The 52,821-nt window shown below is 53.1% G+C and carries 65 protein-coding genes and 1 pseudogene; 58 read left to right on the forward strand and 8 right to left on the reverse strand.

All coding sequences use genetic code 11. The features are described from left to right. The 52 genes and pseudogenes from A6M21_RS11830 to A6M21_RS12090 form a co-directional block, all read left to right on the forward strand. Positions 1–246: pseudogene (locus tag A6M21_RS11830) on the forward strand (DUF7666 domain-containing protein); the annotation flags it as partial. Next, positions 243–443 (forward strand): hypothetical protein, encoded by a 201-nt coding sequence (locus tag A6M21_RS11835; protein ID WP_066669068.1) that lies wholly within the window; start codon positions 243–245, stop codon positions 441–443. The pseudogene A6M21_RS11830 and the gene A6M21_RS11835, both read left to right, overlap by 4 nt. Beyond that, positions 444–1,466, forward strand: a complete 1,023-nt coding sequence (locus tag A6M21_RS11840; protein WP_242868835.1) for a hypothetical protein — start codon at positions 444–446, stop codon at positions 1,464–1,466. Continuing rightward, positions 1,463–2,683, forward strand: coding sequence for a metallophosphoesterase family protein (locus A6M21_RS11845; RefSeq protein WP_066669070.1), 1,221 nt, complete (start codon positions 1,463–1,465; stop codon positions 2,681–2,683). Before A6M21_RS11840 ends, A6M21_RS11845 begins: the two co-directional genes overlap by 4 nt. Beyond that, a complete protein-coding gene (locus A6M21_RS11850) occupies positions 2,683–5,229 on the forward strand; it encodes an SbcC/MukB-like Walker B domain-containing protein (protein WP_066669072.1) in 2,547 nt (848 codons plus the stop codon). The genes A6M21_RS11845 and A6M21_RS11850 overlap by 1 nt, the downstream gene beginning before the upstream one ends. Continuing rightward, complete coding sequence (locus A6M21_RS11855) at positions 5,226–5,477, forward strand: hypothetical protein (RefSeq protein WP_066669074.1); 252 nt, start codon at positions 5,226–5,228, stop codon at positions 5,475–5,477. The genes A6M21_RS11850 and A6M21_RS11855 overlap by 4 nt, the downstream gene beginning before the upstream one ends. 188 nt (positions 5,478–5,665) lie before the next feature. Further along, positions 5,666–6,004 carry a hypothetical protein gene (locus A6M21_RS11860; protein ID WP_066669076.1) on the forward strand — a complete coding sequence of 113 codons (339 nt, stop codon included), beginning with the start codon at positions 5,666–5,668 and terminating at the stop codon, positions 6,002–6,004. A gap of 318 nt (positions 6,005–6,322) precedes the next feature. Next, positions 6,323–6,547, forward strand: a complete 225-nt coding sequence (locus A6M21_RS11865; RefSeq protein WP_151191920.1) for a hypothetical protein — start codon at positions 6,323–6,325, stop codon at positions 6,545–6,547. A 49-nt stretch (positions 6,548–6,596) separates the two neighbouring features. Continuing rightward, positions 6,597–6,920 carry an HNH endonuclease gene (locus tag A6M21_RS19480; RefSeq protein ID WP_078060607.1) on the forward strand — a complete coding sequence of 108 codons (324 nt, stop codon included), beginning with the start codon at positions 6,597–6,599 and terminating at the stop codon, positions 6,918–6,920. Beyond that, a complete protein-coding gene (locus A6M21_RS18800) occupies positions 6,886–7,914 on the forward strand; it encodes a hypothetical protein (protein WP_066669079.1) in 1,029 nt (342 codons plus the stop codon). Before A6M21_RS19480 ends, A6M21_RS18800 begins: the two co-directional genes overlap by 35 nt. A gap of 31 nt (positions 7,915–7,945) precedes the next feature. Further along, on the forward strand, positions 7,946–8,638 hold the full coding sequence (locus A6M21_RS11875; RefSeq protein WP_066669085.1) for an ATP-binding protein: 693 nt from the start codon (positions 7,946–7,948) through the stop codon (positions 8,636–8,638). Then, positions 8,635–8,955, forward strand: a complete 321-nt coding sequence (locus A6M21_RS11880) for a hypothetical protein (protein WP_066669087.1) — start codon at positions 8,635–8,637, stop codon at positions 8,953–8,955. Before A6M21_RS11875 ends, A6M21_RS11880 begins: the two co-directional genes overlap by 4 nt. Positions 8,956–9,132: 177 nt before the next feature. Then, positions 9,133–9,555: a nucleoside 2-deoxyribosyltransferase gene (locus tag A6M21_RS11890; RefSeq protein ID WP_066669091.1), complete on the forward strand. Its 423-nt coding sequence runs from the start codon at positions 9,133–9,135 to the stop codon at positions 9,553–9,555. Further along, the gene (locus A6M21_RS11895) at positions 9,518–9,934 is read left to right on the forward strand and encodes a hypothetical protein (RefSeq protein WP_066669097.1); all 417 of its coding nucleotides are present in this window, start codon (positions 9,518–9,520) and stop codon (positions 9,932–9,934) included. The genes A6M21_RS11890 and A6M21_RS11895 overlap by 38 nt, the downstream gene beginning before the upstream one ends. Positions 9,935–9,936: 2 nt before the next feature. Beyond that, positions 9,937–10,209 (forward strand): hypothetical protein, encoded by a 273-nt coding sequence (locus A6M21_RS11900; RefSeq protein ID WP_066669099.1) that lies wholly within the window; start codon positions 9,937–9,939, stop codon positions 10,207–10,209. 125 nt (positions 10,210–10,334) lie between these two features. Then, a complete protein-coding gene (locus A6M21_RS11905) occupies positions 10,335–10,823 on the forward strand; it encodes a putative metallopeptidase (RefSeq protein ID WP_066669101.1) in 489 nt (162 codons plus the stop codon). 666 nt (positions 10,824–11,489) lie between these two features. Continuing rightward, a complete protein-coding gene (locus A6M21_RS11920) occupies positions 11,490–12,053 on the forward strand; it encodes a sigma factor-like helix-turn-helix DNA-binding protein (protein ID WP_066669105.1) in 564 nt (187 codons plus the stop codon). Next, positions 12,019–12,612: a ParB N-terminal domain-containing protein gene (locus A6M21_RS18450; protein ID WP_151191923.1), complete on the forward strand. Its 594-nt coding sequence runs from the start codon at positions 12,019–12,021 to the stop codon at positions 12,610–12,612. Before A6M21_RS11920 ends, A6M21_RS18450 begins: the two co-directional genes overlap by 35 nt. Next, complete coding sequence (locus tag A6M21_RS18455) at positions 12,599–13,369, forward strand: DNA-methyltransferase (RefSeq protein ID WP_151191924.1); 771 nt, start codon at positions 12,599–12,601, stop codon at positions 13,367–13,369. Before A6M21_RS18450 ends, A6M21_RS18455 begins: the two co-directional genes overlap by 14 nt. After that, positions 13,353–13,910 carry a hypothetical protein gene (locus tag A6M21_RS11930; RefSeq protein ID WP_066669107.1) on the forward strand — a complete coding sequence of 186 codons (558 nt, stop codon included), beginning with the start codon at positions 13,353–13,355 and terminating at the stop codon, positions 13,908–13,910. The genes A6M21_RS18455 and A6M21_RS11930 overlap by 17 nt, the downstream gene beginning before the upstream one ends. Further along, positions 13,810–15,285: a phage terminase large subunit gene (terL, locus tag A6M21_RS11935; protein ID WP_078060611.1), complete on the forward strand. Its 1,476-nt coding sequence runs from the start codon at positions 13,810–13,812 to the stop codon at positions 15,283–15,285. Before A6M21_RS11930 ends, terL begins: the two co-directional genes overlap by 101 nt. Then, positions 15,272–17,335 (forward strand): phage portal protein, encoded by a 2,064-nt coding sequence (locus A6M21_RS11940; protein ID WP_066669109.1) that lies wholly within the window; start codon positions 15,272–15,274, stop codon positions 17,333–17,335. Before terL ends, A6M21_RS11940 begins: the two co-directional genes overlap by 14 nt. Positions 17,336–17,347: 12 nt before the next feature. Then, positions 17,348–18,637: an HK97 family phage prohead protease gene (locus tag A6M21_RS11945; RefSeq protein WP_066669111.1), complete on the forward strand. Its 1,290-nt coding sequence runs from the start codon at positions 17,348–17,350 to the stop codon at positions 18,635–18,637. A 15-nt stretch (positions 18,638–18,652) separates the two neighbouring features. Next, the gene (locus A6M21_RS11950) at positions 18,653–19,792 is read left to right on the forward strand and encodes a phage major capsid protein (protein ID WP_066669117.1); all 1,140 of its coding nucleotides are present in this window, start codon (positions 18,653–18,655) and stop codon (positions 19,790–19,792) included. A 17-nt stretch (positions 19,793–19,809) separates the two neighbouring features. Continuing rightward, positions 19,810–20,208, forward strand: a complete 399-nt coding sequence (locus A6M21_RS11955; protein ID WP_066669119.1) for a hypothetical protein — start codon at positions 19,810–19,812, stop codon at positions 20,206–20,208. After that, a complete protein-coding gene (locus A6M21_RS11960; RefSeq protein WP_066669121.1) occupies positions 20,208–20,432 on the forward strand; it encodes a hypothetical protein in 225 nt (74 codons plus the stop codon). The genes A6M21_RS11955 and A6M21_RS11960 overlap by 1 nt, the downstream gene beginning before the upstream one ends. A gap of 5 nt (positions 20,433–20,437) precedes the next feature. Further along, positions 20,438–21,070 carry a head-tail connector protein gene (locus A6M21_RS11965; RefSeq protein ID WP_066669123.1) on the forward strand — a complete coding sequence of 211 codons (633 nt, stop codon included), beginning with the start codon at positions 20,438–20,440 and terminating at the stop codon, positions 21,068–21,070. Then, positions 21,070–21,543, forward strand: coding sequence for an HK97 gp10 family phage protein (locus tag A6M21_RS11970; RefSeq protein ID WP_066669124.1), 474 nt, complete (start codon positions 21,070–21,072; stop codon positions 21,541–21,543). Before A6M21_RS11965 ends, A6M21_RS11970 begins: the two co-directional genes overlap by 1 nt. Next, entirely contained in the window at positions 21,540–22,049 is a 510-nt protein-coding gene (locus A6M21_RS11975) for a hypothetical protein (protein WP_066669126.1), read from the forward strand. The genes A6M21_RS11970 and A6M21_RS11975 overlap by 4 nt, the downstream gene beginning before the upstream one ends. 15 nt (positions 22,050–22,064) lie before the next feature. Beyond that, complete coding sequence (locus A6M21_RS11980) at positions 22,065–22,274, forward strand: YqzN/YkzM domain-containing protein (protein ID WP_242868836.1); 210 nt, start codon at positions 22,065–22,067, stop codon at positions 22,272–22,274. Further along, entirely contained in the window at positions 22,275–23,723 is a 1,449-nt protein-coding gene (locus tag A6M21_RS11985; RefSeq protein ID WP_066669128.1) for a phage tail sheath family protein, read from the forward strand. A gap of 13 nt (positions 23,724–23,736) precedes the next feature. After that, positions 23,737–24,177, forward strand: a complete 441-nt coding sequence (locus tag A6M21_RS11990) for a phage tail tube protein (RefSeq protein ID WP_066669130.1) — start codon at positions 23,737–23,739, stop codon at positions 24,175–24,177. 14 nt (positions 24,178–24,191) lie between these two features. Then, positions 24,192–24,599 carry a phage tail assembly chaperone gene (locus A6M21_RS11995; RefSeq protein ID WP_201721888.1) on the forward strand — a complete coding sequence of 136 codons (408 nt, stop codon included), beginning with the start codon at positions 24,192–24,194 and terminating at the stop codon, positions 24,597–24,599. 187 nt (positions 24,600–24,786) lie between these two features. Next, a complete protein-coding gene (locus A6M21_RS12005; RefSeq protein ID WP_066669134.1) occupies positions 24,787–27,561 on the forward strand; it encodes a tape measure protein in 2,775 nt (924 codons plus the stop codon). Between the two features lie 60 nt (positions 27,562–27,621). Next, a complete protein-coding gene (locus tag A6M21_RS12010; protein ID WP_066669135.1) occupies positions 27,622–28,446 on the forward strand; it encodes a hypothetical protein in 825 nt (274 codons plus the stop codon). Between the two features lie 32 nt (positions 28,447–28,478). Beyond that, positions 28,479–29,123, forward strand: a complete 645-nt coding sequence (locus A6M21_RS12015) for a LysM peptidoglycan-binding domain-containing protein (RefSeq protein WP_066669194.1) — start codon at positions 28,479–28,481, stop codon at positions 29,121–29,123. Between the two features lie 203 nt (positions 29,124–29,326). Continuing rightward, positions 29,327–30,118, forward strand: coding sequence for an XkdQ/YqbQ family protein (locus A6M21_RS12020; RefSeq protein WP_242868837.1), 792 nt, complete (start codon positions 29,327–29,329; stop codon positions 30,116–30,118). Continuing rightward, a complete protein-coding gene (locus tag A6M21_RS12025) occupies positions 30,099–30,536 on the forward strand; it encodes a DUF2577 family protein (protein WP_066669136.1) in 438 nt (145 codons plus the stop codon). The genes A6M21_RS12020 and A6M21_RS12025 overlap by 20 nt, the downstream gene beginning before the upstream one ends. Then, positions 30,537–30,989, forward strand: a complete 453-nt coding sequence (locus A6M21_RS12030; protein ID WP_066669137.1) for a DUF2634 domain-containing protein — start codon at positions 30,537–30,539, stop codon at positions 30,987–30,989. Further along, positions 30,990–32,102 carry a baseplate J/gp47 family protein gene (locus A6M21_RS12035; RefSeq protein WP_066669138.1) on the forward strand — a complete coding sequence of 371 codons (1,113 nt, stop codon included), beginning with the start codon at positions 30,990–30,992 and terminating at the stop codon, positions 32,100–32,102. After that, complete coding sequence (locus A6M21_RS12040; protein ID WP_066669139.1) at positions 32,099–32,767, forward strand: putative phage tail protein; 669 nt, start codon at positions 32,099–32,101, stop codon at positions 32,765–32,767. The genes A6M21_RS12035 and A6M21_RS12040 overlap by 4 nt, the downstream gene beginning before the upstream one ends. After that, complete coding sequence (locus A6M21_RS12045) at positions 32,764–33,063, forward strand: hypothetical protein (protein WP_066669141.1); 300 nt, start codon at positions 32,764–32,766, stop codon at positions 33,061–33,063. The genes A6M21_RS12040 and A6M21_RS12045 overlap by 4 nt, the downstream gene beginning before the upstream one ends. Beyond that, positions 33,063–33,395, forward strand: coding sequence for a hypothetical protein (locus A6M21_RS12050; RefSeq protein ID WP_066669144.1), 333 nt, complete (start codon positions 33,063–33,065; stop codon positions 33,393–33,395). The genes A6M21_RS12045 and A6M21_RS12050 overlap by 1 nt, the downstream gene beginning before the upstream one ends. Positions 33,396–33,414: 19 nt before the next feature. Beyond that, positions 33,415–33,786 (forward strand): diversity-generating retroelement protein Avd, encoded by a 372-nt coding sequence (gene avd, locus A6M21_RS12055; protein WP_066669146.1) that lies wholly within the window; start codon positions 33,415–33,417, stop codon positions 33,784–33,786. Next, entirely contained in the window at positions 33,770–34,789 is a 1,020-nt protein-coding gene (locus tag A6M21_RS12060; RefSeq protein ID WP_066669147.1) for an RNA-directed DNA polymerase, read from the forward strand. The genes avd and A6M21_RS12060 overlap by 17 nt, the downstream gene beginning before the upstream one ends. Before the next feature lie 337 nt (positions 34,790–35,126). Continuing rightward, positions 35,127–38,027, forward strand: a complete 2,901-nt coding sequence (locus tag A6M21_RS12065) for a fibronectin type III domain-containing protein (protein WP_066669150.1) — start codon at positions 35,127–35,129, stop codon at positions 38,025–38,027. A 16-nt stretch (positions 38,028–38,043) separates the two neighbouring features. Beyond that, positions 38,044–38,235 (forward strand): hypothetical protein, encoded by a 192-nt coding sequence (locus A6M21_RS12070; protein WP_066669152.1) that lies wholly within the window; start codon positions 38,044–38,046, stop codon positions 38,233–38,235. Beyond that, positions 38,235–38,399 (forward strand): hypothetical protein, encoded by a 165-nt coding sequence (locus A6M21_RS18805; protein ID WP_161486055.1) that lies wholly within the window; start codon positions 38,235–38,237, stop codon positions 38,397–38,399. The genes A6M21_RS12070 and A6M21_RS18805 overlap by 1 nt, the downstream gene beginning before the upstream one ends. Before the next feature lie 13 nt (positions 38,400–38,412). Then, positions 38,413–38,634: a hypothetical protein gene (locus A6M21_RS12075; RefSeq protein ID WP_066669154.1), complete on the forward strand. Its 222-nt coding sequence runs from the start codon at positions 38,413–38,415 to the stop codon at positions 38,632–38,634. Positions 38,635–38,639: 5 nt separating this feature from the next. Then, on the forward strand, positions 38,640–38,981 hold the full coding sequence (locus A6M21_RS12080) for a hypothetical protein (RefSeq protein ID WP_066669156.1): 342 nt from the start codon (positions 38,640–38,642) through the stop codon (positions 38,979–38,981). Between the two features lie 12 nt (positions 38,982–38,993). Continuing rightward, complete coding sequence (locus tag A6M21_RS12085; RefSeq protein ID WP_066669157.1) at positions 38,994–39,707, forward strand: N-acetylmuramoyl-L-alanine amidase; 714 nt, start codon at positions 38,994–38,996, stop codon at positions 39,705–39,707. Beyond that, complete coding sequence (locus A6M21_RS12090) at positions 39,707–40,063, forward strand: phage holin (RefSeq protein ID WP_066669158.1); 357 nt, start codon at positions 39,707–39,709, stop codon at positions 40,061–40,063. Before A6M21_RS12085 ends, A6M21_RS12090 begins: the two co-directional genes overlap by 1 nt. Before the next feature lie 33 nt (positions 40,064–40,096). Here A6M21_RS12090 and A6M21_RS12095 read toward each other — a convergent pair whose 3' ends face one another. Continuing rightward, positions 40,097–40,609 (reverse strand): helix-turn-helix domain-containing protein, encoded by a 513-nt coding sequence (locus A6M21_RS12095; protein WP_345788101.1) that lies wholly within the window; start codon positions 40,607–40,609, stop codon positions 40,097–40,099. On the opposite strand from A6M21_RS12095, the gene A6M21_RS12100 reads away from it, so the two are divergent. The 4 genes from A6M21_RS12100 (at position 40,522) to A6M21_RS12120 (ending at position 44,930) form a co-directional block, all read left to right on the forward strand. Further along, on the forward strand, positions 40,522–41,043 hold the full coding sequence (locus tag A6M21_RS12100) for a magnesium chelatase subunit ChlI family protein (protein WP_066669159.1): 522 nt from the start codon (positions 40,522–40,524) through the stop codon (positions 41,041–41,043). The two genes, A6M21_RS12095 and A6M21_RS12100, sit on opposite strands and share 88 nt — an antisense overlap. A 233-nt stretch (positions 41,044–41,276) precedes the next feature. After that, the gene (locus tag A6M21_RS12105) at positions 41,277–41,612 is read left to right on the forward strand and encodes an AbrB/MazE/SpoVT family DNA-binding domain-containing protein (RefSeq protein ID WP_161486056.1); all 336 of its coding nucleotides are present in this window, start codon (positions 41,277–41,279) and stop codon (positions 41,610–41,612) included. Beyond that, the gene (locus A6M21_RS12110; protein ID WP_066669163.1) at positions 41,596–41,886 is read left to right on the forward strand and encodes a type II toxin-antitoxin system RelE family toxin; all 291 of its coding nucleotides are present in this window, start codon (positions 41,596–41,598) and stop codon (positions 41,884–41,886) included. Before A6M21_RS12105 ends, A6M21_RS12110 begins: the two co-directional genes overlap by 17 nt. A gap of 974 nt (positions 41,887–42,860) precedes the next feature. After that, complete coding sequence (locus A6M21_RS12120) at positions 42,861–44,930, forward strand: sigma-54-dependent Fis family transcriptional regulator (protein WP_242868838.1); 2,070 nt, start codon at positions 42,861–42,863, stop codon at positions 44,928–44,930. 6 nt (positions 44,931–44,936) lie between these two features. Here the strand turns inward: A6M21_RS12120 and A6M21_RS12125 are convergent, their stop codons facing one another. From A6M21_RS12125 to A6M21_RS12155, 7 genes are read right to left on the reverse strand one after another with little or no spacing between them, the layout of a single operon-like run. Next, a complete protein-coding gene (locus A6M21_RS12125; RefSeq protein WP_066669166.1) occupies positions 44,937–46,079 on the reverse strand; it encodes an acyl-CoA dehydrogenase family protein in 1,143 nt (380 codons plus the stop codon). A 1-nt stretch (position 46,080) separates the two neighbouring features. Beyond that, positions 46,081–46,908, reverse strand: coding sequence for an SDR family NAD(P)-dependent oxidoreductase (locus A6M21_RS12130; RefSeq protein WP_066669168.1), 828 nt, complete (start codon positions 46,906–46,908; stop codon positions 46,081–46,083). Positions 46,909–46,951: 43 nt separating this feature from the next. Next, positions 46,952–47,383, reverse strand: a complete 432-nt coding sequence (locus A6M21_RS12135; protein ID WP_201721890.1) for a MaoC/PaaZ C-terminal domain-containing protein — start codon at positions 47,381–47,383, stop codon at positions 46,952–46,954. Between the two features lie 15 nt (positions 47,384–47,398). Continuing rightward, a complete protein-coding gene (locus A6M21_RS12140) occupies positions 47,399–47,836 on the reverse strand; it encodes a MaoC family dehydratase N-terminal domain-containing protein (RefSeq protein WP_066669170.1) in 438 nt (145 codons plus the stop codon). A gap of 6 nt (positions 47,837–47,842) precedes the next feature. Continuing rightward, positions 47,843–48,046 carry a hypothetical protein gene (locus tag A6M21_RS12145; RefSeq protein ID WP_066669172.1) on the reverse strand — a complete coding sequence of 68 codons (204 nt, stop codon included), beginning with the start codon at positions 48,044–48,046 and terminating at the stop codon, positions 47,843–47,845. A 22-nt stretch (positions 48,047–48,068) separates the two neighbouring features. Continuing rightward, entirely contained in the window at positions 48,069–49,244 is a 1,176-nt protein-coding gene (locus A6M21_RS12150; protein ID WP_066669174.1) for an acetyl-CoA acetyltransferase, read from the reverse strand. A 12-nt stretch (positions 49,245–49,256) separates the two neighbouring features. Then, on the reverse strand, positions 49,257–50,669 hold the full coding sequence (locus A6M21_RS12155; RefSeq protein ID WP_066669176.1) for an OB-fold domain-containing protein: 1,413 nt from the start codon (positions 50,667–50,669) through the stop codon (positions 49,257–49,259). A 301-nt stretch (positions 50,670–50,970) separates the two neighbouring features. Here A6M21_RS12155 and A6M21_RS12160 point away from each other — a divergent pair, with 301 nt between their 5' ends. Then, on the forward strand, positions 50,971–51,747 hold the full coding sequence (locus A6M21_RS12160) for an enoyl-CoA hydratase-related protein (protein ID WP_066669183.1): 777 nt from the start codon (positions 50,971–50,973) through the stop codon (positions 51,745–51,747). Between the two features lie 60 nt (positions 51,748–51,807). Beyond that, a partial coding sequence (locus tag A6M21_RS12165) for an AMP-binding protein (RefSeq protein ID WP_151191926.1) occupies positions 51,808–52,821 on the forward strand: 1,014 nt, incomplete at its 3' end.

Here is a 52,821-nt window from a genome sequence, read left to right on the forward strand (position 1 = left end):
GGGGATTGCTCGGCGGCCACTGTAAAAGGCAAAGAGTCTGTTGCCATGGCTCTCGGCTACCAAAGCAAGGCCAGAGGTGCCCTTGGGTGCTGGATTGTTTTGGCCGAGTGGGCTTGGGACGATAAAGGCGATTGGCACATTATAGATGTTCAGTGCGCCAAGGTGGACGGAGAGAAAATAAAGGCCGATACCTTCTACCGCTTAGAAAACGGCAAATTTGTTGAGTGCGAGGATGAGGAAGAATGAAACGCGATGTCGCAGCCTTTGCAGGCAGCAAAATAGATTTTAGTCGGTATCTCGCTGACATGCGGGCGTGGCTTAAAGAGCACCCGGAGATGGATAAGTTCATCTGGGTCAATAGTTCATGTTCCGACGTTATTGCGGTAGGTTATGCAATTAACCACATGGCCGCAAAGAACACCAATATCAAGGAGGCGGTATAAATGTCCATGAATGCGGCTCCAAACCAGACCGCCATAGCGGTTTTGAATGAGTATCCTCCCAGTAAGTTTAACTTACTGATACCAGTCAAGACCATGCAGGAAATCAGCCCACTGCATAAGGTCGTAATTAACCAGGTCCAGATTAACCCGGACCCGAAAAGCGGCAAAGACGTATATGCCGAGAAAAACGGCGAGCTTGCCCTCACCAAGAAGGGGCTGGCAAAACTGATGGCAGCGGCCAATATCCAAGTGGTGGACAGCAGGCCAGTAACGCCTCAAAAGTGTCAGCGTTGCGCCGAGGTGGCCAGACAGACCAGAATGGCACCCCGGTGCGGAGATTGCCCCAGTTCAGATGATGTGGCCTACCAGGTGACCATTGCCGTTCCGGAGCCCTCTGGGACCTGGCGCATGGTCAGAGCCACCAAAGAGATCCGCGTCGAGGAAGAGCGCAAGCGCATGACCGAAAAACAGTTTGAGCAGTTTTTCCCGTTCAGGACGGAACATTGCGAGACCAAGGCTTTAAACAGAGCACTGCGTGAAGCCCTAATGCTCAGTCCAACCTACACAGCGGCAGAACTCCAGAAGCCTTTTGCTGTGGCCTATGTTGTTCCAAATATGGCTGACCCTGATATGAAAAAGGCTGTGGCCGCCAGATACGCTGGTTCAGTAATTGACTTGTTCGGCGTACAAACGCGCCGCGGCCACGGGGACCAGCTTCAGCAACGGTATCTTACCGGTGAGGTAGAACAGCCACCTATGGTAGAAATCGGTCCAGACGAGCCCGATGAGGCGGATTATCAACTTATGGACGAAGAGCTTCCGCCATGGGAACAAGATGAACCAGCGGCTGAAATGACGCAGGATATTATCGCATGTGAGGGATGCGGCCAGGAAATATCGGCCACGGGGAGTTGGTCGCCGGAAGCCATTCGAGATTACAGCCAGCGGACATGGGGTAAGGTTTTATGCCCTGAATGCCAGAAGGCTGCCCGCAAGAACGGAAAGGCGGGTGGCAGACGATGAGCATCCGCGTTCTCCATTTTGCGGATCTGCACATGGGAGAATACCCCGGCCCAACAGTGGCCGGGGAAAACTCCCGCCTCAAAGACATTGAGAAAATGCTGTACCATATCGCCAATGAGGCCCAGGTTGGCATGTATGACCTGGTGGTGTTTGCTGGAGATGCATTCAAAACCCGCAGGCCATCATACCGTGAGATTCTCACCGTAGCCAACGGCTTGGCTCACGTTGCGCCCAGGGTGCCGGTGGTAGCCATATCGGGCAACCACGACACCCCAAATGACGGCAGCGAGGGCGCATGGGATGTAATTGCAGCAATGAATATTCCGGGGCTGACGGTGCGAACCAGGCCAGCAGCGGATGTCATCCACACCAAATCTGGCCCGGTGCAGGTGTTCTCACTCCCTTACTTCACCAAATCAACCCTTTTGCAAAAAGAAGAATATCGCGACCTCACGCTGGAGCAGATTAACAAGCTCCTGGGCGAAAAGGCTATGGACATCGTGCGCCACTTCGCGGGCCAGCGTGACCCAAGAATGCCATCCATTTTGATGGCTCACCTATCAGTTACAGGTGCCGAGCTATCAAACGGTCAGAACATCTTCATGGGCGCGGAGCCTGTTCTGTCAGCGGTTGAACTGGAAGCGTTGGGGTTCGATTATGTGGCCCTGGGACACATCCACAAGTTTCAACAGCTGTCACCGCGGGTGGCTTACAGCGGCAATCCGGAGCGCATAGACTTCGGTGAAGCCGACGAGGACAAAGGATACCTATCGGTCGAGCTGGAGCCTGGCCAGGTGCCGGTGCTCGAGTTTCACAAGACGCCAGCGCGGAAGTTCGTAACTGTGGAGGTTGATCTCGAGACACCAGAGGACCTGGAGCGGTTCTATGACGACCTTTCAGCCACTTATTCGGACGGGTCCTTCCTTCTGCTTCCGGATACCACTGGCGCAATGGTGCGGGTTAAATATCGGGCGCCAGATGACGTGGCGAAGATGGTCAATCATCAGGAAATTATCCGGCGCTTGCATACAGCCGGAGCCCATTACGTGGCTGGCATCCAGGCCGAAGTCGAGCGTTCGAACCGGGCCAGAGATGAGGAAGTAACCGAGGCTATGAGTGTCCGTGACGCCCTGCTCAAATACCTGGATAAAAACAATATTCCTGATGATGGTCTCTCCAGCCTCGCTCAGGAACTTTTGCAGGAGGTGGCGATGTAATGGAACCTATTAAGATAAGTTTAACCAATTTCGGGACTTATAGTCACGAGGATGTAGACCTGTCAGGCATCCACCTGGCGGTGGTCAGCGGTCCTAACGGTGCCGGGAAATCCACTCTTTTCACAGATTCTCTGCTCTATGCCCTCTTTGGGGCTAGCAGGACAGGCAATCTGGACGACCTGGTCCGCAAAGGCGAGCAGGATATGGCGGTTGAGGTCCAGTTTATCTTGAACGGACAGGAATATCGTGTCATGAGGTCCAGGAGTACCAAAGGCCGGGGTAAATCTGGTCTTGAGCTACAGGTCCGCAACGGGGATGAGTGGCTCGCGCTATCCGGCTCCAATATCAGGGATACGGAGAAGCGTATTCAGGACCTACTCAAGGTTACCCAGGAGACGTTCACCAGCTCATGCCTGATCCTCCAGGGGCGAAGCAATGAGTTCACAGTCAAGGGACCGGCGGAGCGGAAGAAGGTCCTGGGGGAAATTCTAGGGCTGGAGGTTTATGACCGCCTCCAGGCGGCGGCCAAGGAAAAGGCCAAGGCCCTGGACGGCGAGATTAAAGCCCTTAAAGACCGCCAGGCGGCCATTGAGATCCAGCTTGCCGAAGTATCCGATTTGGAAGCCAGGAAATCCGATATTGAGGCAAGCATTGCGCAAAAAAATGCAACCATCGCATCCTTGCAGGAGCAGCTCGACCATGTGAAGCGGCAACAGGCAGAACTAGAGGCTAAAGCCGCTCAGTTTGATGGCCTGTCATCCGAGGATGATAGGTTGGAGCGGGAAATCGCAACGCTTCAACAGGAACGGGCAGGACTTGAACACCGGGTAGACAGGGCCAGGAAAATGTTGGCCAGCGAGCAGCAGATCCTCGCTAAGGTCAAGGAATGCGAGCAGGTCAAAGCACGGATAGCAGCCCTTGAGGCAAAGCTCCCACGCCTTCAGGCGGTAGCCGATGAGGCCAGGAAGTTGGAAAGCCAAAAGGCCCAGGCTTCCCGGACTATTGCGCAGGTAGTTGGGCAAATCAGGGAAATTGAGGCCGTCCTGTCTAACCGTGCAGAGCTGGAAGCGGCGGCGGAGCAATATCAGAAAGCAACAGCGGACCTTGAGACCATCGATGCTATTGGAGAGCAGTGGCTGGCGCTGGACCAACAGGTAAAAGACGCGCGGCGAATATGGGAACGGGCCAGCTTCGAGCTTGAGGCCAGGACCAGGGAGCTTGAGAAAGAGCTGCAAGCACTGAAAACCAAGGCAGCAATGCTCGAGGATAGCGGGTGTATTGACCCTGAACGAGCATCCTGCCGGTTCCTGGCCGACGCACAGCAGGCAAAAGCAAAGATGGCGGAAGTGCAGACGGAGCTTAATGCCCTGGATAAATCGGAGGTGGAACGCCTGGAGCAGACCTGGTGCGAGCTACAGGCCAAGAAGGACGCCATCGGTTACGACCCATCTGAACGACAACGATTGAGAAACCTGGTCACTTCCTTGCGGCATAAAGCCGAACAGGCGGCGCAATTGGGTGCTAAGGCTGAACTACTACAGAACCTTAAGCACCAGGAACGGCAGCTACGGGAAAGTCTGGCCGATATCGAGGCCAGACATGCGGCACTGAACGACGAGGGGCACCAGCTCCAGGCCGAATTGAAGGACCTACAGGCGCTTAAGGCCTCCCTTCCAAACCTTGAACGGTGGGCGGCAGCCAAGGATGAACTGCCAGCAGCTCGGCAAACAGTGGCCGAGGCGGAACAACGATTTACATGGTATCGGGAACAGATTGTCGAACGGACAGCAAGGCGGGCAGAGATAGCGCGTCAGCTCGAGGAACGGGTTATCTTATGGGCCGAGCAATCAAAACTCGGGAATGAGGCGACATCCCTTAAGGCTAACATCGATGAGTGCAACCGGGCGCTGTCGGCCCTCCAGCGAGAATTGGGCATGGTCGAGCAACGACTGAAGGCTATTGATGCCCTACGAGCAGAGGCTGAGGACCTGACGGGCAAGCTGGCACAAATCGCTGCGCTACAAGTGAAGTATCAGACCTTGGTGAGGGCCTTTGGCCGAGATGGCATTCCAGCCTTGATCATCGAGAACGCCATTCCAGAGCTGGAGAGCATCACCAATGAAATACTGGGGCGTATGACTTCCAATGGCATGAACCTGCGGTTTGAGACCCAGCGGGAGTTGAAATCGGTTAAAGGCGCCGTCTCGGAAACACTGGACATCATTATCAGTGACTGGCGTGGAGAACGCCCTTACGAGACATTTAGCGGCGGCGAAAAGTTCAGGATTGACTTCGCCATCAGGATTGCACTGAGCAAGCTTTTGGCACGGAGAGCTGGGGCGAGCTTGCGGCTGTTGGTCCTGGACGAGGGCATCGGCAGCCAGGATGCTGAAGGGCGCGAGCGGCTTATGGAGGCTATAGCGGCCATTGAGAAGGACTTCGCGAAAGTTATAGTCATCAGCCACGTCGAGGAAATTAAAGAGGCCTTCCCCACTCGAATTGAAGTGGAGCCTGGGCCGGATGGAAGCAAGGTGAGGGTGGCATGATCAGGATTATTCACGGCAAACACATAGGGGCGTTCGGTTTAATGCCGGCCGCCCCGGGCACCTGCCCGGAGTGCGCGGTGGATCACCCGCCTGAGTTGCCCCATAACCAGCAGAGCCTGTTCTACCAATACAAATTTTACAATGACCACGGTCGGTGGCCGACCTGGGAAGATGCCATGTCCCACTGCAGTGAGGACATGAAGACCATCTGGCGGGAGGAACTGCGAAAGCGGGGTGTAGAGATATGAAAACTGCAATCGAGTGGTGCCCATATTGCGAAAACGAAGTCGAGGTTCATGCAGAGAGTCCTTCTCCTTGCCCGGTTTGCGGGAAGACATTGGTGCCATGTTCGATTTGCCAAGATAGCCTAAGCCGGCCTCATTTTGGCTGTAATTGGACTAATGAGAGGGGATGCTGGAGATTTAGAAGACCAGATTTGAATATTGAGTTATACAAATTCACGATCAACGCCATCGAAGCGAAAAGGAAGGCAAGCAAAGGTGAAGTTACGACACTTGAATTTGCTAGGATGGCACAATTGCGCCCCGATATATGGTGCGATATTAGGGCGTTCCGCAAAGTAGCTACAACCAAAGAACTAAAAAATATAAAAAAACGCTGCGGAGAAGTTGGTATGATTATGATTTTGCAGTTATTATCCGCTTTACTTGTCTTTTTATCATCTGTAGAAATGTTTTTTGGTAAATACGAACCAGCTATATTCGGTATTCTCTTGGCGATATGGATAAAACTTGTGCTAAACGATCGAACATGAGATGAGATCCCGGAGGTGGACAATGCTTGAGTGGTCTTGCCCCTACTGCAAACAGAGTATGTTTAGCGCCTACCCGGCGCGAGATCAGGAGAAAGTGAGGTGCATTCATTGTGGACGGTGGTTTAACAACCCATATCACGAGATTGCTGGTAGATCCCGAGCTGAACGAAGCACTAACGGCACTCCAGGTGGCAAAGAACCACCTGGACCTGGCTGTTGACCAGGACATGGTAGAAGCGGCTTGTTACGAGATTACAGCCGCGGAACTGCGGCTAAGGGCGATAATCAGGAGGGCCAAAGCGGAAAGGGGTGATATGGTTGGTCAAGTGGATGCCAGCAGAAAAAGGCTATTTGAAGATCAAGGTGCAGTGCCCAGAGTGTGGCCTCATGGTGGCCGGCAAAATAGACATACGGGAAGCGAAGGCCAATATCCCCTGTCAGTGTGGCCGGGCAACGCTCCAGATACTGCTGACGAACGGGTTTGAATGGGAAATTGAAAGGCCGGCGGCAGGAAGTAATTTTTTTAACCTACAGGATTGGTAAATCTGACCTGCATTGCCAATTGCCTTTCCGAAAGTTGAGGGTGAAATGTATGACCTACTTACCGGTTATAGATTTTCGGCGCAAGAAGTATCAAGCCTTACGCAAAGCAGTATATGAACGCGACAATTATACTTGTTGTGTTTGTGGAGCAAGACCTGACTATATCCCGTGCGATTACGACGGGCGATACACCTTATGGGTGCGAGATAGGGTTTTGGAGATCGACCATATTAGGCCGCGCATTTTTGGTGGAGATCATTCCATGAAAAATCTTCGCACTATCTGTAGTTCTTGCAACTCACGAAAGGCCCAAACAGAACGAAAAGGGAGGTGGGGATGTGGCCTGGATAGAGAGCCATCAGGAATTAGCTAGGCATCCAAAAACGAGAAAACTTGCCCGGATTTTGGGGGTTTCTATCCCAACGGTAATTGGCCACCTCCACCTCCTTTGGTGGTGGGCCATGGACTATGCTCAGGAAGGAACACTGGAACGGTATGACGATAGCGACATCGCCGATGCGGCCATGTGGGAAGGTGACCCTGCACAGTTTTTGGATGCTCTTTATACAGCGGGTTTTATTGATCAGGATGAACACGGAGTGTTTTCTATTCATGATTGGCACGATTACGCAGGACGATTACTGGAAAAACGGCGTGCCGATGCGGAAAGAAAAAGGTCAACGCGGCACCGTCCAATGGATGTCCAACGGACGTCCATTGGATGTCCAACGGACGGCGCAGGTAACCTAACCGTACCTAACCAAACCGAACATAACCAGACCGTAAAAATAGATACACATGCGCCTGGCGGCGCGTCCGCGCAACCTCAAAATCCATCTGACCAACCTGCTGACCAATCTGGCGAGCAGCGAAAGCGGGCCAAGACCCAGAAGCAGGAAGAGTTGTTTGCGAGGTTTTGGGCGGCCTACCCTAAGAAGCGTTCAAAGGGTCAGGCCGAGAAAGCGTGGGCTAAACTCCAACCGGACGAGCAGCTCGTGGAGACAATGTTAGCAGCCATCGAGCGGGCCAAGAAATCCGAGGAGTGGCGCAAAGAGAACGGGCGCTATATCCCATACCCTGCTACCTGGCTAAATGCCAAGGGGTGGGAGGATGAATACACCATCGCAGCGGAGGTGAATTCAAATGCACAGCATCGGGGATGTACTCCAAAACCTTCGGCCTTTGGAAACGCAGTCCAGGCCAAGAACCGCTTTGCGGGCCTTGCAAGGGACGGAGGAACAGGGCGTGTCATTGGACGCCAGGATAGCCCAAATACAGGCGGAAATAGCCAGGCGTCAGGAAATCCTAGAGAAAGCGCCGGTGATAACGAAAGTCATAAAGTCGCCGCAGGAGTGTCCATGGCGTGAAAATAGTTGGCGTAGGTGCGAGGAATGCCAGATGGGCAAGCGCGAGGAAAGCCAGCTGGAGCCTGAGCCACTCCGGACGATATATGACGTCAGCTCCTGCTATTCGGAGGTGCGATATCGGGAGCTTATCGAGAAAAGCGGTCTTATGGGTATTGAGTTAAACCACCTTTTCGAGAACGCAATCATCGACGAACATAACCGTGAACTTTACACCTACCTGATGGTATGGGAACCATCCGTCGGGGGCGGGATTTATATAGCGGCAAAGAAGGACCCAGACAATCCACAGGGCAACGGAACTGGAAAGTCTTATGCCCTCCATGCGCTGACTCACCGGTTATGCCGGATGGGTATACCTTGCCTGTATGGGCGCACGGTGGATTTCTTGATGCAGCTCCGGGCGGCCTACGACGAAGGCAGCCAGGAAAGCGAGAGTAGAGTTTTGATGCGGTACACCCAGGTGCCTGTCCTGTTGTGGGACGACCTGGGCAAGGAAAGTTTCAGGACAGACTGGGGACCGGAAAAGTTTTACTACGTGATTGATTACCGGGTAAGGGCCAATAAGCCTATTATCATTTCGACCAACTTTGACCTAGCAGAAATCGAGGTTAGGTTTGGGCGCGATAACTTCGGTCCAGCAATAGCCAGCCGTCTGGCAGGGTTTTGCGAAACATGGACACTGGGCGGGCCTGATAGGCGGCTCGGGAGGAGGTGTGTCAGGTGATAGCATTGCAGAACGGGTTTGAGGGGCAGCTGTGGCAGATTATCATTGATGCCTATGGGTATGACGAGGACACTCATTTGTTTCTACGGGAAATACGGCAAGATGGAGTAATCGCCTGGCTTGCCAAGCGCATTGAGCACATAGAGAGCGACCTGGTTTTCTTGCGGCATTGCAAAGGATTACCCATCTGGGACGAGACCATCAGAGAAGCCACCATAGTGCGCCGTATGCTGGAGGTCATCACTACCGGCCAAGACAGAGGTCTTTACTTGGGCCCTGGCGACGACCGCCTACGGGCGGGTGCAGCAGATGCTTAGGTTTCCTTGTGGGTTTAAGATAACCGGACGGCTTGGCATAAGCGAAAAACCGCCAGGCATTGCCCAGAGAGGTAACCCAAAGGGCGATGAGTGCAACCGGTGCCCAATGGGTATGCACTTGAGGGATGATTGGACGATTTGCAATGCAGAGATTTTGCCGGAGGGAGGGGATGAAGAATGACCACGGTTTATTTGGCTGGCGCTATTGATGGTCAGCCAGCTGATCAAGTGACTTGCTGGCGACGGAAAGCAGCCCTGGTCCTTAAAGAGAACGGATTTTCGGTGATTGACCCAACAGAAGGCAAAGACCTGACTGCCTTCTACGACCCGCGTGACATCGTTGAGACTGATCTGGCAAATGTGGACCGGGCTGACATCATCCTATTGGAGATGAATACCAAAGGCCACGCTTACATAGGGACAGCCATTGAAATGAGGCGGGCCTGGGAGCAAGGAAAGCCTGTTATATGCTGGGGGACGGCCAACCGGGAGAGCTATTTTCTGCGGTATCATGCCACGGCAATGCTGGAAACCCTTGATGAAGCCATTGGGGTGATCGTGAATGGCAACTATCCGCGAGATACTGGAAGCCAGGAATGAAATAGCCATTGAGGGGCCGTCATCCCTTGAGCAGTTAGAAAAGATTTTAACCCGAAAACGGAGCGAAAAGAAAGACGGGCCGCCGAAGCAAAAGTGGGCCAGACAGGATGTTCGTAAGGATTATATGAACCGGGCCGAGCGGGAGGAATTCATGATATTGGCGGCTATGGCCGGCAAACTTGAGGAGGTCATTGATAACTGGGAGAAACACAACCGGCCACGTGAGAGGATTAAATGGGCCAGGACCTCTTTGACTTTCCTTTACAAGGCCATGGATGACTGTGTGATAGGAATTCCGCTTGAGACCATCGCCCAGATTGTGCGCGAGGTGGGCCTGTGCACTATTGGGGTTATCGAGTATGAACCCAGGAGGCGGTGATAATGGCAGCACAACACAAGCGACCTGGAAGCAAGGCCAAAGAGGAACGTAAACGGCGAGCAGCAGAACGGGAAGCCAGAAAGAACTTAAAAATCATAGTGGGCTATCCCAAGAGAGGCCAGGCAAGAGACGATTTCAACATTGGCCGCCTGGTGGTATGGGCGGAGGTGGTGAATGTTGACCAGGAGAAGAAAGAAAAGAGAGCCATCCCCGCTGCCGCCAATGCCTACGTCGGCAGAAAAGGACGCGCGAGAGCAGCGCAAGGCTTTAAGTGATATGGAGTGGCAATTCAAGCCGCCAATTTTAAGCGTGGATATCAAAACAGGAAAGGTCACCTGGTACCGCCCACTGTTCAAGGAGACAAGGCAGTGCCTTGATGTACAGAAAGGAGGAGCCGTAGATGGCAACTGAATACTTCGACGCCCCGGAGGTTGAGGAAATAGCCAGAAAGCTGATTAACACAATCCACAGCCATCTGGCAGAGGCTAAGATTAAATACCTGTTCAGGACCGGCGAATGGTCAACCCAGAAACGGGAAACATGGGGCAAGGCCCAAAGGATAACCGGCCAACAGGCATTTTTAACCAGGCTGGATTTCGTGATAACGATTCACCGGGATGTTTGGAACCAACTGACTAACGAGGAGCGCATTGCTCTATTGGACCATGAACTCTCCCACTGCTGCCGCGGTGATGATGATTCTAACGGGAACCCAACCTGGTATATCCAGGGCCACGATGTTGAGGACTTTATCGGGGTAATTCGGCGGCATGGTTTATGGAGGCCTGCGCTCAAGAAACTGCATAAGGCCGTGCAGGAGCATGAGCAACTGACGTTATTCGAGCGGGCAGATTTCTTGCCAACGGGCACGGAAGGATTTATGCAGTGATGAGTATGAAATGGGACGCACGGGTGGAGTCCACTTCTCCGCCTTCCATCTGGATCTGCATACCGACATTGCCGCCGAGTTTGAATGAGTGGTCGCGGAAGCACTGGAGGGTCCGACACCGGGCAGTTGAAGAGATGACAAATAATCTGCGGTTGTTGGCTTTAGCGGTCAACATGCCAAAAATTGAGCGGGCCGAGGTCCGCTTGGTCTATTACTTTAGGGACCGTAGGCGTCGGGACCCAGATAATTATGCAGGAAAGTTTATTTTAGATGGCCTACGGAAGGCTGGAATTATTTCGGACGATAATGCCGGGGTCCTTCGCCTACCACAACCAGAATTCATGGTGGATAGGCAGGCACCAAGGACAGAGGTTTGGATTACTGAGTGGAAGGAGTGAAGCCATGCGGGTAAGTGAACAAATTGTCGCAGAGGCCAAGTCCAGGCCAGAGAGAATGGACGGCGTCACCCATGGTAAGGTCACATTCGTGATACAGGACGGGAAACTGGTCCGGGTTGAGGTCCAGGATGGATGGGTGACAACCAGAAAGGAAAAAAGCAACAACAGCCAAATAACGCATGGCTGACCCGTATATCGGGAGGCCGATGCTGCTGGTAGTGTGCCAGTGGTGTCGGCCTTTTTTAGTTGATTTCGAGGGGGTGAAAACGTGCACGAGGGCTTACGTGACCTGCTGGATGAATATTGCGAGTCACTGGCCAGGGTGCGAAAGCTTATTCGACGGGCTAAAGCAAATGGCTGGGAAGCAGACTTAAAAACACTTTATGGGATGGAGAAAGACCTGGAGTGGACTATCGAATACATGGTGACCGGGTATCCACCGCTGCAAAGCACCGGACCTTATCGGCGTGCTGTCCCTGTTGACCCCCAGAAAGTGTTGGTCTGGTTTTCATCACCACCCCCATCCCCGTTGCTACCTGTTGAGCAGGTGCGACGGAAAATCCTCGCTGCACTAGACATATTAAGCCCCCAGGAAAAGGAGGCATATCTGATGGTAGTTGGCGAGGGCCTTTCATATAAAGAGGCTGCGGAAATCATGGGCGTGAAGCGTGCGACGGTTCAAAGCTATGTAGAACGGGCAAAAGTCAAAATATCTAAACGCTGTGCCATACAGCAGAAACATAAAGGTGAGAGGGAAATTGCTGCTGCCTCTACAACCCGAGAGGAGGTGTTCAGGGATGGAAATCAAGAGGATACCGGTAGAGCAAATTAACCCAGCTCCCTATAACCCTAGAAAAGACCTGAAACCGGGAGAGCCGGAATATGAGAAACTGCGCCGGTCCATCCAGGAGTTCGGTTTTGTAGAACCACTTGTCTGGAATAAGCGCACAGGGAACCTTGTTGGAGGCCACCAACGCCTTAAAGTTTTAATAGAACAAGGCGTGCGAGAAGTTGAAGTGTCCGTCGTAGATTTGGACGACCAACGTGAACGCGCCCTCAATATTGCCCTGAACAAAATCTCGGGCGATTGGGATAACGAGAAATTGAAGGACCTTCTGGAGGAATTAGATACTGGGGATTTTGATATCGAGCTTACCGGTTTTACCGAGGCTGAAATTGAGGACCTGATGATCCAGTTTCACGTTGAGAAGAAAGCCGACCCAGATGAATTTGACGCTGACGCAGCGGCCGAGGCAATAGCGGAACCGGTAACTAAAAAAGGTGTGATATATGCCCTGGGCCGGCATCGGTTAATGTGCGGTGACGCCACCTCCTTCGAGGACGTTAAAAAACTCATGGGGGGGGGGCGTTGCGGATATGGTATTCACTGACCCTCCCTATAACGTGGCTTATAAAGACAGCAAAGGCAAAAGCATCAAGAATGACAGCTTATCTCCGGAGCAATTCAGGGAGCTGCTGGAGCGAGCCTTTGCCAATTATGCACTCGTTACCAGCGACCGGGCCGCCTTCTACGTCTGCTATGCATCCAGGGAGCATATTGCCTTTGAGCAGGCCATGAACAAGGCGGGTTTGGAGGTCAGAGCGCAGATTATTTGGGTTAAAACAGTAGCATCATTTGGGTTCGCAAATTACAAGTGGCGCCATGAGCCAATTTTATACGCGGGCAAGGCTGGGAAGCCTATCAACTTTTACGGCAACCGCCGCCAGACCACGGTTTGGAATGAGAACGACCCGTCATTCCAGGTTGAAAAGATCAAAGACGGCATAGTACTCAAGTTCTTTGATGGGGAGAAAACCTATTTTGCCGAGGTGCCGGCGGTCACTAACATTGAGATAGACGACCCAGCTCTAACCACGATTTGGGATTTCAGTCGGGAAGTCAAATATGTTCACCCGACGCAGAAACCAGTTGCACTGGTTGAAAGGGCAATAAAGAACTCCTCTAAATACGGCCAGGTGGTCGTTGACTTCTTTGGTGGTTCGGGCACCACCCTGATTGCAGCAGAAAAAACAGGCCGGACCTGCTACATGATGGAGCTGGACGAGAAATATTGTGACGTCATCGTCCAGCGCTGGGAGGAGTTGACTGGCGAGAAGGCGGTGCTGGTCCATGACCCGGCCGCATGATGTTCACCAGGAGCCGTGGGAACGCCAAAAAGGAGAAAGCCGTCAGGCTTTCCAGGCTTTTGCCATATACCGGGACATGGGGGCCGCCCGTAGTCTACAAAAAGTCGCCCAACAGTTGTCCAAATCCCTGGCATTGATGAAGCGCTGGAGTGAGAAATGGTCATGGGTAGCTCGGGCGGCGGCCTGGGACGCCGAACTTGACCGCAGGGCCCGGGAAGCACAGGAAAAAGCCAGGGCCGAGATGGCAGAACGCCACATCAAAGAGGCTATGTTATTTCAGCAGAAAGTTGTGGAACGGCTCAAGACATTGGAACCAGACGAGCTTTCCCCTTCCGACCTTGCCAAGTGGTTTGACATTGCCGTCAAGGTGGAGCGCCTGGCCCGGGGCGAACCGACCGAGAACGTGAAGCAGGAGGTGCAAGGGCAGGTGACACAGCGACATGAGTACGATCTTGCCCAGCGCATCCTCGAGGACCCTGAAGCCAGAGAGATCGCTAGAAGGCTTTACCGAAAAGGAGTTAATCGCGATATGGGAAGCTGACGCCAGAGATAGTCTCTCGTTTTTCCTGGAGTATGAGAGCGCTGGCGAATGGAAGCCGGCGAACCATCTAAACCTTTTGTGCGAGAAATTGGAGGCCATCGAGCGCGGCGAAATCAAACGCCTTATTGTGGAGATGCCGCCTCGCCATGGTAAATCAGAGGTGGTCTCCAAAAAGTTCCCCGCATGGTTTCTTGGAAGAAACCCTGACAAAGAGGTTATCCTGACTTCTTATGGCGCCGATTTGACATTTGATTTTAGCCGCATCGCCCGGGATACCTTTGAGCGGATGGGGCCTGTTTTGTGGGGGCTAGAGCTCTCTCCTCGCAGTTCAGCCGTTGGTCGTTGGGAAATTAAAGGACATCGCGGAGGATTGACTGCAGCAGGTATTGGTGGCCCCATTACTGGACGCGGTGCCCATGTGGCGATTATTGATGACCCGATTAAAAACTGGGAGGAAGCTAATTCCAAGACCTACAGGGAAGCAGTGTGGAACTGGTATCGCACTGTGTTGCGGACACGGTTGGCACCCCAGGGCGCGATCATCCTGGTTTTGACTAGGTGGCACGAGGATGACCTGGCCGGAAGATTATTGAAAGAAGCCAAAAATGGCGGTGAGCAGTGGGAGGTTCTACGCCTGCCTGCTGTAGCAGAAGAAAACGACCCACTTGGCCGCCAGCCAGGGGAACCGCTATGGCCAGAATATGGATTCGACGCTACGTGGGCCAAGGAAACCGAGAAGGCTGTCGGCAGTTTTGTTTGGGCAGCACTTTACCAGCAGCGGCCAATGCCTGCGGAGGGCGGTCTATTCAAACGGACAAACTTCCGCTACTTCCAGGTTGACGCCGAGTGGTACACCCTTCACCGCCCCGAAGGAGACAAACGGGTCCCGAAAAATGCCTGCTGGGTGTTTCAAACTTGCGACCCAGCCGGGTCCACCAAGACAACAGCAGACTATTTTGTCCTGGGCACATGGGCGGTCACACCAGATCGGGAGCTGTTACTCCTGGACATTATTCGAGAGCGGTTGGAGGGCCCAGACCAGCCGCGGCTGTTTAGAGAGGGTTATCGGCGTTATTCCCCCTCCTTCCAAGGGGTGGAGACAAAGAACATGGGCCTCACCCTCTATCAGATGCTACTTCGGGAAGGCCTCCCAATCCGGGAACTGAAAGCTGACAGCGACAAGGTGACCAGGGCACTACCGGCTGCAGCCAGGATGGAAGCAGGAATGATTTACTTCCTGGAGGGTGCGCCATGGCTGGATGATTATGAGAGCGAGTTGCTCGCCTTCCCGAATGGTGAGCACGATGACCAGGTTGACATAACGGCCTATGCTGCTCAACAGGTGGCGGCAGGGCCACAATATGAGATTTACTAAAGCGGGTGTTGCTTATGGGGTGAAAGATAGAATTCAATCCATCCGCGCTGGCCTCGGACTGGTCGGAGCGGGTTTTCAAGTAATGATGGGTAGTAAGGCTCCGGGAACGTTTTTGTCGCAAGTATGGGAGGCCATACAGGCCCGGTGGGGTGAACCGCCTAAGCGTAACTCCAAACAGTGGCTGGAGATGTATGGGAAAAACCCGCGTCTACGGCCGGTTTACAAAATCGCAAAAGACGTGGCGGCCGCCCAGTGGCATCTCTACGCCCAGCAGGGCAAAGAGAAAGTGGAACTGCAAGACCATCCCTTGATTAAGCTATTGAACAGGCCAAATCCCCGCATGACCGGGAATGCCTTCATGTACCTTACTCAGGTTTACTTGAGCTTGCGGGGTGAGGCATTTTGGCTCCAGGAGCGGAACGGGCTGGGAAGCCCAACAGAACTGTGGCCTCTTCCACCCTACTGGGTGATTGAGACGCCGGCATCGAACCGGCCTTATTATCGAGTGGATTTTCGCAACGGGACCCAGCTCATGGTGCCTGCAGAGGACATCATTATGCTGGTCGAACCAGACCCGGTGAACCCATACGGTCGGGGCCTGGGGTCGGCAGAAGGCATTGGCGATGAGGTTGAGACCGATGAGTACATGGCGAAGTGGGCAAAAAGGTTTTTCTGGAATAATGCTACTCCACCTGTGGTATTTGAAGCGCCAAACATTCAGAAGGAACAGGCGGAGCGCATCAAGGAAGAATGGATGGAGCGATATGCCGGTTATTGGAACGCACACAAACCGGCCATTCTGCCCTGGGAGGCAAAAATCCACGAACTGGGCAAAGGCCAGAAGGAAATGGATTTCGTGGAGTCCAGACGGTATATCCGTGATACGGCCATGCAGCACTTCATGATTCCACCTGAACTGATGGGGGTAATTGAAAACTCTAACAGGGCCACTATCGATGCAGCTTATTACATCTATGCGGCCAATGTCTTAAAGCCATGCCTGGACCTCATCCAGGAGCATATACAGGTTTTCTTGGTGCCTCAATTCGACGATAAGTTGATTTTTGAGTTTGAGGACCCAGTACCAGCAAATAAAGAATTCCGCCTGCAGCAGGCTAATGACGGCCTCAAGCAAGGCGCCCTTACAGTGAATGAATGGCGCGAGCGCAACGGCTTTGACCGCCTGGAAGAAGGCGGCGATGTCATATATGTGCCTATTGGGTCGGTGCCCACGCAAGTCAAACAGGTAAAGGGCAGACTCAAAGGGAAAATGACCAGAGGGCTGACGCCCGAGCAGAAAACCGCTATTTGGTGGATGTTCGATAAAGCAGCCAGAAGCCAAGAGAGCAACCTGCAGCGGGCCCTGAAGCGGTATTTTCAAGCCCAGCAGGACGAAATTACCCGCAACCTTGAGGAACTGCTGGGAGAAAAGGCAAAGGCTGTGTATAAGGATGTGGATAATCTTCTGCAGTTGTTAGCTAATTGGCAGGAGCAATATCAAGCACTGCTGGATTTGCTGCGGCAGTTTTGGGATGCATCCGCCCGGGATGGCTGGCAGGCTGTTCAGGATATCTTTGACCTTCCGGTTAGTTACGAGCTAATTAATCCCAGGGTGGTTCAGTGGATGGAGACCAACGGTGCCGAGAAGGTTAAAGACATTACCGAGACTACCAAGCGGGCACTCGCCCAAACCCTGGCCGAAGGCATAGCCCAGGGGGATGGCGTTGCAAAGCTACGGGATAGGGTTTCGGAGGTATTCCGCCAGGCAAAAGTGGTCCGGGCCGAGACCATTGCCAGAACAGAGACGCACAACGCTGTAAGCATTGGCACCTTTGAGACCTACCGAGCTGGCCGGGTGGAGCAAAAAGAATGGCTGGCCACCCGCGATTCCAGGGTGCGGGACAGCCATATCTCCATTGACCGGGAGGTGAGGCCTATCGACCAGCCGTTTTCAAACGGTTTGATGTATCCTGGGGCGCCTGGACCGCCCGGGGAGGTCATCAACTGCAGGTGTGCACTGTTACCGGTCATTGAAGGCGTAGAGGATTGAGGAGGTGATAACGTGGACCTAAAACTTAAAGCGTTACCAATCAGCATCAAGCAAGGCGACAAAGACACTTTAGTTTTTACGATTAGCACCAGAACACAGGATAGAGACGAGGATATTTTGGAACCCAGCGGTTGCCGCCTTGACAACTACATGAAAAACCCTGTTGTGCTGTTTGCTCATGACTATAGAAGCCTTCCCATCGGCAGAAGCAAATCTGTTTCCGTGACAGCCGACGCAGTGGTGGCTGAAGTAGAATTTGCGCCCACCCAGATGGGACAGGAAGTCAAACAGCTGTGCCAGGCAGGGTTCCTTAAGGCAGCATCTGTAGGGTTTATCCCGCTTAAATATGAGCCGATAGGCGACAATTCCTGGGGCCACCGAATTTATGAATGGGAGCTGCTCGAGTGGAGCATTGTGCCGGTGCCATCTAACCCCACTGCTCTTATTAGCGAGGCAAAAGCCAAAGGCCTGAAGGTAGCGGCCATTGAGGAAGCCTTGGAGAAAGGGGTCATCAGTTATGGGCAGGCGCATCCTGATGGGACGCCAAAGGCTCCAGAAGATGAGAATTGGGACGGCGCTGCCGAGGTAGCAGCTGCCGACGTGGATGACCTTAAGGTAATGTGTGCTTGGGTAGATAGTGAAAATGCCGAGAACAAAGGTGCTTATAAATTACCCCATCATAAGGCATCCGGTAACCATGCGGTGGTGTGGCGTGGGGTTGTCGCTGCCATGTCCTCCCTGTTGGGTGCCCGCGGCGGAGTAGATATTCCTGACGGCGACCGCAAGGCGGTATATAACCACCTAGCAAAGCATTACGCGGAGTTTGATAAAGAGCCACCGGAATTTCGCAGCACCGATGAAATTATCTCAGTTTATGCTGAAGGCAAGCCGAAGGCCCAAGCGGAACCTGGCCAGAAAGCCGGGGCGGTATTGAGCACTAAAAATAAGGACCGACTTACCCAAGCCCGGGACTTGATTAACGAGGTGCTGGCCGAGGCTGGCGAGGGCCAGGACGACGAGCCTAAAGGTATTTTTGTAAGGGTTGCGGCGGACCAGGTTGTTGACCAGGCCGGCCTTGCTGAGACAGTAGCCGGCGAGATTGCTAAGCACCTTAAAGACGTATTATCAAAGCCCCAGGACAGTGCACCTGTGGTGATTGACCTGGATGCTATACAGCTACCTGCGGCGGCCAAAGCCGATGACCAGGAACTAAATATCGAACCCGAGATGCTGAAAGATCTGCTGAAAAACGTGGTCAAGGAAGAATTGGACCGTGTTCGCGGGAAAGTCAACATTTTTTGAAAGGAGATGTAAACCATGACTTTAGAGGAATTGAAAGCCCTTATGAAAGAGACTGTGCAAGCAGAGCTGGCTCCTGTGTTGGAGACTCAGCGGAAATATGCCCACTTGCTGGATGGTAATGGACAACAGCAAACACAACCCAAAGAGTTGGAACCGGGTATCAGATTGGCCCGCTTTGCAAAGGTTATGGCTCTTGCCAAGAACGATGTAGAGCGTGCGGCCAAAATTGCTAAAACCATGTATGATGACCCTGTGTTGATTAAGGCCTTGGGCGAAGGCACCCCCTCTGACGGCGGTTACCTGGTGCCTGAAGGGTTTAGCCAGGAGATTATTCCTTTGCTCCAGGCACAGGCAGTTATCCGCAAAATTGGCGCCCGCGTTGTACCCATGAGTGGAAACGTTATGAACATGCCGCGTCAGACCGCCGCGAGCATGGCCAGCTACATCGGCGAGAATACCAATATCCAAGTGAGCCAGCCGGCATTCGGCAACCTGAAGCTGTCTGCTAAAAAGCTGGCTGCCCTGGTGCCCATTAGCAATGACCTTATTCGCGATGCCAGCACCCAGGCGGACCAATTCGTCCGTGATGATATAATTACCGCTTTAGCTCTCAAGGGTGACTGGGCGGCCCTCTATGGAACCGGAACTGGTGACGAGCCTCTCGGGCTGAAGAATACGCCGGACGTTGAAATTCGTTCCGTTGGAGCCGCCATCGATGGCGATATCCTGGCATCCGTAGTTGGTACTCTCATGCAGGCAAACGTGGCTTTCCTGCGTCCAGGCTGGATTTTCAACGGGATTATGTGGAGCAAGATTTACAATCTCAAAACTGCCACTGGCCAGTATCTGTTCCGTGAGGAAATGAACCAGGGCAAGCTCCTTGGATATCCATATCAGGTCAGCAACCAGATTCCGGTGGCAAACGACGCCAACAAAACTACAGATGTTTTCTTCGGGGACTGGGCAGAGTTCATGATCGGCGAGAATATGAGGATTGCTGTAGATGCATCGACCGAGGCTGCTTATGTGGTTGGTGGCAACCTGGTTTCCGCCTACTCGCTTGACCAGACCATCATCCGTGCTATTGAGCGGCATGACTTCGGAGCAAGGCAACCAAAGGCCTTTATCGTGCTGACCGATGTTTATACCGCTTAAGGCAAGGAGGGATTAAGGTGAGCTTAAGACTACATCAGGGCATCAAGTTCCAACCTGCTATCCGGCCTCAGACGGCTGCTGCCGGGACCATCAACGGCCTGGCCATTGACCGCCTGGGTTTTGAGGATGCAGCATTGATTGTGTCCGTGGGAGCCGTCACTGGAGCTCCTACCGCTCAGACAGTAGATGTGAAGGTCCAGGATAGCGCCGACGGGACCACATGGGCCGATGTGGAAGGACTGGCTGTCGAGCAAATAACTGCAGGAGACACCTATAAGGAACTGGGCATCAACCTATCTCCCCTGCGACGCTACATCCGGGCGGTGGCCACCGTAGCCTTCACCGGGGGTACTGCTCCCACTATTCAGTTGGCTACGGATATTGCCCTGGGCAAGAACCGGGTGGAGCCGGTCTAATGCTGGTAAAAGTAAAAGTTAAACCGAGCCGGTCGCTTTACTATGGCGGCCGGCTTTATACCAGCGGAGACGAATTCAATGCAGGGGAGGATTTCGACCGCTGGCAGCATGTGGATCGTTTAAACAAGGAGGCCGATGATGTGAAAACCGACGTACAGGCAAGAGCTCCAAAGGCCCCGCCTGCTGATAAGGCTATCAAAGGCGGTCAGGTCAGAAAGAAGTGATGTGAATGGCGCTTTCTGTGCATGCCTTGACCACACTTGCGGCGGTCAAGGATTTCCTAAAAATTGAGATTGATGATAACCAGTACGACACCCTTTTGGAGCGCATGATTAACGCAGCCTCGGAGGCAATAGAGGGATATTGCAACCGACATTTTGAGCGCGGGGTTTATGATGAGCTGTATCGCGGCAACGGGCGGCAGTTACTCGGCCTGAACCAATATCCTGTGCAGGCCGTTACATTGGTGGAAGCAAACGGGGCCCGAATAACGGACTACCAGGTTTACAAGGAAGAAGGAATGCTCTATCGATTGGCTTTATGGCCAGCCGGAGCATATTTTACCGGTCTTGTTGGTGACCCGGTTGGCTCCACTCGGAACATTCGAGTGTTATACGAGGCAGGCTATGTTTTACCCAAGGACGAGGATCTGCAGGCATCTCCCCCTATCATACGCACATTGCCTTACGATTTGGAGGATGCATGTATTGAGTTGGTAGCCCTGAAATTCAACCAGCGCCAGGAAGAAGCGGCCGGCAAGGTCACCAGGGCACAAGCTGACTACCAGACTACCTACCAGCAGGATATCCCTCCTCGCCTTCGCCAGGTGCTGGATAGGCATCGCAGACTGGTGGTGGTGTGATGCAGTTTAAGGACTTGAACAAACTAGATGGCCTGCCGGAATACCTTTTGCTGCAATTCGCCAAGGCCGGGGAGCGCAAGATGAAGCTGCTTACACCAGTGGACAGGGGCCGCTTGCGTTCCAGCATCGGTTATGTTCGGGTGGGCGATGAAATCCAGATTGGCTCTAATGTCGAGTATGCTCCCTATATTTTGAGCGATGCCGAGCCATACATCATCAGGGTTAAGCAAGCGCGGGCCCTGGCATGGGTGGTTTATCCCGGCAAGGGGTCAAAAAAGACTAGACCTGCTTCAGACGATGCACAAGGTTGGCGCCGCCTCAGGAAGCGGGGTTTAGCCGCTTACGCAAAGTGGGTTAGACACCCTGGTGGCCGCAAAGTAATCAGTCGGACAGCTGAATGGCTGGCCCAACAGCAGGATAAAATTGCCGTCAGCGCCATCAGGGAATATATGAAAGGGGTGTCAACTGAATGAGCTACCCCAGTTATCAGGCTATGGTAGAGGGAACGCTTGACGCACTGGTAGCACGACTGCAGACGGTCCAGGAATTAAAAACGGTGGCCATCACAGAGCCAGGGAAATTGGATGTAGGCAGGATGCCTGCCGCATATGTAATGCTGGATAAGGACGTAATTAAGCGCGGGACCAGGTTCCTCGAGGAACACACCCTGACTGTAGTGGTATCAGTTATTCGGACGGTACGCGGAACAGCTCACGGGGATGTGGAGCTGGTCCGGGGATTTCAGGACGGTGTGGCCTTGGTGGGCGCTTGTTATGATGCCCTGGCAACCGACAGAACCCTGTCTGGAACTGTGAAAGACCTGACCATTACGTCGGTCGAGTACGGTCGGACACCTCTGGATGTTGGCGTGGTGTTTTGGGGTGAGCTGCAGATGGATATTCAGACGGCATATGCCCCTGGCCAGCCCACCGAAGGCACGCTTATGCAAAAAGTCACCAGTGCGGGTCAGATACGTTAATGGAGGTGAATAACAGTGCCTAAGGACAAAGACAAAGTGGAAGAAGTGAACGCCCCGGTCGCGAGCACATACCCGCGAGCGGAGCTTATAGCAAATTCGCAGGCCATCTTCGGGGTTATGCCGGAGGTGGTCATTGGTGCTTTGCACGGCAATAATGCCGAAGAACTAACGGTGGTCGAAGTCAAGAAGGCCATCGAGGACTTTTTGAAAAGGAAGGTGAGCTAAATGGCAGGCGGAACTTGGAGCCCAACGGAAGCGAAAGTCAGACCTGGCTTTTACATGAATTTTGTGGCCGCTGCTCTGGCTGCTATCCAACCCGGAGCGCGGGGCATTGTGGCCATCCCTGTCAAGGCTAACTGGGGACCGGCCAAACAGATTGTTGAGATCACTGATGAAAAAAGTTTGATTGACACCTACGGAGCGGATGTGGATGGCGGTTTCACTGCCTATAATTCCATCAAGTTAGCCCTTTTGGGCGGAGCAAAGACTGTCCTGGGGTATAGACTAGTAGATAGTGCTGCGGCAAAAGCATCCATCACTCTGAAGGATACAGCGGCGACTCCAGCCGACGTCCTGACCTTGACGACGAAGTACGAGACCGCTAGACCGTTCAAGGTCACGGTAAGGGATAACGCTGTAGACCCAACCAACAAGCAGGATATCGTGCTCTATGAAGATACCAAGCAGCTTTACGTATTTACCTTTGTCAAGGGCGCTGGTGTGGTGGATAATGCGGTCGCGGCCATCAATAATGATGCAAACAACAAGTGGATAACCGCCACTAAGGTAGCCGATGGAAATAACACCATCGCTAACGTGACCAGCCAGGCATTTACAGGCGGTAACGCCGGGGTGGGCAGCATCGCGAACACCGACTATGTGGATGCTATGTCCGCTTTTGAGACCAGGCGCTTTAACTTCTTTGCCCTCGACGGTGCTACTGATGCCAGCCTTCAGACCTCGGTCAAGGCATGGATTGAGCGCCTTCGTAGCGAGGGCAAGGGTGTGGTCGCTGTTATGGGCGGCTCTGTAACTGATGACCAGACACCAGCTACCGCAAATAGCCGCTCCACAGGCTTTAATTACGAGGGCGTGATTAATGTCGGTGTAAGTGGCATCATGGACGGCGTCACCTATTCCAGCGCTCAAGTAGCATGCTGGGTGGCTGGGAAGGCTGCAGGCCAGGCATTGAGCGAAAGCCTGACCTATGCCGTCACGCCTTTCGATGATGTTACCCCAAGGCTGACCCATAATCAGGTTGTGGCAGGGCTACAGGCAGGAACGCTGTTGCTGGTCCACGACGGCGAGAAGGTGATCGTAGAACAGGGCATCAATACACTGACCTCCCTCCGCCAGGGCCAGAACAACCAGTGGAAGAAGATCCGGGCCATCAGAGTCATGGATGCAATCAATGATGACCTGCTCAAGACGGCCCAGGACAACTATATCGGTAAAGTAAATAACAACGATGACGGCAAGGTGGCTTTAATCAGCGCCTGCAAGCAGTATATGGAGACCCTGGTCAATGGCGGGCTCATCGAGAAAGACTTCTCGGTCTACCTTGACCCGGATTATCATCCCGCCCTGTCTGCTCCTGATGAGGTATACATCAAATGGGACGCCAGGATTGTGGACAGCATGGAAAAAATATTCGGGACATTTGTGGTGCACTAAGGAGGTGGCATAGATGCCTGAACTGGACGTTAGTCGCGTAATCAACGGCACTTATGGTGAGGTTTGGATGGATGGTAAATGGTTGAGCAACTTCAATCATTTAGAGGCCAACGTCGAAATACAAAAGGCCGAGCTTAAAATATCCGGCAACCGCTGGACCAAACGTAAAGTTACCGGGCTAAATGGCACGGGCACTATTTCCGGTTTCAAGGTCACAAGCGAGTTGATTCAGCTTAACACACCAATGGCAGACAGCGCCAATCCAGCAGTAAGGGTTGAAATCATCAGCAAGCTGGCCGACCCGGAAGCCTACGGATACGAGCGTATCAGGCTGAAATACGTCATGTTCGACCGTATCCAACTGGCTAACTGGACAGCTGGCGAGACGGTCAATGAGGAATGGCCCTTTACATTCGAGGACTACGAGCTTCTCGACCCGATAGTCCAGAGTTAAAGGAGGGGTAAATCGTGGATACCAATAAACCCATGACTGAAGAAGAAATCCTGGAACGCCTGTTGGATGCGGACCGGGTGCCGGAAAGGACAGTCAAAATAGAGCGCCTGGGCATTCCAGTAACCATCCGAGGTTTAACCGGTAAGGCAGTATTTCAAATTCGCGAGCAGTGCACTCATCGCACCAATAAACGGGGCCAAACCATCGAGACCCTGGATGAGGAACAGTTCAATTGCCGGCTAATTGCTGCGGCCACGGTATCACCTAAGTGGGACCACCCCCGCCTTCTCGAGAAGTACAATGCCAGCGGCGCGGAGGAAGTTGTGAAGCGGATTTTGTTGGCCGGTGAGCTGGCTGCTTTGGGTGATGCTGTGTTGGATATCTCCGGCTTCAACGAGGAGCTGGAAGAGGTAAAAAACTAATTAAATCGGGCGGGTTAGCCCACCTGGTGCACCAGATTTTTCAGCGCACGGGCCTCCCGCCTGATGAATTTTGGGCAAAACCGCGGGGCGCTCAACTGTTCATGCTGGCAAGCACACAAATTGTTCTTGAGGAAGAGCGCCAGCGCGAGAAAGCGCTCGATACCCTGAGGCAAGGGAGGTGAACGGAATGGCTGAAAGCAATTACCGGATTAGCTTAGTCTTGCAGCTTCATGATCGTATGACTGCAGCATTAAACAAGATTGACAGCGCTGCCCGCAAGGTCGAGAATAGGACAAAACGGCTTGATCGGGTGATAGTCAGCCCCACCGTTCGCCTCATTGACAGGGCAAGTCATACAATTGTTCGCATAGGGTCCGGTCTACACTCTCTTTCATCACGGACTTGGAATATGACCATCCGGGCCCGGGATATAGCCAGTGGGGTAATCGGTCGAATTAAAAACAGCCTGTTCTCCCTTCAAGGAATGGCCGCGGTAGCATTGGGTGCCCTGGGAGCAGGTAAGTTGTGGGACGCAACAGCAGGTGCAGCTATGATATGGGAAACCCAGGCGGTGAGCATGGAGCACTGGCTGAAAGGTAACAAGGACTTAGCCCGTGAGGTCACCGGCTGGCTTGAACGATTTGCTGCGGCTACACCCTTCGAGATGCAGGATCTTTTCCCTTCCATGACCAGGGCCATCGGTATCAGTGAAGGCGACGTAAAAATGGCCGAACGAATGGTTAAACTGGCGGCAGATATGGCCGGCCTTACTCCAGGCAAGACGGTCCAGGATGCTATGGAAGCCCTGGCCGACGCTCAGATGGGTGAGTTCGAGCGCCTAAAGGAATTCCAAATGAAGATGACCCAGGAGGAATATAAAAAACTGGGTGGATTCGTCGGTTTTTTGGAGGAAGCCGAGCGGCGTTTCGCTGGCGGTGCCGAGAAGTTAAGTCAGACAGCCCTTGGCCGACTGTCCACCATCACGGATACGGTTAAGACCTTTTTCCGCCAGGCTGGTATCGGTATCCTCGAATCCATGAAACCACGCCTTGATAGAGTTACAGAGTGGTTTGGCAAAAATGAGGACACTGTGGAGCGGTGGAAAACATCCCTGGTCAGATTTGGGCGCGAAGGTGCCGAGCAAGTGTTTAGCTTTTTTGAGCGTGCCTTTGCCCGCCTGGGACGTATCCTGGATGACCCAAAGTTCCAAAAGATGGACTTCTGGGGCAAGGTGAAGTTTATCATCGACGACATCTCGGCTGGCATCAAAGATTGGCTTGATTCCGGTGGACGTGACAAAATCGTTGCTGTCGGACGGGAGATCGGCGGATTCCTGTTCTCAGGCATTAAGATGGGTGTCACTGAAGCGCTCAAAGGCCTAGGCAAGTTAAACATTGAAGCCATTAGGAAACCGACTGCTGAGAATATCGGCAGCGCAGCGCTGGCAGACGTGCTCGCGATAAGTGCAGGTAGCGCCCTTTTGGGGCCGGTATTCCGTGCTGGTAAGTGGATAGGCGGCATTGGGAAAAGGGCTATCACCGCCCTGGGCGGTGGTGCAGGCGCAGGGGTAGCTGCAGCATCAGCTGGTGCAGCGGCAGAGACAGCGGCAACGGCAACGGCGGCAACCAAAGGCATAAACATTGGCCAGATCCTCCGTGACCTGTTTGTCAATCCGGCCAGCAAGCGGGCGCTTGAGCCGCTCAAACGGACAGTAATCCCTGGAACGCCAGAACAGGTATTCCATTACCGCGGATTCTTACCAGGTGGCCCGACAGTTGAAGCGTTTAGAATACCGGGAACGGCTGCAAAGACTGTTGGTGGCGGCTGGGCGCCTTTGCGCTATATCGGCCAGTTTGGAAAGGTTGGGGACTTCCTTTCAAGGTGGGCCCTACCCATTACGCTTGCCACTGGAGCGGCCGAAGTTGCTTTAGCTCGCCCGGAGGAACGGCTGCAGACAGGCATGAAAGTCGGCGGCCGTATTGCCGGCGGATTGGCTGGAGCATCTCTTGGAGCAAAGGCAGGAGCTGCCATTGGAACATTCTTTGGGCCAGGCATAGGGACGGCTATCGGTGGAGCTATAGGCGGCCTGGGCGGTGGCATACTCGGTGCCTTTGGCGGCGAGGCTATAATGCAGCGGCTCTCCGGCATGCTGGATATGGTTGATTTTAGCTCCCTGAAAGAAAAGGCAATTTCGTGGATTAAAGAATTGCCTGGGGAGGTTGCTGAACACATCGGATATATTGCGGGTTACGCAGTCGAAAAACTGAGCCAACTTCCTGGAGTATTCAGCGAGTGGTCCCAGCAGGCAAAAGACAGCGCTATTCAATGGATTATGGGACTACCTGACCAAATTGCTGGTTTTGTCGAAAGCATACCTGGTAGGGTGTCTGCTGCCATAGAAAGTGTGAAAGATGCCTTTTTGTCGCTAGGTAAAGCTATTCCTGAAGCCATAGTAGGCGGATTTAACTGGGCCAAGGAACGCATAGGCGCTGCTGGTCAGTGGATTATCGATAAAGCTATGGCCGGTGTCGAAGCGGCCAAGAGCCTGGGCAAACGTCTGGTAGAGGGGTTCGAAGCAGGACGGCAAGCTGCCAAGGAACCCGTAACAGCCCACGCACTGGGTGGCATCCTAACCAGGCCCCATCTGGGTCTGGTAGCTGAAGCTGGCCCAGAGGCGGTCATTCCCCTCTCTGCTCGTTTACGACCGCGGGCTCTGGAGCTGTGGAGGGAAACCGGACGCAGGTTGGGCGTGCAGCAGTTCGAATTCGGTGGGTTTACGGCTCCGGTGGCTGTAGCTGGTGGAGGCATAAGTGCGCCTACGGTCAACCTGAACTTTGACCTTGCCGGGCTGGTTGGGCAGATTACGGTTCAAGGGCGAGACGACCTTGAGCAAGCTGCTGACCAAATCGCAGCCGTCATCGCGGCGAAATTAAAGGCCATTTTCTACAACTTGCCCGGTTAGTAGGATTTTCCTGCTCAAATGGCGAAAATGTAGCATAATTAACATATGGAGGTGTGCTACATGCTTGCATTTGCAGGATTTCTTATGTTTTTGGGCATGGTAGGGGCTGCAGTAGCACTGATCATGCTGGTTCTAAAAGTGGTTTTTAAGCGAGGATGGTCCAGTAGGCGGTTGCGGTTGGTCGGGGCATTGTCAGTGGCCCTATTTGTGGTGGGGTTGGCCATGGGATGGTCGCCTGCAGAGAAGGGCTACGAACATGGACAGCATGCGGCCAGGGATGAGAAAGAGGTTAAAACTATCCCTGCCTCATCCCCTTCTCTTTCTGTTGAACATGCCAATAACGACCAAGCGGTGGGCCAACTTCCTAAGCCTGAAAAGGCGGCAAAAGAAACGACTACTGACAAGCCCTCAGCAAAGGTGCAGAAGGAGAGACCTCCAAATGTACCGGAGCTTTTACAGAAGGATTATAAAGGCATTGTCCAACTCTTGGGAAGGCCAACAGCAGAAAAGACGGAAAGCGCGGATAAGAAGTTAATTAAGTATACCCTGCCTGGCTTTGAGTTGGAAATAACGCTTTTTATGGATAAACCTATATCCATGGATATTACTCCACTTAAAGAATACAAGTTCCAGGATAGTAATGGTTATTCGGCCTCTGATATGCCAGATGATGTCATACAGCTATTGTATGACTTAGGATTCAATAAGGATTCTGTTATCGGAAATAGCGCTACTCCAACTCAAAGGTTATTTTCATACGTGGATTACGGTTCACCATTGAGGGAATATGAAATCAGGGTGAACAGTGAAGATTGGAAAGCCGTGAGCGAGGGAAGGGCATCAAAGGTAAGCTGGGTTTATATTAAGCTCATTAAAACGAAGTGAGCGCTGGCTTCTTAATAATCGGAGTGATGCTTATGGATTTCTACCTCCTGTCTCCCGACGGCCAAGACCTTCATTTTCCGGTTAACCCACCGGAGGTAACGGTCGAGGGAGCAAAGAAAATTGAGACGGTTTCAATTATCAACATCGGCGATGTTGATTTCCCCGTAGGCGACGAGCTGACGGGGATTTCTTTTAGTTCGTTTTTCCCTCGGGATTACGACCCGAGTTATTGTCAATATGCAAGTATTCCTACCCCCGAAACGGCATTAGGCCGTCTTAACGCTTGGCGCACAGCCGGGAAACCGGTCCGGTTATTGATTACAGAGACATCAGTCAACGTGCTGGTTCTCATTACTCGTGTCGCGCATCGTTATGTAGGGGGAGAGCCTGGGGATATCTACTTCGAGCTGGCCATGCGACAGTGGCGTGATGTTAAGGTTAGAAGCGTTACCAATGTGCAGGTGGCCACGCAGTCCGCACAGACCAGGCCGAGGCCGGACACCAAGCCGATTCCGAAGGTCTACGTGGTCAAGCCTGGTGATAGTCTCTGGAAAATAGCAAAACTCCAGCTTGGTAACGGTTCAAGGTGGCAGGACATTTATGCGAACAATAAGAGAGTCATAGGTCCTAATCCTAACCTTATCTATCCGGGCCAGAGGTTGGTGATGCCTGCATGATTACACCTGGCCTAATAACTTACGATGTAGTCCTTGCAGATAAATGGTCGCTGAGGGAGATTGTAGAGAGTATTGCAATCGAGGAAAGTCTGGACGAGATAGCAGCGAGGGCCACAGTTGTGATAGCAATTACTCCCGATTTTCCAGGCATTGCACCGGGTCAGGCCATGCGCGTGAGCGGTGTGCCTTTCGGCGGTAGTTCTATGGTGGTATTGCTGGACGGAGTGATATGGGAATGTGACTCGGTCACTCGAGGGCAAAAGCACCTTACGGCCACCGTGTATGACCGAAGCATCTATATGGCCCGAAGTGAGGATGAATATCTATTCCCGGCAGGCCAGACGGCTACCCAAAGGCTGAAACGCTATGCAGTAGACTGGGGCATCCCATTGGGCCAGATAGCCGATACCAGTGTTGCACTTGCAAAGGCGATTTACCGAGCACAACCCATCTACAACATGCTGCTCGCGGATTTGCGTGAGACTGTGGGCAAAGGCGGCGGTATGTTCCGGCCCAGAATGGTAGGCTCCACCCTGGACCTGGTGCCGCTGGGGAGCAACCGGACAGTGTGGGTCCTGGAGGCTGACCAGAGCGTTGAAGAAATCAACCAGCGCCGCAGCTTGGAAGGGGCCGTCACGCAGGTGAAGGTCCTTGGAGCTGCACCAGAGGAAGGCCGTTCACCTGTCCTCGCGTTGGAAAAAGGCGAAACTGCCAAGTATGGTACTCTCCAGCGAGTGATCCAGGACCCGAAAATCACCACTGCCGCAGCTGCAAAGCAGGCAGCCAGAGAAATGCTGGCGGGCATCCAGGAAACCATCACAGTCACAGCATTGGACATTAACACTATTCGCGCTGGCGACAAGATCCAACTCAACGGCATGGACCTCCTGGTCGCCTCGGTTCGGCATAATCTTGGAAGTCCTGGGCACATGACTTTAGAATTGGCAGCGGAAAGCTACATAAGGAGGCGGTACTATGCCAAGGGACCCTTATAAGGAACTCGCGTGGCTTATCGAACAGCGGGCCGTTGGCCACGCCGGTCGTGTCGCCTCTACCCTGCCGGCAGAACTGGGCACCATCACCCAAACCATGGCCCTGAAACTGGACCGCTTCCGTCATGAGATTAAGGATTATCTTATTGCTGACTGGGAGTTAAAAATCGAACTTCCACAGACCTCGCGGGTGATAAAAACAGCGGCCCCGGTCAACCCAGACGGCAGCGATGTCCCAGGAAGCACCCAATATTCAAGCCTCACGAGGCTGGATTTCAATGTGCAAGGCATGGGCGATCCGGCCGCCACGGTAAAGGTCCACCTCAACCTGAAAGCGGGGCTTAAGCCTGGCGACCGGGTGCTGGTCCTCCCGGTGAACGGAGGGCAGGATTTCGTGGTGTTGTGCAAGGTGGTGAGCTAAATGCCTTCTCTTTTTCCAATTGAACAGCTGACACTGACTCCGGAGGAAACACAGACCAGCCAGGTGAAGTTTGGCAGGTCTTTTATTTTTGACTTCGATAAAGGGGATTTTGTCTTATCCCCTACCGGCAAGGTGGTGGAAACAGATGGTGCTGAAGCCTATCGCCAGTGGGCACATAAGACCCTGCTTACGCCACGGTATCGCCATCCCATTTATTCAAGGAATTATGGCCAGGAATTTGAGGACCTTTTGCGTCGCAATCTTACCCGGGCATGGAACGAAAGCGAGATTAAGCGGATGGTTACCGAAGCGCTTATGGTTGACCCACGCACGGCCTCCGTAGGGGATTTTACATTTGATTGGCAGGAGGACACCGTTTATTTCACATGCAAGGTCACGACGGCTCAAGGTGAGCAGGTGCAAGTCTCCGGCCAAGTGCAGGGGGTGAGGTAATTGGCTGACATTGTGCTACCCGATTTTCTTCAGGATGAGACTGAAGAACAGATTATGGCCAGGATGATCGCACGTTTGCCGTCAGACCTGGATGTGTCGGAAGGCTCATATCTTTGGGATGCTTTGGCGCCAGTTGCGGCGGAAATTGTCCAGATGAAGATGGAGGCCAGGGAGATCCTAAAGCGGGCATTTATCCAGTTTAGTTATGGTGAGTATGTGGATGCCCGGGTTGCCGACCGTGGGATAACACGAAAACCGGCGGTCAAAGCAACAGGCCAAGTGCAGGTTACAGGTACACCGGCCACGGTCATTCCGGCGGGTACTGTGTTTTCAACTACCGCTGACCTAGTTACGGGAACGGCAGCTGTAGAGTTTATTTCAACCGCCCAGGTCACCATCGGGGCTGACGGAACGACATTGGTGGACATTGAAGCGGTCGAACCAGGTCCAGAGGGGAATGTCCCAGCGGGAGCAATTAATCAGCTTGTGGTCCCTATCGCAGGCGTGACGGCAGTGACTAATCTCCAGGCCACCAGCGGCGGCGCATCGGAGGAAAGCGATGAGGCACTGATTGCTCGCTATCTTGAACAGGTCCAACGGTCACCGGGAGCAGGAAATAAAAATGATTATATCCGGTGGGCTAAGGAGGTCCCTGGGGTCGGCGATGCGATATGCATTCCACTTTGGGATGGTCCAGGAACGGTGAAGGTAGTTATTGTCGACAGCACTGGCGCACCCGCAAATTCGGCCCTGGTCGAGCAGGTGCAGAACTATATTTCACCTGCCCCAGGAACTGGCGAAGGCCGCGCACCAATAGGTGCAAGTGTAACGGTGACAGCGCCGACAACGGTGACTATAGATGTTAGCGCTACCCTGTCCTATGCTGCGGGCTATGACCCGGCATCCGTTCGAGCTGAAGTAGAGGCTGCTATCGATACCTTAATCAAAGGATTAAAAATTGGTGAAGATGTGCGCTATGCAGCCATCGCCAATGCAATATTTGAGACCCATGGCGTTGCGGATTACTCCAACCTATTGGTAAATGGAGGAACGAGCAATGTAACAATCGCCGAAGATGCTAAAGCGGTTAAAGGGGCGGTGAACTTGACGTGATCACTTCTACCCACGGCAAAGAAATGATGAATAATTCGCCCAGATATTATCAGACCAGCCGGGTCTTTCGGGCCCACATAGAGGCTAAGGGCATTGAGCTGGATAACCTGGACGCCATAATGAACGACATCGAGGCCCAGTTCTCCGCATCTACTGCAACCTGGGGACTTCGGTACTGGGAGGAAATGTGCGGTCTGCCTGTTAACGAACAGGAACCGCTTGAAAATCGCAGAGCCAGGGTGTTGGCAAAGATAAGAAGCAACCCTTCTGGGCGCAGCCAAGACATTCAGAACATCATACAACCATTTGCTGAAGGCCAGGTATCGCTAACGCAGCACTATAGCGAGTATCTGGTTTATATTGATTTTCCAGTTGGCCATGTACTTATTAAGGATTTAATTGCAATGGTCAACGAGATAATGCCTGCTCATTTAGTTTCGCAATATCGAGCCTGGGGTGGGAAAAGCACCTTGCTGTTTGCAACATGCACTCCCAAGCAATTTCTTTTTCCATATCGTTTATGCGGCACTTTCAACGCCAGCGATGACGAACGGTGGAGCGGCCGCTTGCTACGGTTATGGGTCGGAGTCAGGCCCCAGTTATATTACGGCACGGTTCCATATCAATTGTGCGGCACGTTTTATGCAGGAGGTGAGCCGGTATGATATCACAATATGGAATGACACAAATCGCAAACAAGGTTTCTACGCTTTTGGCTCAAGGAGCCTATATCAAGGACGGTCAGCAAGTAACCGTTCCTATTTTTCGCAAAGAGTACAGCGGTAATGCGGTCAAGGTATATCTCTACTTGACTGACGAGGATATAGGCACTTTTTCCGACTTTCAGATCCTTGACGAAGAAGGAAACGTTATTCTAACCAAGCCGGACAGCATTACAAAAGATGCGGCCCAAGGGCTGCTAGTTGCTTTTGAAGTCAGCATACAGGAGGTAGAAAGCTAATGCCATATATTCCGACAGAATGGTTGGACCACATTGTTGACCCGGTGACCGGCGAAGTAATTCAGCAAGGGACACCGGTCAGCGCAACCAAGCTAAATAACATGGAGCGCGGAATTGCAGAGGCACACGAAGCCTCGGAGGTTTCCCTGGCTCGCACACATTCCTTGATGACAGATGCACTGGACATGCGAATGCGATATGAGTTTGACGGCCATGCCAGAACATACGGCCTAGCAGCTAATATGTACTGGATTACCTTTAGGGATACAAGCGATATCAATATTATTTCCGGGGCCTACGATGCGGCCAACAAGAAGGTTGTGTTGCCGTGAAGGATAAGGGGATGTTAGCTTGCCACAGACAAAACAGAACCAGCTTCTTATCTACCAGAAGTACGTCGACCTGATTGAGTATGCATATAACCTGCTGCGGAAATTCCCCAAGTCCGAAAAGTTCGCCATGGCAGCGCACATCAAGGACAGCATGTATACCGTCCTGAAGTATATCCTACGGGCTAACAAGGTATACAACAACCGGCAGGTGCGGGTCGATATGCTTAATGCCATTGATGCAGAGATACAGCTTCAGAAAGTACTGGTCCGCATGGCCCATAAAAACCGATACATTTCAAACCAGAACTATATGGAGTGGTCGCGTCGCCTCGATGAAATCGGCCGCATTCTCGGCGGCTGGATAAAGTCCACCGTTGGCCAAGACATATAAAAATCTATTTGAGCCAGCTTTAACATTTTCATCGCTCTTGGCGGCGCACCACAAGGGCAGGAAAGGCAAGCGATTTACTGCCGAAGTTATTCAGTTTGAGATGGATTTGGAAGGCAACTTGCTGACTCTGGCCCGGGAATTGAGGGCAGGAACATATCGGCCAGGGGAATATCGGGAATTTACCATATATGAGCCAAAGCAGCGGCTGATTAAGGCAGCACCATACCGTGACCGGGTGGTTCACCAATGGTATGTAGGGAATTTCATTAAACCCGTGTTCGGTCCGGCCTTTATTTTTGATACTTACGCCTGTTTGGAAGGTAAAGGCATGCATCGGGCCGCCTACCGGGTCCAGGAATTCCTGCGACGAGCTGGTCAGATATGGGGTGAACCATATATCCTGAAGGGTGATATAAAGAGCTACTTTTTCAGCATTGACCACGATATTATCTACAACATCATCGCTCGGAAGATAACAGACCCTAAAGTGCTTTGGCTTACTAAAGTAATCCTGGATAGCACGGAAAACCCAGGCATCCCGGTTGGTTCCTATACTTCGCAGTGGTTTGCGAACGTATATTTGCACCAGCTAGATATGTTCGTGAAGCACCAGCTACGGGTAAAAATGTACGTTCGATATATGGATGACTTTGTAATGGTCTTGCCAGACAAGACAACTGCAAGCTATGTTTTGGACGAAATCAGGATCTTCCTGAAGCGTGAGTTAAGCCTGCAGCTTAATCACAAGACGCAGGTATTCCCTGCTAAAAACGGGGTTAATTTTTGTGGTTACAAGATCTGGCCCACCCATACGAAGATACGGACGGAAAGTAAGCGCCGCATCAAGCGGAAGCTGCGAAAGTTTCAGGAAAAATACAAGGCAGGTGAGATGGATGCCGAAGACATAAGGCGGGTTTTGGTGAGCTGGATGGGATATGCCAGGCATGCAGACAGTTACTGGTTAATCCATAAGATACTTAACCAGTTCACCTTCACAAAATAATAGATTTCAGGGATAGGGCTGGGACCGCTGCGTTCTCCAACTTCCCGTACTCCTCCAACCCTGTGTTCATCCGCGGTGGCAACTTTAGCAACGGCAGCGCCGGGCTTGCTTGCTTCAACAACACGAATGGCAATGCCAACAGCAGCATCGGGTTTCGCGCCTGCTCTGGTTATTAGCGAGATTGTAAAGGTTTACGGACCTTTGCACAGGGCCACCAGACCAAAGGAGCCCTATTCCTTCCCTATTTAGGGTAAAAATACAAGCTGCGAAGGGTATCTAGTAGCAGGCCGAACGATATCCTTCGCTCTTTATTTAGGTTTTGACAGGAGGGATATCAATGGCTTTAGTATCAGGAGTAGCAAATGCGCCAGTGCTGCCGGCTGGGTGGAAACCAGTCAACCACGTATCCGGCCAAACATTTCAGGAGACAACCCTGGCTAATTGGCAATATAACTATGACCCGGTAAACACAGTAAACGGCGTACCTCCCAAGATGTGGGCCAACGCAAAGGACACCAAGGGCAATCTTTGGGTATGGATACCTCGCTTCACCTATCGAGCTATACAGTATGCCGATGACCCCGAAGTAAAAATCCGGTTCAGCAGCGGTACCACGGATGACACCACTTCTATTGACGGTCGGGTCTGCAAAAAGCATCCTGGATTCAAGTTTGGAACCGTTGAACTGCCCGGAATATGGGTAATGAAGTACCAGGCATATCAGGACACTGCCAATGGGGGTATCCCTGGCTCCTTGCCGAATAAGGTATCCTGGCGAACCATAACGGTAAACGACATATTCAACCAGTGCCTGAACCTCAAGAACAACGTGGCTACTGTCGCCACTGGCATAGACAGCCACATGCTGAAGAATTCGGAATGGGGTGCTGTTGCACTTTTAGCCTACGCAGTTGGGCAGGGTCGTCCAAAGATCAACGGGGACAGTGGATACCATACAGGATATACCACCAATGGCACAACGAATACCACAGGCTCCTTGGATACGTCGGGCGAGACATCAACCACCGGTAATCCCACCGGTGTATTTGACATGGTCGGCTGCGGCTGGCAATACGTCGCCTCTTATGTGAACAACGGGAACAGTAATCTGACTACCTATTGCCTGTCACTCGTTAACGCAGACGCAAAGTATAAAGACGTTTTCCCTATGGGTTCAGGGGATACCCAGGCGGCTAACTTTGCAGCAGCGGCTGGACTTTCTGACGGCATGATGCTAAACGAAACAGCATCAAACGTTGGCGGCAATTATGGCTGGCTAAACTGGGCTGGGACCGCTGCGAGCTCGAGCTTTCCGTATTCGAGCAACCCTGTTTTCATCCGAGGTGGCAGCTATAGCCTCAGCAGCGCCGGGCTTGCTTGCTTCTACTACACGAGTGGCAATGCCAGCTCTAGCGGGGGCTTTCGCGCCTGCTTTGTAAATCTGAATTCTGCTCCTCTGATTTCTGGATCAGACCAGAACTTAGGAGATAAGAGCGGGCCATTCAGCATTGTATACCAGGTGTCTGACCCCGATGGGGACGCGGTAGATGTAGTGGAAAAGATTAACGGAAACGTGGTAGAGACTTTAACCGGAGCGCCGCAAAATACTGATTTAGAATTTATTATTGACCTCACGACATGGGGCAATCTGGCACTCAACCAGATGCACACCATAACCATCGAGGCCACGGATAGTTTCGGCAACAAGAGCACCAGAACATATACATTCACGAAAGTAAATGCTGTTCCCAGCGCACCAGGGGCCATCGTTTCACCGGTGGCTGGTTCTACGGTCGTCGGCAACGTGACCATCGAGTGGACGGAGGCTACCGACCCAGATGGGGATGCTTTGACTTATTCCGTTTATTATTCGGCGGATGATGGGGCGACGCTGCTTCCCATTGCTACCGGCATAACGGCTTTAATGCTTGCCTGGGATACAAGCGTGGTTCCCGAAGGAACAAACTACCGCATTTATGTCAAAGCCAATGACGGGAAGGTGGACGGCCCTTTCGCGGTTAGCGGCATCTTTACCGTCGCCCACAATTTGAGTCCGAGCGCAATGTCGGCAATTGTGCCAGTCCATACTGCCAGGGTGCCGCTGCAACCTGTATTTATGGCGGGCGTGGGCACCGACCCGGAAGGCGATCCCCAGCACTTCAGGCTGCAGATTGCCAGGGACGTAAACTTTGCCAACATCGTGGCCGACCTGGAAACCAGCACCCAAAACCTGTTGACGGCAAATCAGGCCGGCGTAGAAGCAGATACAACAGGTTTTACTGGCAGAGGGGCAACTATCGCCAGATCCACCGCCCAGTTCTACGAAGGAGCTGCCAGCCTACAGGTGACCACATCTGGGACAACCGCCAATGAAGGTGTGGAATTAAGCCCGGTAGACGTATTAGGTGGGAAGAGTTATGCGGCTCAAGTAAAGGTAAAAGGTGCCGGATATATTCGCCTGGCAATCGAGGAACTGGACAGCAACGGCAATTATTTGCGGTCCACCGGCAGTGACCCGATTACCTTGGACGGAACATCTTGGCAGACCTTATCCGTGTTTGCTCGCACAGGCCAGGACTGCGCGAAACTGCGCTTGGCAGTATTAACCTCATCAGTGATAGGCGCAACGTTCTACTGCGATGCTTTCATGCTGGTCAAAGGTGAATTTCTACCAGACGAATTTATTCCTGGCCAGCAATACGGGCCAGGAACCGCAGACGCCATCGCTGGTTGGGAAATATACGACGGCGCCAACTGGGTTCCTATGCCAACTGGAGGAGCCCCTGTAGGAACTGAACGAGTGAGACATTCTCTGCGTGAGCCACTGCAGCAGAATCAGAGTTATTACTGGCGCATGGCTGCCCGCGATACAACAGGGAACTACGGCGAGTGGACGCTGCCACGGATTATCAGGGCGGGCAACGTGCTACAGTTTAGGCTCAAAACCCCGATTGAAACCTCTGCGGAAGTTGAACGGGTGTTAGTTTTTGGTTACCACACTATCGCTAAAGATGGGGCAAACCCAGCCGTTCTCAAAGTTGAGGCCAGCAACAACGCTTTTGACCCATTCCCTGTTTGGGAGGACATCACCGCAGCATACTTGGCACGTGAGTATGCCGAACTAACCAACAAAAATAGGTCAGCAGATAAATGGGGACTGGATATTCGCATTACAATATGGGCCAATGACACGTTAGGCACCATTGAGGTGCTGGGCGTTGGCATTGCATTTGACTAAACTGGAGGTGGCATGTATGGAAGTAATTGCTAAATCGGACCTGGCTGCACTACGGGCAGCCAGGCAACGCGAGGAGGAAAAAGACAAACGCATTCAGGATCTGGAACTTGCCTTGGCTGAACAGGTAGCTGCCAATGTAGAACTACAGGTGAGATTACAGGATTTAGAGCTTGCGTTTGCTGATCTTATAACAGGAGGTGTAGCGTAATGGCTTATGCACCCTATGTTGTGAGGGTAATTGCGAGGGCTATCATTTCAAAAAGCGATATGGGCCTTGGGACACCGGAAGAACTAGTACTGGCCTATCCTGAAGCGGAAAGGCAAGCCATCTTAGCAGAGGTGCACAACATAAGGCCAGATTTAGTCCAATAAGGGGGTGACATCTATGCCGGGTCCTGAAATCGCACAATACGGCCTCGCTATGTTTGCAGTAGCGGGGTTGATATTTTTAGTTGATAGGTGGATTAGGCAAAAGGGAGACAACGACCTGGCCGAGGTGGTCCAGAATAACACCAAGGCCTTAGAGAACCTTACGACATTGATACAGGTTAACCTTACCCGCCAGGAGGCCAAGATTGACGAGCTTCTCGAGAGGGCAAGGCGGTGATAGCTATGAGGGGTTTTTGGAATGATCCAGATGGCTGGAGCCTGGCGGACATAGTAACCGTGCTGGTACTTCCTGTTTGGATGTATGTAGCGGTGAAATTCGCGCTCGCCAGTGACCTGTCCGGGAACCAGGTGGATTATTTCCTGGTCCTTAGTTACCCGCTCTTGATTGCTGTGGGCGGCAAGATGTTGAGTGGGCTGCCGCTTCCCTGGCCGAGGAGAAGCGGCTTTACAATAACTCCACAGCAACAACAACCTTACTATGAAACCTATCAAACCACACAAACTAATGTGATTTCTGGTGAACCGATGGCTCCGGATGGTTCGCCTGAAAAAACAAACTTTTAGGAGGTGCGTGTCATGAAAATAGTAATCGACCCAGGTCATGGTGGCAAAGACCCGGGAGCCGTTGGACATTCTGGTCTAAAGGAAGCAAATGTTAACCTTCAGGTGGCCCTAAAGGTTGCCGAGAAACTCCAAAGAGCAGGGCTTAGTGTGAAGCTCACCAGGACAACTGATGCCTTTGTGGACCTTCAGCCTCGCTGCGATATCGCTAATTCGTGGGGAGCCGATTATTTTGTGTCGATTCACTGTAACTCAGCTGGCGCTCCCCAAGCGTACGGCACGGAAACGTACTGCTACAAGTTCGGAGGTAAAGGAGAGGTTTTGGCAAAGGCTATACAGGCCGAACTTATTGCAGCGACTGGCAGAGCTAACCGCGGAGTTAAAGAGGCTAATTTTTACGTGCTTCGCAAGACAAGCATGCCGGCTGTATTAACTGAATTGGCCTTTATCTCGAATCTCGAAGAAGAACGCTTGTTGGCTTCTGCCGCATACCAGGAAAAGTGCGCCATGGCAATAGCTAAGGGCATCGGCAAAGTTATTGGGGTGGATATTGCCGAGCAAGCGCCTCAACCTGAACCACTGCAGGCACCAGCCGCCGATGCCAACAATGTAATTTATAAAGTACAGGTTGGCGCTTTCGCACAGCGCGAGAACGCCGAACGCCTAGCGGCAGAGCTGCGCTCGAAAGGTTATAACACCTATATCGTGAGTGAAAGGAGAAATGGATAATGGAAGATAAGCTCTTGCAGCTAGCCTATGACTTGCTGGCTATACTTATACCCGTTCTGGCCGCACTGGCGGTGGAATATTTGCGCAGGCGGTTGGGGACCGAAATGGTCAAACGCATTCAGGAAGAGCTGGCAACGAAGCAGGAACTTGCTACCCTGGCAGTGCGTTTCGTAGAGCAGGTCTACAAGGACCTGCACGGTCCCGACAAGTATCAAAAGGCAGCCGAGTGGCTTGCATCCAGAGCGCAGGAGCACGGGTTAAAGCTTACGGCAGATGAGATCAAAGGTCTGATTGAAGCTGCCCTACGCCAACTAAAAGATGCTTTCGGGAACGAGTGGGCCAAACAACTCCAATAAAACGTATGCCCCGGTCAAGAGGCCGGGGCTTTTTTATTCTTCCAGGACTTTCAAATACTGATTAAGTACGTTAAAATATCGAGGTAAGGGTACATGCTTCCCCTGCTCCCAGTTGCGGAGTGTTTTCGGGTCCACGCCTATAGCCAGGGCCATTTCCTCTTTCGTAAGGCCATGATATAGACGGGCTTTGGTAATACGCTGGCCAAGGGTGTTCTCTGGTAATTTTTCAAAACAGCCCAGGTAAGCGATAGGGACGCCCAAGGCTTTGGCCAGTAATCGTAAGTTAGGCAGCGCAGCATTGAACTTATCCGCCTCCAAATTCCCGATGGCAGTAACGGATAATCCGGTAGCTGTTGACAGGTCGCGGATGGTCATATTCTTCGCTACCCTAGCCTGCCTTAAACGAGCGCCTGGGCTATCTCCTGACCACTGGTGGCCCAATAACCACGGCGGCATTTTTGCCCGCCGAACCACAGAAAGGTCAAGGATATTCTCTGCACGCTTGCCCCTGCGGCTATCTGGGCGACACATCGCGCGCCTGTACATGCACGCCGGCGCAAATACAACGCTATGCCGCCCGCATTTCCGGTCCCCTGCTGGACCGTATCGACCTGCAGCTGGAAGTGCCCCGGGTCGATTATCAGGAGCTCTCCGGCCGGGAACCGGGTGAATCGTCGGCGGTGATCAGAAAAAGGGTGCAGCAGGCGCGGGAACGCCAGCGGGAGCGTTTGGGCGGCGCGACGACCAACGCCCGCATGACACCGGCACAGGTGCGGCGGTTTTGCCGGCTGTCCCCGGATGCGCAAAATCTGATGCAGGCGGCCTTCCGGCAGTTGAACCTGAGCGCCCGCTCCCACGACCGGATCCTGAAAGTGGCCCGTACCATCGCCGACCTGGCGGGCAGCGCATTGATTGAAGCCGCCCATATCGCCGAGGCCGTCCAGTACCGCGGTTTGGAGGCAAGATACTGGCGGAGTTAGGGCGGTTTCGCCGGTGCCGGGTATGCCCCCGGAAACTTGCGGCTGAGCTGACTTTTGACGGGACTGTGGTAATATACAAAAACAAATGGACTCTTTTGCAACACCCCCCGGCGGAAGGTGTTGAAAGAAACCCGGGATGGCGGGAAAAATGATTTTTGTTTTATATTCCTTTGAGGTATAATATTCTTATGGCATTACAGTATTACGGTATTACCGTTATGGGGGGAACTGTTTTGGAATACACGACTTTAACATCAAAGGGACAGGTCACTGTTCCAAAAGAAATTCGTGAAAAATTCAATTGGAAAGAAGGTACCAGGCTAAAGTTTTATCTTGATGGTGAAGAGTTGAAGGTAAAGGAAGTTACCATCATTGACGAGATGGAAGATTTAATTACGAAAGACTTAAAAGATATAGGTTATTGCGGGGAAAAACTTAAAACGGAACTTCTAGAACGAAAGGCTGCTTTTAATAAAGCCTTTGATAAACTCCTGGAAGAAAGGCTTAAAGAGGAAACTGTTCCTTTGGTGGATGCTATAAGGAGTATCGAAAGTGAAGAAAAATTATGAAGTCCGGTTATCCAAAGGGGCCGTTAAAGATCTTAAAAAAATGGAAACTGCGCTCAGAGATTTTATATACAGTAAGATTTATGAGATCGCAGAAGACCCCTATAAAAATGAGAGGCTATCCGGCTCATTTAAAGAACTCCGCTCCCAACATAGCAAGTTTAGAGGAGTGGAATATCGTGTTATCTATTATATAGACGAGCAAGGCCGATTAATAATAATTGCCCTGGTGGGAAGTAGGGAAAATATTTATAAAGAACTAGTCAGGAGATTATAGTAAATGGGGATTCCCGCTGGATTTTGGGGACCGGGAAATCCTGCGTATAGTATTTGTGTTGATTTCCCGTCTTTCACATTCTGATTGCACGATAATCCGGTCATACCCGGACACCCTGTCCCCTGCCAGATGCAGCGTGCCTGAAATAACAACCTCTTTTCCGTTTTCAAGGTACGTTACCTCACATGGAATTGGCTCCTTCAGGTAATAGGCAAACGGCCGGTCCTGCCGGTGCATCAACTCACTGGAGTTGAATGGGATATATATTGACTGGCAGATTAATCATAACATTTTTTCTTATTTCGGAGTACAAGACCCTAATGGAATAGAGAAATTCAAAGACTTTTACGAAAGTTGTAAATGGCAAGTCGCAAAGATAAAAATTGCCGGCGCCGAAAAGCTTATAGTAGATATTAACCTTGAATATTTCAGTTACTGCCGCATGACAGGGCTGAAAAAGGTGGTCCTCGAGGATAACATTTCCGGACGGGATGTATTGAAAAGACTGAATGGCTGGAGGAAGGAGACGGGCCATGCCACCCTGGAGCAACCGAAGTATTATCTTAATCCTGTCGCGGTAAATCCAGACATGGCTTGACAAACCGAAATAGTATGCAAAATACCGCCAGCATTTCAACGAAAGGTGAGAGGTTAAGCAAAGTAAAAGCCCCGGTTTTCCTTTGGCGCCATAAATTAATAAATAGCAAAGGTGCATTGATGTTCTATTAAGACCCCCAAATACCATTAACAGTTAAATACGGTGCATAATCCCTGGCAAAACCCCTGATGAAATTCCCCCTTGATATGCAGGATGGGACACTGATCATGTGGAATTCATCTCCAAAAGGTACTGAGGGGGACTCTACGTTGGCTTCGCTTCCCTTAGTCATGGGACAATGAGGCAGGAATTCTCTGACAGGGATATTCTTCTATGAAGAAAGAAACGGTGATTAGCAGTGTTTATGAGGGACATCATGACCGCGGATATACCGGCGCTTAGTGCTGGTGATACTTTGAAAAGGGCGGTCGAGCTGTTCCGGCAAACCCGCCTGGACGGCATTCCCGTTATTGACGATGCGGGACAGCTGACCGGCCTGCTTACCCGGACGAACCTTTTTGATGCGCTGCTGGCCGGTTCAACCCTGGAAGAGCCAATAGACGGGTTTTTAACCCGCCGGGTGGTTACGGTGGAGCCCGGCGCCCCATACCGGCAAATTGTGGAAACCGTGAAAACGAGCCCTGTCGGGATGGGCGTGGTGGTCGACCGGTCCGGGGCGGTCCGGGGAGTCTTTACTAAGGTGGATATGATCATGGCCCTGTTCCGGGAGTCGGATCTGCTGAGCGCCCGGTTGCGCGCCATCTACCAGGCCATGCACAACGGACTGGTATCGGTCGATGATGCGGGAAAAGTGACCATGCTTAATGCGGCCGCTGAATCACTGCTTGGTATTCCGGAAAAGGAAGTGCTCGGTCTGGCCTTTGGACAGGTGTTCCCCGGGCTCGACCTGCACAGAGTGATGGAAACAGGCTGTGTGGAGGTGGGCAAAAAGTGGGAGTTCGCTGGCCGGAAATTGCTGGTCAACTGTACTCCGGTATTGGATAATGAAAAATTGGCCGGGGCGCTGGCCATCATTCAGGACCTGACCGAACTCGAACAGGTGGCGGTGGAACTGGAAAGCGTACGCACGCTTCAGCACACGCTACAAACCGTCCTGGATATCGCTTATGATGGCATTGCAGTGGTTGACGCGAAAGGTAAAATCACCTTCATCAACCAGTCAATGGCGGATTTTATGGGGCTGGAACCGGAAAGGGTCATCGGGCGTCACATAACCAGCGTGGTGGAGAACAGCCGGCTGCACATAGTGGCCCGCACCGGAATACCTGAAACCGGGCAGCTGCAGCAGTTTGGAGGTACGCATTACGTGGTCTCCAGGTTGCCTATAGTTGAGCAGGGTCGCGTCGCCGGCGCGGTGGGCAAAATAATATTTCGCAATCCGGAGGAAATCAAAGAACTTGCCCGGCGCCTGGAAAATCTGGAAAACCGTTTGAATTATTACCGTAAGGAATTGCAAAAAAACGGTTCCGGTAACTTTTACACTTTTGAGAGCATAGTATCGGTCAGCCGGGTGATGAAGAATTTAAAGCGTGAAGCGCTGCAGGCCGCCCGCGGCCTGTCCACGATAATGCTCCGGGGCGAGAGCGGCACGGGCAAGGAGCTGTTCGCCCAGGCCGTTCACATGGCCAGCCCGCGCCGAAACGGTCCGTTTATCAAGGTGAACTGCGCCGCGGTGCCGGAGCAGCTGCTGGAATCGGAGTTTTTCGGCTATGCCCCGGGCGCCTTCACCGGCGCCCGGAAAGAAGGAAAGCCCGGCCGTTTTGAACTGGCTGACGGCGGTACCATTTTTCTGGATGAAATCGGGGACATGAGTCTCGGGCTTCAGGCCAAGTTGCTTCGGGTGCTGCAGGACCGGGAATTCGACCGGGTGGGGGGGATCGCGCCGGTCAGAATAAACGTGCGCGTGGTGGCGGCGACCAACCGTAACCTTGAAGAAATGGTAGCCGCGGGTGAATTCCGGGCGGATCTTTACTACCGGCTTAACGTAATCACGCTGAATATTCCCCCGCTGCGGGAGCGGCCGGAGGATATCCTTCCTTTGGCACACTGCTTTTTGAGCAAGTGCAATTCATTTCTGGGCACCGGGATTACCGGCATCGATGCCGCCGCCGCGGCGATACTGAAAAGTTATCACTGGCCGGGTAACGTCCGGGAGCTGGAAAACGTGGTTGAACGGGCTGTAAATTTTGCTACCGGAGAAGTAATCAAAGCAAACGATCTGCCCATGTATTTGCGCCGGGTAAGAAAAACGGAGGGTGAGCAAACCGGGATGAAAAATTCATTGCGCAGCCGCATGAGCGAAACCGAGCGGGAAATTCTCAAGGCGGCACTGGAAGAAGCGGGTGGAAACAAGACAAAGGCCGCGCATATTCTGGGCATAAGCAGGTCCCGCCTTTACGAAAAGATGAAAAAAGCGGGGTTGTAGCCGGGGCTACAACCCAATTTCCCTGGCGATGATTGCTTTCATTACCTCGGTGGTACCGGCAAAAATATTAAAAATGCGTACGTCCCGGTAATCGCGGCAGATCGGATATTCCCCGGAATAACCGTAGCCGCCGTGCAGTTGCAGGCAGTGGTAGGCCACCCGGTTGGCCATTTCGGTAATCCACCACTTGGCCATGGACACTTCTTTGACCGCCCGCTCTCCGGCCAGGTGTTTTTCCAGTAACGAATTTAAGAAGGCGCGGCCCAATTCCACCTCGGTGGCCAGCTCGGCCAGTTTGAAAGCATTATGCTGAAAGGAGGCGACTGGCTTGCCGAAAATATTACGGCTGCGGCAGTATTCAACGGTATATTTCAGCATCCGCTCGGCCAGTCCCTGACCCATGACGGCGCAGATCAGGCGTTCCTGCTGCAGTTTCTCCATCAGATAAATAAATCCCCTGCCTTCTTCACCCAGCAGGTTTTCCGCCGGTACCCGGCAATCATCGAATACCAGTTCAACCGTGTCCTGGCTGCGCAATCCCATCTTGTCCAGCTTTTTACCCCGTGAAAAGCCGGGTGTGCCGTGTTCCACCACTAGCAGGCTGATTCCCTTGTACGGGGGATTGGCCCGGGGATCTGTTTTGCATGCCACCAGCACCAGGCCGGCGTTGATGCCGCAGGAGATGAAGGTCTTGGTTCCGTTCAGCACGTAATGGTCACCGTTTGGGAGCGCCGTGGTGCGGATGGCGGCCAGGTCCGAACCGGCATCCGGTTCGGTCATAGCAATCGCGGTAATAATTCTGCCGGAGACGCAGCCCGGCAGCCATCTTTGTTTTTGTTCCGGCGTACCGTAGGAAGCGATATAAGGCACCACTATGTCGCTGTGCAGCGGGAAAAAGACATGCGTGCCGGCCCGGGACAACTCTTCGGTTATTATGACCGAGTATTCGAATCCCGCCCCGGCGCCGCCGTATTCCTCACTCACCCAGGGACAAAGGAACCCGTTGTCCCCGGCTTTTTCCCACACCGGCCGGGGCACCAGTCCTTCCTTTTCCCAGTCCTCATAGTGCGGGGCGATTTCCGACTGGATGAACTTCTTGAAAGCGTCGCGAAAGATTTTATATTCGCCGGCGTTCAAATCCAGGGCCATTTTACAATCCTCCCGTCACCCGCAGCACTTCACCCGTTATATAATCCGCCAGTGGCGAAGCCATGAGCAAAATGGCGTTGGCAGCATCTTCCGGGGTGCCCGCCCTTCTCAGCGGAATCATGGCCCGGAACATCTGCCGTGCATTTTCCGGAATACCGATGGAGATGTCCTTATCCTCCACCTTGATGGCGTCGCCCTTTTCCTTGGGTTGGGTGAGACGGGTTTCAATAAATCCGAAGGCTACCGTATTGACGCAGACGTTAAAAGCGCCCCATTCTTTGGCCAGGGTTTTGGTCAGGCCCACCACGGCCGCTTTTGCGCTCGAGTAGTTGACCTGGCCCGAGTTTCCGTCCAGGCCGGCAATTGAGGAGATATTGATAATTTTGCGGGTATTCATTCGGCCGGTTTCCTCTTTCTCCTTTTTGGCGACGTCCCTGATATAAGGAGCGGCGGCCCGGATGATCCGGAATGGCGCCGTTATATGCACCTTCAGCATGGCTTCCCATTGCCTGTCGCTCATTTTGTGAATAACCCCGTCCCAGGTATAGCCGGCATTATTGACGATTACGTCGATGACGGGGCCGAAGGCGTCAACGGCGGTCTTGATGAGTTTTTCCGCGAACCCTGCCGCGGTGACATCGCCCACACAGGCCACGGCCCGTCCGCCGGCCTGTTTAATTTCTTCCACCACTGCCGTGGCGGGCGTCGCGTCCAGGTCGCTGACCACCACCCGGCCCCCCTCCCGGGCGAACAACAGGGCTGTGGCTTTACCAATACCGCGGCCGGCGCCGGTAATTATACAGTTTTTGTCTTTTAATAAAAGGTCCATGATTTTCCCTCCCGTTTTGTTTGTATTTTTTCAACAGGCCGTCTCATCCTTTTACCGGTAATTCCGCTTCAAAGATGCCCTTCAGCTTGATCGTATCCTGCTGGTCGGCGGCCCAAACTTCACCGGTGATCAGTCCCCTGCCGTTTTCCAACCGCTTTCCGGTTATCCGGCCGTTGACAGTTATCTGGTCGCCGGGCCGGGTGATGTCCACAAAGCGCACTGACAATCGCTTGAGGTAGCGGTTTGGTATCCACCGGGTGACGGCCTGGCCGGCAAAACCCATCAGCAGCATGCCGTGGGCGATAACCCCGCCGGTGCCCGCCGCTTTGCCCGTTTCATCATCATAATGCAAAGGGTTGAAATCCCCGGAAGCTCCCGCGTATCTGACCAGTTGCATACGGTCAAGGGGAGGTTTTTTTAGCGGAGGCAGAACTTCCATGTTTATCAGGTCTTCGTAAAAAACGGTATTGGCCATGCAGATCACCTCCAGTCATTTCCTTTCGATAATGGTAGTCCGTGCTACCAATACCAGTTCATTTGTCCGGTAATAGCGTGTTTCCAGGCTTATAACCCGCATTTTCCCCTTGTCTGTGATATTTTTCAATAAACAAGTGGCTTTCAGTTCATCTCCGGGGTATATTTCTCCATGGTAACAGTATTCCTGCTCCCCGTGCAGCACTTTCACCAGGTTGAGCTGCAGCCGGCGGCAAAGTGAGATGAAATCCAGTCCGCTCCACAGATCGATGCAGATGCCGAAAGTGGGCGGAGCTATGATATCCCGGTAGCCCTGCTCCCCGGCGTATTCCGGGTCGCTGTACAGCGGGTTGTCATCGCCAATGGCCAGAGCCATTTCACGGATTTTGCCCCGCTCCACCGTATGCGTGAAACTGGCCAGCTCTTTTCCGGTTATTTCAGCGGCATCGCTCATATTATTTCACACCCCCCGGTTATCGCTGTATTCCTGTTGCAACGGGCAGTCCGCCCCGTCCGGACAGTCTGTTTTCTCCAGGCATTCCCGGTGAATCAACTGCGCATGCACCTGGCAGGCGCCCGTAGCCTCCACCAGGTATATTTCATCAAGGCACACATCGCGTTCAGCCAATGGACAGTATTGGATAACGGTTACCTGTGTTTGCACATTCTACCAACTCCCGTCCGGTTTATCCCAACTCCCTGCCCACGATGCACACCGAGCAGACCGACTCCCAGGGAAAACCGCCCAGATTGTGGGTCAACCCGAGCTTCGGGTTGTCTATCTGCCTGGCGCCGGCTTCCCCCCGGAGTTGCAGGTACATCTCGAAAAGCATGCGCAGGCCGCTGGCTCCGATCGGATGTCCGAAAGATTTCAGGCCGCCGTCTGGGTTTACGGGCAGTTCCCCGTCCAGGTCGAACACGCCGTCCAGCACGTCACGCCACGACCGGCCCCGCCCGCTGAAACCCAGGTCCTCGTAAATGACCAGTTCGGTGGGGGTGAAGCAATCGTGTACCTCGGCCATGCTTATTTCCTTGCGCGGGTTGGTGATACCGGCCTGGCGGTAAGCGTCCAGTCCGGCATAACAGGTTTCTTTGATCGATGTGAAGTCGAAGTCCTGATGCATGGCGCCGTGACCGGGACCGCAAACGACGGAAAGCGCTTTTACATAGACCGGATCTTTCCTGTATTTAAGGGCATCCTCGGCGCGCACGATGATGGCTGCCGCGGATCCGTCCGCCACGCCGGAACAATCCATGATCCCCAAAGGGGCGGCGACAATGGGAGATTGCAGTATTTTCTCCATGGGTACTTCCGCGCGGAACTGCGCCCTGGGATTCAATGCCCCGTTTTTATGGTTCTTGTACGCAATGCGGGCCAGCACTTTTTTTCCGGTTTCCGGGTCCAACCCGTACTTTTTAAAATAAGCCGGGGCCAGAAGGGAAAAGGCGGCCGGGGCGGAATAGTTGGGAGCGGTACCGTCTCCCGGGGGCGGGGTGATCACCAGTCCGCTGTAGCCGGAATCCTTCAGTTTTTCCACCCCGATGGCCATGGCGATATCATAGGCGCCCGCCGCCACGGCGTAACAGGCGTTTCTGAATGCGTCGGTGCCGGTGGCGCAGAAGTTTTCCACCCGGGTCACCGGCCGGTACTGTATTTTCAGCGGTTCGGAAAGGCTGATGCCCGCCCATCCCGAGGCGCAGGTGCCCAGCCAGTAGGCCTGGATATCATCCGGTTCCAGGTTGGCGTCCGCCAATGCTTCATAAGCGGCTTCCACCAGCAGGTCGCCGGCGCTTTTATCCCAGTGCTCGCCGAAGCTGGTGCAACCCATGCCGATCACAGCCACTTTGTCCCTGATGCTCATCTTTATCCCTCCTTACCTTCCGGGCATTGCCTTCCAGTAATAGTTGTGTATGCCGCCGGCTTTGAACAGGCGCCTGAAGGTCATTTCCACTTCCATGCCGATGGCTACCGCTGCCGGGTCGCAATCGGTCATTTCGCACAGCAAGCGGCCGCCGCCTGCAAAATCGATTACCGCAAACACCGTGGGCGGGTCCTGGGAAAAAGTAAGGTAATCTATGGTGTAGGTGGCAATGCGGGCGGCAATACCGGCAAACCGGTAGGGTGACATCTGGTCTTTGGTCCGGCAGTGAACACACACTCTCTGGGCGGGAATCTGCGGGGTGCCGCAGTTGTTGCACCGTGAGCCGTAAAAGGCCAGATTGTTTTTGGCATTGCGCCACATGGCCGGCGCGGACGGCCGGTCCGGGTCCGGGCGGCGGGGCGGCTCAAAGTCCAGCATGTTCTTCCAGCGCAGGTAGGTCTGATAGTTCATGCTGTTTTTCCTGGACTGCAGATAGGCGGTGGTGTTGCGCCGGGGATGGAATTGCTTGATCTTTTCCGTGACCCGGAACAAGATGGCATCGGCTCCTTCGCCGAAAGTTACCAGCAAAATTCTTTCCCCCGGTTCGGCCCGCTCCAGGGCGGCGGTCAGCATGAGCGGAGCGTGTGCCGCACCGGCGATACCCACTGTATCGAATAATCCGTCCTGGATCTGCTGCTTTTGAAATCCCAGCGAAAGAGCGGCGGCTGTCTGGTAACGGGGGGAGGGGGCGGATAACACAAGCCGGTCGATGTCCCGCGGGGAAATCCCATTCCGGCCGGCTATGGCGGTTAGAGCCCCGGCCACCAGGGGTGTGTAACCCCGGTTGATGACGAACCGCTCTTCCCATGTGCGCACGTAACGGTCTTCCGCTTCCCGCCACTGAGTAATAACGTCGCCGGCTACAGTGCAGGAATCCTCAATTTCGGCCAGCACATTTTCCTTACCGATGACCAAAGCGGCCGCCGCGTCACCGAAGAGTTGTTCAAACTGTCCCCCGGCGGCACCCGGGCGGCAGTCGGCCGCGGTCACCAGCACGCTGCGGGCGCCGGAGTTGACCGTATCGGCGGCCGCCAACAACGCTGCCGAGCCGGCGCGCAAAGTGGAAGTGAAATCCGCCGTGCGCACCAGTTCCGGCGCGTCAAGGGCGGCGCCGATTGTGGTGGCGGATTGTTTTTCCCGGTAGGGCGGTGTGGTGGTGGCGAAATAAACGCCGTCCAGGCCGCCCGGCGGCAGGCCGTTCAGGCAGTTGCGGGCGGCTTCCACCGCCATGGTTACGCTGTCTTCATCGTAGTTGGCCACGGCTTTTTCCCCCGGAAGTGCCGGTTCATCGAAAGCTTCGGTCAGGCGCCTGCGCTCCAGCCGGTTGAACGGGATGTAAGCGCCGTAAGCGGTGATGCCCGCCATGGCTTCAACCTCCTTGTTTTGTTCTCCCGTTGTTTACCTGGTTCGCACCTATAACCAGCAAATTGCATGCCAGGTTAATCAAACCAACAGGGTTTGGGAGTACAGGGTTAATAATAAGGGGTCAGGTTGTTGTCCGTACCCTAAACGGGACGATTGTACCGATTTCAGGACAATTTATTGTTAGGTTCAGAATTTTCAGCCCAATTTTACCGCTTTACGCACAGGCATACAGTTTGCATCAATGGTATCGGCATGGGGAATAAAGCGGTCGGCAAGATTAGACCAATAGGAGGCGATGTAAATGTATCAGACTATTTTATACGAAATAAGAGAGGGTGTGGCCACGTTAACATTAAACCGGCCCACCAGTTTGAATAGCATTAACAGGCAAATGATGGATGAATTGCGGAACGCGTTAGGTCGCGTGCAGGGCGACCCCAGCGTCAGGTGTCTGGTTTTGACGGGAGCGGGGAAAGGATTCTGTGCCGGTGCCGACTTGGGCGCTGGCTTGATGCGGGACCCGACAGGATTGGCCAGTGCACTAAAAGAAATGTACAACCCCTTTATCCGTACGCTGTACAAGATGGAAAAGCCGGTGGTGGCAGCGGTGAACGGCGTGGCCGCCGGTGCGGGATGTAATATGGCCCTGGCCTGCGACATGGTCATAGCTGCTGTCTCCGCCAGCTTCATTCAGGCCTTTGTCAATGTGGGTTTGGTCCCGGATGCCGGCGGTAGTTACTTTTTACCACGATTGGTAGGCCTGAAGAAAGCTATGGAAATGGTGCTGCTGGGGGATGCAGTTAATGCGGCTGAGGCCGAGCGAATTGGTCTGATCAACCGGGTTGTACCGGACGACGAACTGGCGTCAGAGGCAGCCAAGTTGGCCCGGTTGTTGGCCGCGGGGCCGCGTTCCCAGGGAATGATCAAAGCCTTGTTCAGCAGGTCCATGGAAATGGATCTGGATGCCTGCCTGAACATGGAGGCCGAGTGGCAGGCACGGGCTGCGTCCACCGAAGATTGCATCGAGGGAATCAACGCTTTCCTGCAAAAGAGAAAGCCCTTTTTTCGTGGCAAGTGAAATCGCCGGGGCCGATGGCTTATTTTATTAGCAAAAAGTAACGTTGGAGAGGTGAAGGTTGTGGAAGTACACAGCATCTTGTCCAGGCAGTTGGTCATTGGTGAGATGTTGGCCCGACAGGCCGGGAAAAACCCCAATAAGACCGCACTGGTGGAAGACGGACGGCGATTATCCTACGGCGGGTTGAACAGGCGAGTCAACCGGTTGGCCAACGCTCTGGCCGGCCTGAGTGTGGGACGGGGGGACAGGGTGGCCATGATGCTTTTCAACTGTACCGGGATGGTAGAGGGTTACTTTGCCCTTGCCAAACTGGGAGCGGTGGCGGTGCCGGTCAATTTTCGCTTTGTCGCTCGTGAAGTGGCCGATGTGTTAAATCACTCGGAATCTAAAGCTTTCATCTATGATAGTGTATTCCATGAAATGGTGGACGGCATACGTGAAAGAATTCCGTGTGTAAGGCATTTTATAGCGGTGGGCGGTGGGGATGAAGAACAATACTGTGATTATGAGAAACTGCTTGCATCGGGAAATGAGAACGAACCCGTGGTGCCGGTGGACGAAGACGACCCCGCTTATATCATGTACACCTCCGGCACTACCGGTCGTCCCAAAGGCGCAGTGCTTACACACAAAAATAAGTTCATGAACAGCGTCAACTGTATCATCGAGATAGGGCTCGACACCAGTGATGTTTACCTCTGCGTTCCGCCGCTGTATCATACCGCGGCCATGGCTGTCATGCTCATGATGGTGTTCCTGGGCGGCACTACAGTGCTGGTGCGGCAGTTTGACCCGGCGGCGGTGGTGGAAACCGCGGCGCGGGAGAAGGTGACGATTACCTTTTTGGTGCCGGCTATGTGGAACGCCCTGCTTCGGGTGTCCGGGGCGGGCGAGAAGATGAAGACCCTGCGCAAGGCTATTACCGGCGCGGCTATCATGCCTGCCTCCCTGAAAGAAGCGGTGCTAAAAGCCCTACCCAATGTGGGCTTGTTCGACGCTTTCGGGCAGACCGAGATGAGCCCGGTGACTACCATGCTAAAACCGGAAGATGCGTTATGGGGTGGACCCATTTGT

It is taken from the genome of Desulfotomaculum copahuensis, assembly GCF_001655685.1.
Lineage (GTDB): Bacteria > Bacillota > Desulfotomaculia > Desulfotomaculales > Desulfovirgulaceae > Desulfotomaculum_G > Desulfotomaculum_G copahuensis.

Excerpts from the sequence above, each read along its gene's own strand:
- A6M21_RS11895 (WP_066669097.1), top strand. The coding sequence starts at position 9,518 with ATGGCAACTATCCGCGAGATACTGGAAGCCAGGAATGAAATAGCCATT.
- A6M21_RS12030 (WP_066669137.1), top strand. The coding sequence starts at position 30,537 with ATGCCTTCTCTTTTTCCAATTGAACAGCTGACACTGACTCCGGAGGAA.
- A6M21_RS11990 (WP_066669130.1), top strand. The coding sequence starts at position 23,737 with ATGCCTGAACTGGACGTTAGTCGCGTAATCAACGGCACTTATGGTGAG.
- A6M21_RS18450 (WP_151191923.1), top strand. The coding sequence starts at position 12,019 with ATGGAAATCAAGAGGATACCGGTAGAGCAAATTAACCCAGCTCCCTAT.
- A6M21_RS11940 (WP_066669109.1), top strand. The coding sequence starts at position 15,272 with ATGAGATTTACTAAAGCGGGTGTTGCTTATGGGGTGAAAGATAGAATT.
- A6M21_RS11950 (WP_066669117.1), top strand. The coding sequence starts at position 18,653 with ATGACTTTAGAGGAATTGAAAGCCCTTATGAAAGAGACTGTGCAAGCA.
- A6M21_RS12155 (WP_066669176.1), bottom strand. The coding sequence starts at position 50,669 with ATGGCGGGCATCACCGCTTACGGCGCTTACATCCCGTTCAACCGGCTG.
- A6M21_RS12070 (WP_066669152.1), top strand. The coding sequence starts at position 38,044 with ATGGAAGTAATTGCTAAATCGGACCTGGCTGCACTACGGGCAGCCAGG.
- A6M21_RS12120 (WP_242868838.1), top strand. The coding sequence starts at position 42,861 with ATGACCGCGGATATACCGGCGCTTAGTGCTGGTGATACTTTGAAAAGG.
- A6M21_RS12080 (WP_066669156.1), top strand. The coding sequence starts at position 38,640 with ATGAGGGGTTTTTGGAATGATCCAGATGGCTGGAGCCTGGCGGACATA.
- terL (WP_078060611.1), top strand. The coding sequence starts at position 13,810 with ATGAGTACGATCTTGCCCAGCGCATCCTCGAGGACCCTGAAGCCAGAG.
- A6M21_RS12005 (WP_066669134.1), top strand. The coding sequence starts at position 24,787 with ATGGCTGAAAGCAATTACCGGATTAGCTTAGTCTTGCAGCTTCATGAT.
- A6M21_RS11965 (WP_066669123.1), top strand. The coding sequence starts at position 20,438 with ATGGCGCTTTCTGTGCATGCCTTGACCACACTTGCGGCGGTCAAGGAT.
- A6M21_RS11855 (WP_066669074.1), top strand. The coding sequence starts at position 5,226 with ATGATCAGGATTATTCACGGCAAACACATAGGGGCGTTCGGTTTAATG.
- A6M21_RS12085 (WP_066669157.1), top strand. The coding sequence starts at position 38,994 with ATGAAAATAGTAATCGACCCAGGTCATGGTGGCAAAGACCCGGGAGCC.
- A6M21_RS12140 (WP_066669170.1), bottom strand. The coding sequence starts at position 47,836 with ATGAGCGATGCCGCTGAAATAACCGGAAAAGAGCTGGCCAGTTTCACG.
- A6M21_RS12135 (WP_201721890.1), bottom strand. The coding sequence starts at position 47,383 with ATGGCCAATACCGTTTTTTACGAAGACCTGATAAACATGGAAGTTCTG.
- A6M21_RS18455 (WP_151191924.1), top strand. The coding sequence starts at position 12,599 with ATGGTATTCACTGACCCTCCCTATAACGTGGCTTATAAAGACAGCAAA.
- A6M21_RS12050 (WP_066669144.1), top strand. The coding sequence starts at position 33,063 with ATGCCATATATTCCGACAGAATGGTTGGACCACATTGTTGACCCGGTG.
- A6M21_RS12010 (WP_066669135.1), top strand. The coding sequence starts at position 27,622 with ATGCTTGCATTTGCAGGATTTCTTATGTTTTTGGGCATGGTAGGGGCT.
- A6M21_RS12015 (WP_066669194.1), top strand. The coding sequence starts at position 28,479 with ATGGATTTCTACCTCCTGTCTCCCGACGGCCAAGACCTTCATTTTCCG.
- A6M21_RS19480 (WP_078060607.1), top strand. The coding sequence starts at position 6,597 with ATGACCTACTTACCGGTTATAGATTTTCGGCGCAAGAAGTATCAAGCC.
- A6M21_RS11905 (WP_066669101.1), top strand. The coding sequence starts at position 10,335 with ATGGCAACTGAATACTTCGACGCCCCGGAGGTTGAGGAAATAGCCAGA.
- A6M21_RS12160 (WP_066669183.1), top strand. The coding sequence starts at position 50,971 with ATGTATCAGACTATTTTATACGAAATAAGAGAGGGTGTGGCCACGTTA.
- A6M21_RS11985 (WP_066669128.1), top strand. The coding sequence starts at position 22,275 with ATGGCAGGCGGAACTTGGAGCCCAACGGAAGCGAAAGTCAGACCTGGC.
- A6M21_RS12065 (WP_066669150.1), top strand. The coding sequence starts at position 35,127 with ATGGCTTTAGTATCAGGAGTAGCAAATGCGCCAGTGCTGCCGGCTGGG.
- A6M21_RS12020 (WP_242868837.1), top strand. The coding sequence starts at position 29,327 with ATGGTGGTATTGCTGGACGGAGTGATATGGGAATGTGACTCGGTCACT.
- A6M21_RS11875 (WP_066669085.1), top strand. The coding sequence starts at position 7,946 with ATGGGCAAGCGCGAGGAAAGCCAGCTGGAGCCTGAGCCACTCCGGACG.
- A6M21_RS11900 (WP_066669099.1), top strand. The coding sequence starts at position 9,937 with ATGGCAGCACAACACAAGCGACCTGGAAGCAAGGCCAAAGAGGAACGT.
- A6M21_RS12075 (WP_066669154.1), top strand. The coding sequence starts at position 38,413 with ATGCCGGGTCCTGAAATCGCACAATACGGCCTCGCTATGTTTGCAGTA.
- A6M21_RS12150 (WP_066669174.1), bottom strand. The coding sequence starts at position 49,244 with ATGAGCATCAGGGACAAAGTGGCTGTGATCGGCATGGGTTGCACCAGC.
- A6M21_RS12125 (WP_066669166.1), bottom strand. The coding sequence starts at position 46,079 with ATGGCCCTGGATTTGAACGCCGGCGAATATAAAATCTTTCGCGACGCT.
- A6M21_RS11960 (WP_066669121.1), top strand. The coding sequence starts at position 20,208 with ATGCTGGTAAAAGTAAAAGTTAAACCGAGCCGGTCGCTTTACTATGGC.
- A6M21_RS11930 (WP_066669107.1), top strand. The coding sequence starts at position 13,353 with ATGACCCGGCCGCATGATGTTCACCAGGAGCCGTGGGAACGCCAAAAA.
- A6M21_RS12090 (WP_066669158.1), top strand. The coding sequence starts at position 39,707 with ATGGAAGATAAGCTCTTGCAGCTAGCCTATGACTTGCTGGCTATACTT.
- A6M21_RS12025 (WP_066669136.1), top strand. The coding sequence starts at position 30,099 with ATGCCAAGGGACCCTTATAAGGAACTCGCGTGGCTTATCGAACAGCGG.
- A6M21_RS11850 (WP_066669072.1), top strand. The coding sequence starts at position 2,683 with ATGGAACCTATTAAGATAAGTTTAACCAATTTCGGGACTTATAGTCAC.
- A6M21_RS12095 (WP_345788101.1), bottom strand. The coding sequence starts at position 40,609 with ATGTACAGGCGCGCGATGTGTCGCCCAGATAGCCGCAGGGGCAAGCGT.
- A6M21_RS18805 (WP_161486055.1), top strand. The coding sequence starts at position 38,235 with ATGGCTTATGCACCCTATGTTGTGAGGGTAATTGCGAGGGCTATCATT.
- A6M21_RS11890 (WP_066669091.1), top strand. The coding sequence starts at position 9,133 with ATGACCACGGTTTATTTGGCTGGCGCTATTGATGGTCAGCCAGCTGAT.
- A6M21_RS11975 (WP_066669126.1), top strand. The coding sequence starts at position 21,540 with ATGAGCTACCCCAGTTATCAGGCTATGGTAGAGGGAACGCTTGACGCA.
- A6M21_RS12130 (WP_066669168.1), bottom strand. The coding sequence starts at position 46,908 with ATGGACCTTTTATTAAAAGACAAAAACTGTATAATTACCGGCGCCGGC.
- A6M21_RS11840 (WP_242868835.1), top strand. The coding sequence starts at position 444 with ATGTCCATGAATGCGGCTCCAAACCAGACCGCCATAGCGGTTTTGAAT.
- A6M21_RS11845 (WP_066669070.1), top strand. The coding sequence starts at position 1,463 with ATGAGCATCCGCGTTCTCCATTTTGCGGATCTGCACATGGGAGAATAC.
- A6M21_RS11970 (WP_066669124.1), top strand. The coding sequence starts at position 21,070 with ATGCAGTTTAAGGACTTGAACAAACTAGATGGCCTGCCGGAATACCTT.
- A6M21_RS12045 (WP_066669141.1), top strand. The coding sequence starts at position 32,764 with ATGATATCACAATATGGAATGACACAAATCGCAAACAAGGTTTCTACG.
- A6M21_RS11835 (WP_066669068.1), top strand. The coding sequence starts at position 243 with ATGAAACGCGATGTCGCAGCCTTTGCAGGCAGCAAAATAGATTTTAGT.